Source organism: Tenacibaculum sp. 1B UA (assembly GCF_033978845.1).
Classification (GTDB): domain Bacteria; phylum Bacteroidota; class Bacteroidia; order Flavobacteriales; family Flavobacteriaceae; genus Polaribacter.
Window position 1 is genome coordinate 1 of sequence record NZ_JAKVUA010000024.1, and the last position, 43,435, is coordinate 43,435.

The 43,435-nt window shown below is 32.0% G+C and carries 43 protein-coding genes and 1 tRNA gene; 26 read left to right on the forward strand and 18 right to left on the reverse strand.

Annotation, left to right across the window (positions count from 1 at the left end; genetic code table 11):
* Position 1 precedes the first annotated feature (1 nt).
* A tRNA-Asn gene (locus MK851_RS14260) sits at positions 2-75 on the reverse strand.
* A 271-nt stretch (positions 76-346) separates the two neighbouring features.
* Between MK851_RS14260 and MK851_RS14265 the strand changes: the two genes are divergently transcribed.
* The 4 genes from MK851_RS14265 to MK851_RS14280 all read left to right on the forward strand — a co-directional run bounded on the left by MK851_RS14265 (position 347) and on the right by MK851_RS14280 (position 5,331).
* Positions 347-3,073 (forward strand): 2-oxoglutarate dehydrogenase E1 component, encoded by a 2,727-nt coding sequence (locus MK851_RS14265; RefSeq protein ID WP_303510344.1) that lies wholly within the window; start codon positions 347-349, stop codon positions 3,071-3,073.
* A gap of 119 nt (positions 3,074-3,192) precedes the next feature.
* Positions 3,193-4,401 (forward strand): 2-oxoglutarate dehydrogenase complex dihydrolipoyllysine-residue succinyltransferase, encoded by a 1,209-nt coding sequence (gene odhB, locus MK851_RS14270; RefSeq protein ID WP_303510347.1) that lies wholly within the window; start codon positions 3,193-3,195, stop codon positions 4,399-4,401.
* 99 nt (positions 4,402-4,500) lie between these two features.
* Positions 4,501-4,947, forward strand: a complete 447-nt coding sequence (locus MK851_RS14275) for an SRPBCC family protein (RefSeq protein ID WP_303510350.1) — start codon at positions 4,501-4,503, stop codon at positions 4,945-4,947.
* A gap of 12 nt (positions 4,948-4,959) precedes the next feature.
* A complete protein-coding gene (locus MK851_RS14280; protein ID WP_303510352.1) occupies positions 4,960-5,331 on the forward strand; it encodes a VOC family protein in 372 nt (123 codons plus the stop codon).
* Between the two features lie 43 nt (positions 5,332-5,374).
* Here the strand turns inward: MK851_RS14280 and MK851_RS14285 are convergent, their stop codons facing one another.
* Entirely contained in the window at positions 5,375-6,094 is a 720-nt protein-coding gene (locus MK851_RS14285; protein WP_303510354.1) for a DUF547 domain-containing protein, read from the reverse strand.
* Positions 6,095-6,599: 505 nt separating this feature from the next.
* On the opposite strand from MK851_RS14285, the gene MK851_RS14290 reads away from it, so the two are divergent.
* Genes MK851_RS14290 through MK851_RS14300 form a run of 3 tightly spaced genes read left to right on the forward strand, consistent with a single transcriptional unit; the run spans position 6,600 to position 8,018 of the window.
* The gene (locus MK851_RS14290) at positions 6,600-7,409 is read left to right on the forward strand and encodes an alpha/beta hydrolase (protein ID WP_303510356.1); all 810 of its coding nucleotides are present in this window, start codon (positions 6,600-6,602) and stop codon (positions 7,407-7,409) included.
* Positions 7,410-7,416: 7 nt separating this feature from the next.
* Positions 7,417-7,785: a hypothetical protein gene (locus MK851_RS14295; RefSeq protein ID WP_320244520.1), complete on the forward strand. Its 369-nt coding sequence runs from the start codon at positions 7,417-7,419 to the stop codon at positions 7,783-7,785.
* A 14-nt stretch (positions 7,786-7,799) separates the two neighbouring features.
* Entirely contained in the window at positions 7,800-8,018 is a 219-nt protein-coding gene (locus MK851_RS14300; protein ID WP_320244522.1) for a hypothetical protein, read from the forward strand.
* 3 nt (positions 8,019-8,021) lie between these two features.
* Here MK851_RS14300 and MK851_RS14305 read toward each other — a convergent pair whose 3' ends face one another.
* The 9 genes from MK851_RS14305 to MK851_RS14345 all read right to left on the reverse strand — a co-directional run bounded on the left by MK851_RS14305 (position 8,022) and on the right by MK851_RS14345 (position 17,503).
* Entirely contained in the window at positions 8,022-8,894 is an 873-nt protein-coding gene (locus tag MK851_RS14305) for a LytTR family DNA-binding domain-containing protein (RefSeq protein WP_320244524.1), read from the reverse strand.
* Between the two features lie 52 nt (positions 8,895-8,946).
* Positions 8,947-10,260: a Fe-S cluster assembly protein SufD gene (gene sufD / locus MK851_RS14310; RefSeq protein WP_303510361.1), complete on the reverse strand. Its 1,314-nt coding sequence runs from the start codon at positions 10,258-10,260 to the stop codon at positions 8,947-8,949.
* 103 nt (positions 10,261-10,363) lie between these two features.
* Entirely contained in the window at positions 10,364-11,113 is a 750-nt protein-coding gene (gene sufC / locus MK851_RS14315) for a Fe-S cluster assembly ATPase SufC (protein ID WP_303510363.1), read from the reverse strand.
* A gap of 77 nt (positions 11,114-11,190) precedes the next feature.
* On the reverse strand, positions 11,191-12,639 hold the full coding sequence (gene sufB, locus MK851_RS14320; RefSeq protein ID WP_303510365.1) for a Fe-S cluster assembly protein SufB: 1,449 nt from the start codon (positions 12,637-12,639) through the stop codon (positions 11,191-11,193).
* Between the two features lie 32 nt (positions 12,640-12,671).
* The gene (locus MK851_RS14325; RefSeq protein ID WP_115899898.1) at positions 12,672-13,001 is read right to left on the reverse strand and encodes a HesB/IscA family protein; all 330 of its coding nucleotides are present in this window, start codon (positions 12,999-13,001) and stop codon (positions 12,672-12,674) included.
* Between the two features lie 136 nt (positions 13,002-13,137).
* Positions 13,138-14,205, reverse strand: coding sequence for a cytochrome-c peroxidase (locus MK851_RS14330; RefSeq protein ID WP_320244528.1), 1,068 nt, complete (start codon positions 14,203-14,205; stop codon positions 13,138-13,140).
* Position 14,206: 1 nt separating this feature from the next.
* Positions 14,207-14,965, reverse strand: a complete 759-nt coding sequence (locus MK851_RS14335) for an MbnP family protein (protein WP_320244530.1) — start codon at positions 14,963-14,965, stop codon at positions 14,207-14,209.
* A gap of 3 nt (positions 14,966-14,968) precedes the next feature.
* Positions 14,969-16,294, reverse strand: coding sequence for a hypothetical protein (locus tag MK851_RS14340; RefSeq protein WP_320244531.1), 1,326 nt, complete (start codon positions 16,292-16,294; stop codon positions 14,969-14,971).
* Positions 16,295-17,503, reverse strand: coding sequence for a choice-of-anchor B family protein (locus MK851_RS14345; protein WP_320244532.1), 1,209 nt, complete (start codon positions 17,501-17,503; stop codon positions 16,295-16,297).
* A gap of 127 nt (positions 17,504-17,630) precedes the next feature.
* Between MK851_RS14345 and thiL the strand changes: the two genes are divergently transcribed.
* The 9 genes from thiL to MK851_RS14390 all read left to right on the forward strand — a co-directional run bounded on the left by thiL (position 17,631) and on the right by MK851_RS14390 (position 25,513).
* The gene (thiL, locus tag MK851_RS14350; protein ID WP_303510377.1) at positions 17,631-18,680 is read left to right on the forward strand and encodes a thiamine-phosphate kinase; all 1,050 of its coding nucleotides are present in this window, start codon (positions 17,631-17,633) and stop codon (positions 18,678-18,680) included.
* A gap of 159 nt (positions 18,681-18,839) precedes the next feature.
* Positions 18,840-19,310 (forward strand): peptidoglycan-binding protein LysM, encoded by a 471-nt coding sequence (gene lysM, locus MK851_RS14355; protein ID WP_320244533.1) that lies wholly within the window; start codon positions 18,840-18,842, stop codon positions 19,308-19,310.
* A gap of 152 nt (positions 19,311-19,462) precedes the next feature.
* Complete coding sequence (locus MK851_RS14360; RefSeq protein WP_320244535.1) at positions 19,463-20,362, forward strand: DMT family transporter; 900 nt, start codon at positions 19,463-19,465, stop codon at positions 20,360-20,362.
* Between the two features lie 31 nt (positions 20,363-20,393).
* Positions 20,394-21,260 (forward strand): YicC/YloC family endoribonuclease, encoded by an 867-nt coding sequence (locus MK851_RS14365; RefSeq protein ID WP_303510382.1) that lies wholly within the window; start codon positions 20,394-20,396, stop codon positions 21,258-21,260.
* A 3-nt stretch (positions 21,261-21,263) separates the two neighbouring features.
* Entirely contained in the window at positions 21,264-21,863 is a 600-nt protein-coding gene (gmk, locus tag MK851_RS14370) for a guanylate kinase (protein WP_320244538.1), read from the forward strand.
* 17 nt (positions 21,864-21,880) lie between these two features.
* The gene (gene nadD / locus MK851_RS14375) at positions 21,881-22,465 is read left to right on the forward strand and encodes a nicotinate (nicotinamide) nucleotide adenylyltransferase (RefSeq protein WP_320244540.1); all 585 of its coding nucleotides are present in this window, start codon (positions 21,881-21,883) and stop codon (positions 22,463-22,465) included.
* A 48-nt stretch (positions 22,466-22,513) separates the two neighbouring features.
* Positions 22,514-23,377, forward strand: coding sequence for a M23 family metallopeptidase (locus MK851_RS14380; protein WP_320244542.1), 864 nt, complete (start codon positions 22,514-22,516; stop codon positions 23,375-23,377).
* Positions 23,378-23,440: 63 nt separating this feature from the next.
* Positions 23,441-24,937: a GH3 auxin-responsive promoter family protein gene (locus tag MK851_RS14385; protein ID WP_320244543.1), complete on the forward strand. Its 1,497-nt coding sequence runs from the start codon at positions 23,441-23,443 to the stop codon at positions 24,935-24,937.
* A gap of 9 nt (positions 24,938-24,946) precedes the next feature.
* The gene (locus MK851_RS14390; RefSeq protein ID WP_320244544.1) at positions 24,947-25,513 is read left to right on the forward strand and encodes an MOSC domain-containing protein; all 567 of its coding nucleotides are present in this window, start codon (positions 24,947-24,949) and stop codon (positions 25,511-25,513) included.
* Here the strand turns inward: MK851_RS14390 and MK851_RS14395 are convergent.
* The 6 genes from MK851_RS14395 to MK851_RS14420 form a co-directional block, all read right to left on the reverse strand.
* Entirely contained in the window at positions 25,503-26,258 is a 756-nt protein-coding gene (locus MK851_RS14395; RefSeq protein WP_320244547.1) for a nitrile hydratase, read from the reverse strand. The genes MK851_RS14390 and MK851_RS14395 overlap by 11 nt on opposite strands.
* Before the next feature lie 63 nt (positions 26,259-26,321).
* Complete coding sequence (locus MK851_RS14400) at positions 26,322-26,918, reverse strand: TetR/AcrR family transcriptional regulator (protein WP_320244551.1); 597 nt, start codon at positions 26,916-26,918, stop codon at positions 26,322-26,324.
* A 210-nt stretch (positions 26,919-27,128) separates the two neighbouring features.
* Positions 27,129-28,700, reverse strand: coding sequence for a S41 family peptidase (locus MK851_RS14405; protein WP_303510400.1), 1,572 nt, complete (start codon positions 28,698-28,700; stop codon positions 27,129-27,131).
* A complete protein-coding gene (locus tag MK851_RS14410; protein WP_320244570.1) occupies positions 28,687-29,118 on the reverse strand; it encodes a dCMP deaminase family protein in 432 nt (143 codons plus the stop codon). Before MK851_RS14410 ends, MK851_RS14405 begins: the two co-directional genes overlap by 14 nt.
* Positions 29,119-29,181: 63 nt before the next feature.
* Complete coding sequence (locus tag MK851_RS14415) at positions 29,182-29,763, reverse strand: HupE/UreJ family protein (RefSeq protein ID WP_047789926.1); 582 nt, start codon at positions 29,761-29,763, stop codon at positions 29,182-29,184.
* 9 nt (positions 29,764-29,772) lie between these two features.
* On the reverse strand, positions 29,773-30,234 hold the full coding sequence (locus MK851_RS14420; RefSeq protein ID WP_303510406.1) for an Lrp/AsnC ligand binding domain-containing protein: 462 nt from the start codon (positions 30,232-30,234) through the stop codon (positions 29,773-29,775).
* A gap of 62 nt (positions 30,235-30,296) precedes the next feature.
* On the opposite strand from MK851_RS14420, the gene MK851_RS14425 reads away from it, so the two are divergent.
* The gene (locus MK851_RS14425) at positions 30,297-31,553 is read left to right on the forward strand and encodes a Y-family DNA polymerase (protein ID WP_320244556.1); all 1,257 of its coding nucleotides are present in this window, start codon (positions 30,297-30,299) and stop codon (positions 31,551-31,553) included.
* A gap of 25 nt (positions 31,554-31,578) precedes the next feature.
* Positions 31,579-32,037 (forward strand): LexA family protein, encoded by a 459-nt coding sequence (locus MK851_RS14430; protein ID WP_303510411.1) that lies wholly within the window; start codon positions 31,579-31,581, stop codon positions 32,035-32,037.
* A gap of 57 nt (positions 32,038-32,094) precedes the next feature.
* Here MK851_RS14430 and MK851_RS14435 read toward each other — a convergent pair whose 3' ends face one another.
* Complete coding sequence (locus MK851_RS14435) at positions 32,095-32,505, reverse strand: BrxA/BrxB family bacilliredoxin (protein ID WP_073182156.1); 411 nt, start codon at positions 32,503-32,505, stop codon at positions 32,095-32,097.
* A gap of 116 nt (positions 32,506-32,621) precedes the next feature.
* Between MK851_RS14435 and MK851_RS14440 the strand changes: the two genes are divergently transcribed.
* The 8 genes from MK851_RS14440 to MK851_RS14475 all read left to right on the forward strand — a co-directional run bounded on the left by MK851_RS14440 (position 32,622) and on the right by MK851_RS14475 (position 43,287).
* On the forward strand, positions 32,622-33,383 hold the full coding sequence (locus tag MK851_RS14440) for a TerB family tellurite resistance protein (RefSeq protein ID WP_320244558.1): 762 nt from the start codon (positions 32,622-32,624) through the stop codon (positions 33,381-33,383).
* Positions 33,384-33,437: 54 nt separating this feature from the next.
* A complete protein-coding gene (locus MK851_RS14445; RefSeq protein WP_320244560.1) occupies positions 33,438-35,351 on the forward strand; it encodes an OmpA family protein in 1,914 nt (637 codons plus the stop codon).
* A gap of 118 nt (positions 35,352-35,469) precedes the next feature.
* Entirely contained in the window at positions 35,470-38,877 is a 3,408-nt protein-coding gene (ileS, locus tag MK851_RS14450) for an isoleucine--tRNA ligase (RefSeq protein ID WP_320244561.1), read from the forward strand.
* 4 nt (positions 38,878-38,881) lie between these two features.
* Positions 38,882-39,259 carry a TraR/DksA family transcriptional regulator gene (locus tag MK851_RS14455; RefSeq protein WP_115900129.1) on the forward strand — a complete coding sequence of 126 codons (378 nt, stop codon included), beginning with the start codon at positions 38,882-38,884 and terminating at the stop codon, positions 39,257-39,259.
* 130 nt (positions 39,260-39,389) lie between these two features.
* On the forward strand, positions 39,390-39,956 hold the full coding sequence (locus MK851_RS14460) for a DUF4097 family beta strand repeat-containing protein (RefSeq protein ID WP_320244563.1): 567 nt from the start codon (positions 39,390-39,392) through the stop codon (positions 39,954-39,956).
* 75 nt (positions 39,957-40,031) lie between these two features.
* Positions 40,032-41,924, forward strand: a complete 1,893-nt coding sequence (locus MK851_RS14465) for a peptidase M61 (RefSeq protein WP_320244565.1) — start codon at positions 40,032-40,034, stop codon at positions 41,922-41,924.
* Positions 41,925-42,049: 125 nt separating this feature from the next.
* Positions 42,050-42,640, forward strand: a complete 591-nt coding sequence (locus MK851_RS14470; RefSeq protein WP_320244566.1) for a lipoprotein signal peptidase — start codon at positions 42,050-42,052, stop codon at positions 42,638-42,640.
* Between the two features lie 44 nt (positions 42,641-42,684).
* The gene (locus tag MK851_RS14475) at positions 42,685-43,287 is read left to right on the forward strand and encodes a DUF4230 domain-containing protein (RefSeq protein WP_320244568.1); all 603 of its coding nucleotides are present in this window, start codon (positions 42,685-42,687) and stop codon (positions 43,285-43,287) included.
* The last annotated feature ends 148 nt before the right edge of the window (positions 43,288-43,435 follow it).

Consider the following 43,435-nt stretch of genomic DNA (forward strand, 5'->3'; position numbering starts at 1 on the left):
GCTCCCCCTCTTGGACTCGAACCAAGGACCCTCTGATTAACAGTCAGATGCTCTAACCAACTGAGCTAAGGAGGAATTTAAAACACATGTGTCTTAAAATGCGAGTGCAAATTTAAGGAGTTTTTTTATATCTGCAAATTATTTTTAATAAAAAACGCATGTGATTTTTATTATTTCTGAATTTCAGGGATTTATTTTTTAAAAAAAGATGCTTTTAACTGAAATTTAACAAAAAGACAGTACTCGTTAAAGAGTTTAAAATTAGACTAAAAAGGAATGGTTTTTTTCGTAAAAGTTGTACTTTTGTCACCATTATTCTTATAGATAGAAAAGTATAACAAAATATATGGACAAGTTTTCGTTCTTAAACGCAACACATGCAGGTTTTATAGGTGATTTGTATGAACAATATCAAAAAAATCCTGATGCGGTAGAACCAAGTTGGAGAAGTTTCTTTCAAGGATATGATTTGGCTAACGAGAATTACTCATTAACAGATGAAGAAGTTTCGGTAGAAGTCCCTGAAGAAGTACGTAAAGAGTTTTTAGTAATCGATTTAATCAACGGTTACCGTACCCGTGGTCATTTGTTTACCAAAACAAACCCAGTACGAAACAGAAGAACCTACACCCCAACATTAGATGTTGAGAATTTTGGGTTAAATCAATCAGATTTATCTAAGGTTTTCAGTGCAGGAGAAATTTTAGGTATAGGGGCTAAAAGTCTAGCTGAAATCATAAACTACTTAAAGTCTGTTTTCTGCGAAAGTATAGGAGTTGAGTATATGTATGTACGAAACCCTGAAGAGTTAAAATGGTGGAACGATCGTTTGAATAAAAACGCAAACCATCCTAGTTACGATGTAGAATCTAAAAAGTATATTCTTACAAAGCTAAATCAAGCTTCAACTTTTGAAAGCTTTTTACAAACGAAGTATGTAGGTCAAAAAAGATTCTCTGTTGAAGGAGGAGAAACATTGATCCCTGGAGTTAGTGTGGCGTTACGAGATGCAGCTGAAGAATATGGAGTAGAAGAGTGTGTGTTAGGAATGGCACACCGTGGACGTTTAAATACTTTAGTAAATATTTTCAAAAAACCAATTCGCGATTTATTTAGCGAATTTGAAGGAAAAGATTTCGAAGATCAAGACATAGATGGAGATGTTAAGTACCATTTAGGTTTAACCTTAAGTAAAGCGTATCAAGGTGGACAAAAGATGAAGATGAACTTAGTGCCAAATCCATCTCACTTAGAAACAGTTGATGCAGTAGCGGAAGGAATTGTTAGAGCTAAGATAGAGAAAGACTATGAAGGAAACGAAAATAAAATACTTCCAATTTTAGTACATGGTGATGCAGCTGTAGCAGCCCAAGGAATTGTGTACGAAGTTGTGCAAATGGCACAATTAAACGGATACAAAACAGGAGGTACTATCCACATTGTAGTAAATAATCAAGTAGGTTTTACAACCAATTATTTAGATGCTCGTTCAAGTACGTATTGTACTGATGTAGCTAAGGTAACCTTGTCTCCAGTACTACATGTAAATGCGGATGATGCAGAAGCTGTATGTCATGCAATGGAAATGGCAGTTGAATATCGTATGAAATTCAACAAAGATATTTTTATTGATTTGTTAGGATACCGTAAGTACGGGCATAATGAAGGAGACGAGCCACGATTTACACAACCAAAATTATACAAAGCAATTTCTAAGCATAAAAATGCAAGAGAAATTTATGCAAATAAATTAATTGAAGAGGGAAGCATAACAGCGGACTACTTACAGAAAATTACAGATGAATTTAAGACACATTTAGAAGCTGAGTTCACAGAGTCTAAAAAGAAAGAAACGTCTAAAATTCAGGAGTTCATGCCAGATGTATGGGATGGGTTTGTACGAAAGCAATTACAAGAAATGTTACAGCCTGTTGATACAACTTATTCCATAGAAGATTTAAAAGGTATTGCAAGGGTAATTTCAAAAACGCCAGAAGGACACAAATTTGTACGTAAAGCTGAACGTATCTTAAAAGGTCGTGAAAAAATGGTGTTTGAAGATAATTTGCTAGATTGGGGTACTGCTGAGAACCTAGCGTATGGTACTTTATTAGAAGAAGGTTATGATGTACGTATTTCTGGAGAAGATGTAGAAAGAGGAACATTCTCTCACCGTCATGCAATTATGCGTGATGAAGAAACTTTAGAACGTGTAAACTTACTAAACACAAACCCTAAGAGTAAAGGAGAGATGACAATTTACAACTCTCACTTATCAGAATATGGGGTGTTAGGGTTTGATTACGGGTATGCAATGGCAGCACCAAATACATTAACAATTTGGGAAGCTCAGTTTGGTGATTTTGCCAACGGAGCACAAATTATGTTCGATCAGTATATTTCTTCGGCAGAAGATAAATGGAAGTTACAAAACGGATTGGTAATGTTACTACCTCACGGGTATGAAGGTCAAGGGCCAGAACACTCATCAGGAAGAATAGAACGTTTCTTACAATCATCATCAACTGATAACTGGACAATAGCAAACTGTTCTACACCAGCAAACATGTATCACATTTTGCGCCGTCAGATGAAGCGTGATTTTAGAAAACCATTAATTGTTTTCACACCAAAAAGTTTATTACGTTTACCAAAAGCAGTAAACCCTATTGAAGATTTAGCAAACGGAACTTTCCAAGAGGTAATTGATGACACTATTGATACTTCAAAAGCTAAGAAAATAGTGTTCTGTACAGGTAAATTCTATTACGACTTATTAGCTGAACGCGAAAAGTTAGGAAGAGAAGACGTTGCTTTAGTTCGTATAGAGCAATTGTTCCCATTACACAATGATAAAATTAAAGAAGTAATGGATAAGTACCTAAATGTAGAGCGTTATGTTTGGGCTCAAGAAGAACCTAAAAATATGGGAGCTTGGAGTTATATGTTAGAACGTTTTGAATTAGCTAGGTTAGAATGTGCTTCAGAAGAATACCGTTCGGCACCAGCAGCAGGTTCAAGTGCACGTTTTAAAAGACGTCACCAGGCTATTATAGATAAGGTTTTTGATTAAAAAACAAATAATGCGTTAGGGATTGTAGTAAGCTACCATGTAGCTCGAAAAGCCCGACCCGATAGGGAACGTCCAAATAAAAGAAATAAAATAATTCAGATATATAAAATTTAGAACTGATGGTTTTAGAAATGAAAGTTCCTTCTCCGGGGGAATCAATTACAGAAGTAGAAATTGCAACTTGGTTAGTTGAAGATGGTGATTACGTTGAGAAAGATCAACCAATTGCCGAAGTAGATTCTGACAAAGCAACGTTAGAATTGCCTGCGGAAGAAAGCGGAATAATCACTTTAAAAGCTGAAGAGGGTGATGCAGTAGCAGTAGGTGCAGTAGTTTGTCATATTGATATGGATGCCGCAAAACCAGAAGGAGCTGGAGCACCTAAAGAAGCAGCACCAAAAACTGAAGAGAAAAAAGAAGCACCTAAAGCTGAACCCGCTAAAGAAACATACGCTACAGGCACAGCATCTCCAGCAGCTAAAAAAGTATTAGCTGAAAAAGGAATAAGTGCATCTGATGTTAAAGGAACTGGTAAAGACGGTCGTGTAACTAAAGAAGATGCTGTAAAGGCAGTGCCTTCAATGGGAACTCCAGGAATGGGATCTCGTGGTACAGAGCGTAAAAAATTATCAATGTTACGTCGTAAGGTTGCTGAGCGTTTAGTTTCGGTAAAGAATGAAACAGCTATGTTAACTACGTTTAACGAGGTGAATATGCAACCAATTTTCGATTTACGTAACGAGTATAAAGAAGAATTTAAAGCAAAACACGGAATAGGTTTAGGTTTTATGTCTTTCTTTACAAAGGCAGTAGTACGTGCATTACAAATGTATCCAGCTGTGAACTCAATGATTGATGGTAAAGAAATGGTGTCATTCGATTTTCAAGATATTTCAATTGCAGTATCAGGGCCAAAAGGATTAATGGTTCCAGTAATTAGAAATGCTGAAAACTTAACGTTTAGAGGTGTTGAAAGCGAAGTAAAGCGTTTAGCAATTCGTGCTCGTGATGGACAGATTACTGTTGATGAAATGACAGGAGGTACGTTTACAATTACAAATGGTGGTGTATTTGGTTCTATGTTGTCTACACCAATTATAAACCCTCCACAAAGTGCAATTTTAGGAATGCACAACATTGTAAATCGTCCAATGGCGGTGAATGGAGAAGTGGTGATTCAACCAATTATGTATGTAGCGTTATCGTACGATCATAGAATTATTGATGGTAAAGAATCTGTTGGTTTCTTAGTAGCTGTAAAAGAAGCGTTAGAAAACCCAGTAGAAATCTTAATGGATAACAACCCTACCAAAGCTTTAGAAATGTAAACCAAAATTTGGTTTTATAGATATGAAATCCTGTACGAAAGTGCAGGATTTTTTTGTTTAAATTTTTAGTAACTTTAATAACTATAAAATCAACTGATTATGAAAGTTACTGAGGAAGGATTTACCGTTTACCATAACTTTCCTATAAAAGAGTTATCTAATAAAGTTTTTAAAGTCATTACAAATCCAGACGATTTGATACATTGGTGGCCACTTAAATGCACAGGAACTCCTAAAGTAGGCGCAGAATACAATCTTTTTTTTGGTGGAGCTTATGATTGGTATGGTGAAGTAGTTCAATGTAAAGAGAATACTTCTTTTTACATAAAAATGAGTAAATCAGATGATGATTGGAATCCAACAACTTTCGGTTTTGACTTGTTCGAAAAAGATGAAGGAGTAACTTGGGTGCATTTTTTTCATAAAGGATGGGTTGAGCAAAACGATCACTTTAAACATTCTTCCTATTGTTGGGCATTGTTGTTAAATGGACTAAAAAATTATGTAGAAAAAGGGATTGTTATCCCTTTTGAGGAAAGAAATTAAAACTATAAGATTATGAAACTAGGGGTTTTTTCAATTAGTTTATCAGTGAAAGATATTGATAAATCAAAAGATTTTTATGAAATGTTAGGGTTTACTGTTTTTGCAGGCCAAATAGAAAAGAATTATTTGATTATGAAAAATGGAAACTCATTAATTGGATTATTTCAGGGTATGTTTGAAAATAATATCCTTACTTTTAATCCAGGTTGGGATGAAAGCGCCAATGTGTTAGACGATTTTGACGATGTAAGAACCATTCAACAACATTTAAAAGAAAACCACATCAAATTGAAAAGAGAGGTAGACAAAGATACTTCAGGACCTGCGAGTATTGTTTTCTTCGATCCTGATGGAAACACCATTTTAATAGATCAGCATGTATAAAAAGATGAAAAACACTTGCTGTTTTTCATCTTTTAAGCATAACCTATTTATTGTTTAAACTCCAATCATAATCTAGGTATACGACTTCGGCATTGTCGTTAGCTTTAATGTCAGAATACTTATTTATATAGTCTACCAAGGTATTACGAGAAGTAAAGTCTTCTTGGTACCATTGAAATATTTTCGAAACTTCAACTTTAGTTAATGTAATCTTATTTTTTGTGGAGTCGTTTATAAAAGCTTTCATTAAGTTTTCTAATTTTTCTTCTATATTATCTTTAGTAAAAGCAAAATTTACAAATCGAGGTCCAGATTTAGATGCTGCATTTAAGGCAACATGAATTCTTGGATCATCATGCCATCTACGGAGTATTTTATGTTCAATATAATCTAGCGAGTATAGTTTTTTACCAACAGCAGCAAAAGGAATTTTCCAAGCATTTCTTCCTTTACGTTTAATATCGGTAATTTTTTTTAAAGGATAACTATCTAAAATTAGCTTAATAGTATAAGCATTGTATGCGTTAATCCAAAAAGCCTTAGCTTGATTTTGTGACCATTTATTACTAGGTATAGTGTTATCTAAATGCTTTATATAAATATCTAAAACCGCACGATTCTTTCTTAGTCCTTTATAATCCACATTACCTTGAGAATCCACATAGGTTTTTAATAAAGCATCATATACATCAGTTTGTGCTTGTGTTTGAATACTCACAAAAATTAGCAAATAGGTAAAAGATAGAGTAATTGTTTTTCGCATTTTTTAAATTTTAAGTAAATAAATTAGTTCACGATACTTTTGACGTGGATAAGTTTAATTCATTACATAAAATTTTATAGAAGTAAAAAACCACTCATAAAAAATGGTTTTCAAATTGTGAAAGAGTGATTGTAATTTTTTACCAGTAAATGAGCTTATAGCAATAGCAACAATACCAATAGTAATGGTAATGTAAGAATTAGTGTTGTTTTGTGCTTTGACCAAGTCAACATCGCCAATAGAATTTTATGTTTCTGGTTGAATAAGTGTATAAATTCCATACACAAGAATTACAATGCAGCGATTAGTAATATCGATTTAATGGGTTTCTTCATAATAAATAAAGGTCTTTCATCAGGTTTAAAAGAAAAATCACTATATAAATTATACTACAAAGAGTCCATTTGTCACAAATAAAGAACATTTCATACCATATATCTTTTTACAATATTTAAAGGCAGGGGAGAGAGATATTTTTGATGCGGATTAATAAAAACATAAAAAAATGATTACGCATTCTTACACAAAAAGCCCTTTTGTATTTTTAAGTTTTATACTCTTTTTCTTTATGAGTTGTACTGAAGAAGATTTACCTTCTAATATTAAACAGCAAAAATTTACTCTAAAATCTAACTCAACAAACTTTAAGTATACTGTTAAAATAGGAAGCATTGAAGAAGCTGATGTAACTAAAGATTATCACGTGGTTTATTTACTTGATGGTGACGATTATTACAATGAATGTATGCAAATGTTAAGCTTAGAAAAAAAAGAAAATACCATTATAGTGAGCATAGGTTATGCGGGCGATAATGAAAGAGGTACAGATTATTCTTACCCGTATGACAGAGATTTTGATGGAGACTCAGGAGGAGCAAAGAAGTTTATTAGCTTTTTAAACTCTGAGTTAATCCCTGTGATTGAAGAAGATTATCAAATAAAGAGTTTAACAAAAACAATTTATGGACATTCACTTGGAGGTTATTTTGCTTTATATGTTATGCTGCAAGAAGAACAAGAAAACCCTTTTGATAATGCAATTGTGGTAAGCCCTAATTTAATGTGGTATAACTCATTTATTTTCGATTTAGAGGAAAAAGCTAAGGAATTTAGTTTGTTAGAGGGCAAATCTTTTTACATGGCTATGGGAGACTTAGAGGGAGTAGGTATGAACGCATCATTTGATGCAATGGTCAAGCGACTAAAACTGAGTAACTATAATGATTTTAATTTTAGTTACGAAAGATTAGAAAATACTTCTCATAGAAATAGCCCAATAAAAGGGTTTGAAAAAGGATTACAAATTATTGAATAAGAAAAAAATGAAGAAAATTTTATACATAGTATTGTTAAGTAGTTTTTTTATGAATGCTCAAGAACACGATACTACAAGAAAGTGGAAATTAGAATTGGGGTATACGACTGATATAATTAATGCAAGTTTCGGAAAACATTATGGTTTTGTTTTTAAAGCGAAAAGAAAATTGTTAGAAAGTAAGAAGATTACCTTAATGGCAGGAGCAGCTTATCAAAACAGTTTTATTAATGAAGACGAAAATATGTTTACAGGTTTTGTTGATGGTTATACCAGAGACTTATCTGTTGTTGGTTTGGTAGATTTTAGTTTTTATCCTTTTAATAAAAGGAGGTTTTATATGTCAATTCAACCCTTTTTGGCTATACTAACTTAAAGTCTAAAGGAAGTTTGTATATAGATCATTTAGAGATATATGAAAAGTATAAAAACTCATATTCTTACTTTAATTACGGAATGATAAATTCTCTAGGTTATACTTTTAATAGAATAACTATAACCTTCGATGTTTGGAGTTCGCTAAAAGGAGTTGCTGATAGCGGAAGGTTTAGACCAGGAGGTTTTGATTCAAGGTTGTTTTTTGGAATGGGAGTAGGTTACACGTTGTAAACTCTATTTATAAAACTTGTCAAACTTCTCTTTAAATAATTTAAATTTATTTCTAGATACAGGAACCTCATGGGAAACATTGGGAAATGAAATTTTATAATTTCTTGCGTTTCCAGAGGTTCTTCTAATATTTTTAATATTAATTATGTAAGAACGATGTGTACTTAAAATAAAGGGGTAGTTAGATAAATTATTAAGTAGTTTTTGAATAGATATTCTGTATGGTTTTATGTCTACAGAGTTAAGAGTTTGAGTGTACACATCTACATAATTTCCTTCAGATTTAGCGAATAAAAAAGTAGCTAAATCAAGAATTAATGTCTCATTTACATTATTCGTTTTTATAGATAAAACAATTTCTTTATCCTTTTGTTTTAATTCCTTTTCTAGCTCTTTATTGTATGCTTTGACGCTTCTTAAATTTTCTTTTAAAATGACGACATAGTTTATCCAAATAATAATCAGTATAGGTATGGTACCAATTAGAATAACATAAGAGAAAGTATTGATAAGACTCAAAAAAAAGTTGTTATCAATACTGTTTTTAAAAGGATATAGAAAACTATTTTGAAAAAGAGCTATTGAAATAAGAATACCAAGAGTAAAGAAAAATTCTCTTAAAATATTCCAACTTTCTTTAATTTCAGAAGTAAAAAAAACGTTGGGCACCAATTCAGTAAAAAATAAGATGCTCAAAAAAGTAACTATGCTAGCCGTTAAACATGGATAAAAATTGTTTGTAACAGTATTTTGAGAAAAGTAATAGTTAATTAGGAATATTACTATACTTAGTATAGAAGCAATGATAAGATTTCTTTTGGTATGAAATAAATATGGATAAGGAGTTGATAAGTTTTTTAAAAACTTATATTTCATAACATTTAAAGAATTAAAAAGGCATTATATTTAATAATGCCTTTTGTTTGTTTTATAGTTCAAAACCAATGTTAACGCCTAATTTGTTGGCAATTAATTTGGTAATTCTTTTTTTAACTTCTGGTATTTTAACACTTTCTAAAACAGTATTTGCAAAGGCATACATAAGTAAAGCTTTTGCTTCTTTCTTTGGAATACCTCTTTGCTGCATATAAAATAATGCTTGGTCGTCTAATTGACCGATAGTACAACCATGAGAGCATTTTACATCATCAGCAAAAATTTCTAATTGAGGTTTAGCGTTTATAGTTGCTTTATCACTTATTAAAACATTGTTGTTTTGTTGATAAGCATTTGTTTTTTGTGCTTCTTTTTCAACAATAACTTTACCATTAAACACACCAGTAGAACGATCAGTATAAATACCTTTGTAATCTTGGTGACTTTCACAGTTTGGCTCTATATGGTTTACTAGTGTATGATGGTCAACATGCTGCTTTCCTTCAATAATAGTAATTCCTTTTAAAATAGAATTAATATGTTCTCCTTTTTGATAGAAGTTTAAGTTGTTTCTAGTAATATTACCACCAAAAGAAAAAGTATGTACAGAACAAGTGCTTTCTTTCTGTTGCTCAATATATGTATTGTCAACTAAAGAAGCATCATTATTGTCATTTTGAATCTTATAATAATCTACTGTAGCATGTGTGTCTGTATAAATTTCAGTTACGGCATTTGTTAATACAGCATTATTGTTAAGGTTTTGATGACGTTCTATAATTTGAACATGTGCATTTTGCTCTACAATAATTAAATTACGAGGTTGTAACATAGTTGCATGTTCTTTACCTGTAGTAAAATTAATTATTTGAATAGGTTTTTCAACTTCAACATTCTTAGGAATGTGAATAAACGCACCTTCGGTTGCAAAAGCAGTATTTAAAGAAGTTAAATTATCTTGCTTTGCTATTTTGTTAAAATATTTTTCAACAATAGGTTTGTATTTTTCTTTTGAAAAAGCGGCAGATAATAAACAAATATCTTTTCCATCATGAGTAGTAGTTGATAAAAAAGAGCTGTATTTTCCATCTACAAAAACTATTTTATAGCTATCTATTTCATGGATGAAATATTTTTTTACATCAGCAAACTCTATAGAAGCATCTCTATCAGGAAATATACTATAGTCTTCTTTTAAAACTGAATTTAAAGAAGTGTATTTCCAAGCTTCTAATTTTTTAGTAGGAAAGCCTAGTTTTTCAAAATTTTGTAGTGCTTTTGTTCTTATTTCATGTAAATCTGAATTGATGTTTACACTGTCTTCAAAAGCTACGTATGATGATAATATTTTTTCTCTCAACTCCATTGTTTTTAGTTGTAAAGTTTATAAAGTATAAAAGTTTGTAAAACTGAAAAGAAGCTTATTATTACAGGGCTACTTTTCACTTTTTACTTTTCAACTTTTCTAACTATTTTAACTCTGCTTTAATCCAATCGTATCCTTTTTCTTCAAGCTCTAAAGCAAGGGAAGCGTCTCCTGTTTTAACGATTTTTCCATTGTGTAAAACATGTACATAATCAGGAACGATATATTCTAATAAACGTTGATAGTGAGTAATAACTACTACAGCGTTATCTTTAGACTTTAATTTATTAACTCCATTAGCAACAATACGTAAAGCATCAATATCTAAACCAGAATCAGTTTCATCTAAAATAGCTAATTTAGGTTCTAACATGGCCATTTGAAAAATCTCATTACGTTTTTTCTCACCTCCTGAAAATCCCTCGTTCAAAGAACGAGATAAGAATTTACGATCGATTTCTAATAATTCTGATTTCTCACGAATCTTTTTAAGCATATCTTTAGCAGGCATTTCTTCTAACCCTTGAGCTTTGCGAGATTCGTTAATTGCTGTTTTAATAAAGTTAGTAACAGTAACACCAGGAATTTCTACTGGATATTGAAATGATAAGAATACACCAGCATGAGCTCTTTCTTCAGGAGCTAATTCACTAATATCTTCACCTTCTAACTCGATAGAACCAGAAGTTACGTCGTAAGTTTCGTTACCAGCAATTATAGATGATAAGGTACTTTTACCTGCACCGTTTGGTCCCATAATCGCATGAACCTCTCCTGCTTTTACTTCTAAGTTAATTCCTTTAAGAATATCTTTGTCTTCTACCTGTGCGTGTAAGTTTTCTATTTTTAACATTGTTCTTATACTATTGGCTTTAAGCGTACGTTTAATTTTTAATAATTGTTGTGTTTATAATTAACACATTAGGTTAATTATCCTACAGAACCTTCTAACGAAATTTCTAATAATTTTTGAGCTTCTACAGCAAATTCCATTGGAAGCTTATTTAATACTTCTTTACTAAACCCATTAACAATTAATGCAATAGCTTTTTCAGTATCAATACCACGTTGGTTACAGTAAAATAATTGATCTTCACCAATTTTACTAGTCGTAGCTTCGTGTTCTATTTGAGCTGATTTATTTTTTGCTTCGATATAAGGAAAAGTATGAGCACCACACTCATTACCCATTAATAAAGAATCACATTGTGAGAAGTTACGTGCATTTTCTGCTCTAGAATTTACCTGAACTAAACCACGGTAACTGTTTTGTGATTTTCCAGCTGAAATTCCTTTAGATATAATAGTTGATTTGGTGTTTTTTCCTAAGTGAATCATCTTAGTACCCGTATCAGCTTGTTGATGATTGTTGGTTACAGCGATTGAATAAAATTCACCTACAGAATTATTTCCTTTAAGGATACAACTTGGATATTTCCATGTAATTGCTGATCCTGTTTCAACTTGCGTCCAAGAAATTTTAGCATTGGTTTCGCACAAACCTCTTTTGGTAACAAAGTTATATACTCCTCCTTTACCTTCTGAGTCTCCAGGAAACCAATTTTGAACTGTTGAATATTTTATTTCAGCGTCGTCTAAAGCAATAAGCTCAACAACTGCTGCGTGTAATTGGTTTTCATCACGTTGTGGAGCAGTACATCCTTCTAGATAAGAAACATAACTACTTTCATCTGCAACAACTAAGGTACGTTCGAATTGACCAGTTCCTCCTTCGTTAATACGGAAGTAGGTAGATAACTCCATTGGGCAACGAACTCCTTTAGGGATATAACAGAAAGACCCATCAGAAAATACAGCCGAGTTTAACGCAGCGTAAAAGTTGTCAGTTGGAGGTACTACCGAACCAATGTATTTTCTTACTAATTCTGGATGCTCTTGAATAGCTTCAGAAATTGGCATAAAAATTATCCCTTTTTCAGCTAAGGTTTCTTTAAAAGTAGTAGCTACTGAAACAGAATCCATTACAATATCAACTGCTACATTCGCTAATTTTTTTTGCTCATCTAAAGAAATTCCAAGTTTTTCAAACGTAGCTAGTAAATCAGGATCAACCTCATCCAAGCTGTTTAATTTGGGTTTTTGTTTAGGTGCTGAGTAGTAAGAAATATCTTGAAAACTCGGTTTTTTATAGGTAACATTTGCCCACTCTGGCTCTTCCATTTGTTTCCAAATTCTAAAAGCTTCTAAACGCCATTCAGTCATCCATTCTGGCTCGTTTTTCTTTTTAGAAATGGCACGAACAATATCTTCGTTTATCCCATTAGGAAACTTATCACTTTCAATATCAGTATAAAAACCATATTCGTACTCTTTGGTTTTTAATTCTTCTCTTAAATCGTCCTCGGTGTATTTACTCATCAGTTTTTTGTATTCTTTTTGTGATGTAAGGCTTATAGAGAGAAACTCTCTCCACAACCACAAGTTCTGTTAGCGTTAGGATTGTTAAATACGAATCCTTTACCGTTTAAACCTCCAGAATATTCTAAAGTTGTTCCAACTAAGTATAAAAAACTCTTTTTGTCAACAACAATTTTTACGTTGTTGTCTTCAAAAACTTTATCGTTTTCTTGTTGGGTTTTGTCAAAAGTTAAGTCGTATGATAATCCTGAACAACCGCCACTTTTCACTCCAACACGAACAAAGTCGGTTGTGGTATCAAATCCGTCATCAGTCATTAGTTCAATGACTTTCTTTTTTGCTGTGTCTGAAACTTTTATCATCGTTTTAAATAGATTAAATCTAAGTGACTGCAAAGATAATGACAAAATATGATTTATATCATTTTTTGAAATGAATATAGTTATTAAGCGATAAAAATTGTTTATACTTTAAATCTACTAATTGATTGTTAGAAGATTATTGTTGGAAATTAGGATTGTTTACAAAATCATCATCTGAAAGACTCAAAAGAAAAGCTTTTAAGTCGGCTTTATCTTTATCTGAGAGTTGTACACCTCCTTGGTTTACTTTTTTCATTAAAGGATCAATTGTAGAAGATTGTTTTAATCCTTCAGAGTAATGGTTAATAACTTCCTCTAAAGTGACAAATCGTCCATCGTGCATGTATGGGGCAGTGAATTTTAAGTTTCGTAAGGATGGGCTTTTAAATTTCCCGTTGTCATTAGGGTCACCAGTAACAGCACCTAATCCTAAATCAGTAAAAGTTTCATCTAAACCGTTGTTATGGAATTTATTGTCTGTCCATAAAGGGTTGTTGTCGCTTCCATGACAATGAAAACAATCGCCACGAGTTTCCTCCATAAAAACATTGAATCCGTTTTGTTCTTCAGGAGTCAATTCAATGTTACCCAAAAGATATTGATCAAATTTTGAGTTCCCTGAAATTAAGGTTCTTTCAAATTGAGCGATTGCTTTGGTAACTAAGGTTGAGTCTATTTTAGAAGCTCCAAAAGCTTGTTGAAAAAGCGTTGGGTATTCAGTATGTTCTTGTAGTTTTTTAGCTATATTTTTCCAATCACTATGCATTTCAATTGGGTTACGAACAGGTGAGAATGCTTGACGCTCTATACTGAGTTCTTTTCCATCCCACATAAAACGTTCATCGAAGTTCCAAGCTAAATTAAATAGCGGCATTGAGTTTCGTGTTCCAAATTTACCGTCAATCCCTTCACTAAAACGAGTGTCGTCTGTAAAAGCATTTTTTGGATCGTGACAACTAGCGCAAGATTGTGTGTTATCTTTTGATAAAATGGGATCAAAGAATAATTTTTTGCCCAAGGCTATGCCTTCTTTGGTTAAAGGATTGTTGGTTGGAGTAACAGGAGCAATTAATTTTTGTTGAAATAACTCCGGGATTTTTAAACTAGTTTGAACAGGTGTGTATACACTCTCTTCTTCTCCTTTTGAAGAACAATTGAGTAAAAGAAGTAGTAGTAAAGTAAGATGTATACTTTTTTTTATCATTTTATTGAGAAATATTTCCTAAGCTAAATACACCACTTTTCCCATTTTCAGAAATTTCTTTCTGAGCTTCAAAATCCATCATCAAATCAACACTTTTTTCGTTTAAATCCCAATCATTAGGACTTTTAAACCACCCAGCTACATTCATTTTTATTTCTATAGTAGCATTGTTTTTTAATAGGATAGAACCAGTTTCAATTCCAAAAGAAGTGTCTAAAACAGAGTCTTTTTCTTTATCGTAAGCTCTTACAGCATGAAAATTATATGGATTTTCTACTCCTAAAGTGTCTTTGTATTTACCGTCTAGTTGCATGTAGTGATACCCTCCCCCCATCATATCGGGTACATTCCAATCAGCAGAGTTTAGGTCTGGATATACTCCGCTTTTATTGTCATTATGGTTAAAACCAAAAGTAAAAAGTAGCTTATAGCTTCCTTCTGATACTTTTTCAGAAAGAGCGTAGGTTAAACTATCTGGTTTACTTGAGTCTATTAGTTTGTAACTATCAAATTTGGTTGTGTCTCCCGCGCCATTAACAAGGCTAATACGTGAGATTAAATAGCGTAACCTACTTATAGAAAGTTTGCTTCCTGTTTTGTTGGTGAATTCGGTGTTTTCTAAGTCAGATTTTTCAATTAAAGTACCATCCCAATTTTGACTGAATTTTAGTTTTACTGAAACTTCTTTGATAGACTCATCATTGTCTGAGCTACAAGAAAATAGTAATGCACTAAGGAAGAGAGTTAAAAAATATTTCATTTATTATTTTAGTTTGATAATTAGTAGGTCTGAAAACCCCTTATTTGTTATTATATCTTGATTATTACTGCTGCTTTCGCCAACAGCAATAATGTTTCCGTTTGTTAATTCAACAGCATCGTAGCAAAAATCTATTTCTGTTCCTCCAATGGTTTTTTGCCACAGGAGGTTTCCATCTGTATCAATTTTCATAATTAACGCGTCATTTTGACCTTTATTGGTAAAATTGTTGTTAGCACTTCTTGAACTTCCAGATATTAAAAAGTTTCCGTTTGAAGTCTTTTTAATCGACCGACCAACATCAAAACTTGAACCACCATAGTTCTTTTGCCAAAGTAACTCACCTTGACTAGTTATTTTTATCGCCCATAAATCGGCTCCTCCATTGTTTTGTGAAATATTTTTATCAGAACTGCGTGTATCTCCTACAATAATAAAATTCCCATCATTGGTTTTTGTTATTGCTCTAGCTTCATCAATTTCTGTACCACCAAAAGATTTTTCCCAAAGTAAATTTCCGTTTTTGTCAGTTTTAACAACCCAAAAATCATAAGAACCTTTGTTGTTTTTTATATCTACATCATTGCTGTCAGAAGAACCAATTAATAAATAACCATCAGTAGCTTCTGCTATGTCGTAGCAAGTATCAGTATTTGTTCCTCCAAAGTATTTTCTCCATTCAATACCTCCGTTAGTATTGAGTTTAATACCCCAGTAGTCTCCACCAGCATGTTTTGCCGCTTGTTTTGAATTACCTAAACCTCCAGATGCTGTAACGTCTAGAATGCTGCCAACAAAATAACCCCCATCAGAAGTTTGAATGATTGAAAAACCTTGATCCGCTCCAGAGAAACCAGTGTTTTTTTTCCAGACTACTATACCGTTACTGTCTAGTTTTAATATCCAAACATCATCAAAGCCCTGATTGATCTCTACATCTCCATCATCACTTTTTCCGTAACCTACAATAGCAAAACCATTGTCATTTGTTTGAATAATTTTAAACGCTTTGTCGTCTTTTGAACCCCCATAGGTCTTTTGCCATTGAAGATTATCGTTTGTGTCAAATTTTAAAACCCAAAAATCATATTGAATTGTGTTTTTGGTGGTTTCTATATCTCCATCAATACTTTGAGTAAAACCAGCTACAATATATCCTCCATCAATAGTATTAATTACACTTCTACCACTTTCATTTACTGAGCCCCCGAGAGTTTTGACTAAACTAACTTCAGGAGTTGTTAAAGTAGGGTTAAGCTGTATGCCATCATCTTTATTACAGCTGTAAATGATTAATACGAAAAGTAATAATGAGAGTTCTTTGAGCATTTATTGTTTTTTAAGGATAAATAAACCTCTATTGATATCGCTTACCACAATTTTTCCACTTTTAAAGTAAGGGTACACACTCCAGACTCCATTGAAGTTAGCGTTGTCATTTTCAGGATAAGTGTCGAAATATCCTGTTTCAGAAATATTTTTACTTTCAATGTTTGAAATATTGATAAAACGAACACCAGCGGTATAGTTGGCTAAATAGAAAGTATTTCCTTTAATATATCCATTATGATCAATTGCTGAAGTAGGTCCTGTATATATAAAGTGTTCCTTTGGGTTATCTAAATCAGAAAAATCAAAAACAATAGTCCTTGTATCATGACCAAAATTTTGTTCATCTAACTCATCTCCTAAAATAAAATATTTTTGATCTTCAGTAAACCAACCTTGATGTGTATAGCCAACGTTTGTATATGAAATTTTAGAAATGTTTATAGGGTTGGCTTTATCGGTAATATCAACAATTACAACTTCATTTTCGTTACTTCCTATTAATATTTCTTTACCTGTGTGGTCTGTATCTGGTCCATTATAGGTTACTACTTGTGCATCATGACTATAGTTATCCATTCCCCATCCACCTTCACTTATTGGGTTTATAGGGTTTTGTATGTTGATAAATAAAGGGCCTCCTTTATATGTTCCAGATCTATTTGTGCCAACAGGGTATGCATAACCAGAGTCTTCATTAATAACTATATTGTGAGCACTACCAAAATCAGTAAAGTGCTTGTCAGCTGTTAATGTAATAGGTGGATTAGTTATGTCTCTTAGTTTGGTTAAATCAAATACTTGCATGCCGTGGTTTGTTGCTTCGCTAACAATAAAAGCATAATTGTTATAAACTTTTACATCCCACCAATCTTCACTTATAGTCGCAGTAGGAAGTTTGCCTAAATAAACAGGGTTTTCTGTGTCAGTAATGTCTACAAAAATAGTTCCGTTATCTACACACATAATAGCGTATTCCTTGTTGGTGGTTTCGTCTGTCCACCCCCAACAATCACTTCCGCTAATTGCATTAAATGTACTTAAAGGAATGTTTAATAATAAATCATAGTTATCACATGAGTAAATTCCAGCTTTACCATTAGAACATGTAGATTTATTGGTTTCTACTGGAGCTTCGCTTGAAGAGGACGAGCAAGAAATTAAAAATAATAGCCCAACTAAAACAGATAGAAATTTAAGGTTTTTCATAAATGGGGGTTTTAAAGCACTAAATTAAGTAATTAACTACTCATATAACATACAAAAACTTTTTATTTTGTGGAGATTACACTAAGTAAAATAGGTGTGTTTGTTTGCTAGTCATTATCTTTGCAGCATGTTAGAAGATAAAAACCAAGAAAGAACTTCGTTAGCTGAGCTTGGAGAGTTTGGATTAATAAACCATTTGACAAAGCACTTTAAAATGTATCATTCGTCAACAGTGAAAGGAGTTGGAGATGATGGAGCTGTAATTAATGCATCAGATAAAGAAACTGTAATTACTACCGATTTATTGGTAGAAGGTGTGCATTTCGATTTGAGTTATATGCCTTTAAAACATTTAGGGTATAAATCGGTAATGGTTAACTTATCAGATGTGTATGCTATGAATGCGAATGCGGAACAGATTACAGTGTCAATTGCTGTGTCTAACCGTTTTCCATTAGAAGCTATTGAGGAATTATATGCAGGAATACAATTAGCATGTGATACGTATCAAGTAGATTTAATTGGAGGAGATACAACATCTTCAACGAAAGGAATATTAATTTCTATCACAGCTATTGGTAAAGCTAAAAAAGAAGATATTGTATATAGAAGTGGAGCTAAACCTACCGATTTAATTGTTGTTTCTGGTGATTTAGGTGGAGCCTATTTAGGTTTACAGGTGTTAGAGCGTGAAAAACAAGTGTTTCAGGTAAACCCTCAAAGTCAACCAGACTTAAGTAAATATACTTACATAATTGAACGTCAATTAAAACCAGAAGCACGTAAAGATGTTCCTAAGTTATTAGAAGAATTAGAGGTGAAACCTACTTCTATGATTGATATTTCTGATGGATTATCATCTGAAATTATGCATATCTGTACGCAAAGTAAAACAGGGTGTAAAATTTATGAAGATAAATTACCTTTAGATCCTCAAGTAATTTCTACTTCTGAAGAGTTTAACATGGATAGTACGATGATAGCTTTAAGCGGAGGAGAGGATTATGAGTTATTGTTTACAGCTTCTATAGATGATTATGACAAAATAAAAGGAAACCCTAATTTTACGGTTATTGGTCATATTACCGAAAAAAACGAAGGAATGAATTTAATAACTCGTGCTAGTCAAGAAATAGAACTAAAAGCGCAAGGTTGGAACTCTTTTAATAAAGAGTAAAAAGAGCAGTAAAATAAATAGATTAAGCATCCTATTACTGGGATGCTTTTTTTGTTAAAGAGAATTCTTTTAAACTATTTAAGGAGTAGAGTTTTTGGTATAAAAATTGTATCTTAGTCAGACAGTAAAAAGAATATTAACAAAAAATCAAAAAAGAGAATGGGAATTTTTTCATTTATTAAAAATGCCGGAGCAAAAGTTTTCGGTATCGGAAAAACAACTGAAGAAGAAGCTACAGAAAAAGCTGCAAAATTAGTAGATGCAGTAAAAAAACTAGAGCTTTCTGTTGAAAACTTAGCTATTAATGTAGATGAAGATAAAGCTACAGTAGTAGGTGAAGCTTCGGATTTAGCTACTAAAGAAAAAGTAGTTTTAGTAGTAGGTAACACAGAGGGTATTGCTTCTGTAGAAGATAACATGACGGTTGCGGAAGTTGAAGTAATCGAAGAAGCTGCTATGGCTCAGTTCCATACAGTAGTCAGTGGCGATTCATTAAGTAAAATTGCGAAAGAATTTTATGATGACGCAATGAAGTATCCAGTAATTTTCGAAGCTAATAAGCCAATGTTAACACATCCTGATAAAATTTATCCAGGACAAGTATTAAGAATACCACCTTTAGTGGACTAATCAAAAGTTAATCAGCCAAAGGGAAAAGCACTGCATTTGCAGTGCTTTTTTAGTTTTAAAAATAGGGTATTTAAAGAACGGTATAGGATAAAAAAGTAGTAGAAAAGAATAAAATTATCATCATCTTTGCATTTGTTTTTAAAACCATAAAAATGAACCAAAGAGCGTTAGCACTTACAGCAGCATCTATCGCGACACTTATTTACGGAATTACTTTTACTGTTGCTAAGGAAGTGATGGAAGGGTATGTTCAGCCTTTTGGGTTTATATTAATTCGTGTTGGAGGAGCTACTGTAGTTTTTTGGTTGTTAGGGCTTTTTGTAAAAGCGCCGTCTATTGAAAAAGCAGATTACAAACGAGTAGCAATGGCAGCCTTTTTTGGAATTGCCTTTAACATGCTTACTTTTTTTAAAGGATTGAGTTATACAACACCTATCAATGCATCAGTAATGATGGTAACCACACCTATTTTAGTGTTGATTTTTGCGAGTATTCTTTTAAAAGAAAAGCTAATTTTAAGAAAAATTGCAGGAGTTATTGTTGGTATGGTGGGAGCCATAGTTTTAATAGCTTACGGGAATCCGCTTAAAGGAGATGCAACCAACATGGTGTTAGGGAATTTCTTAGTATTCATTAATGCAGCATCGTATGGTATGTATTTGGTTGTTGTTAAAAAACTGATAACAAAATACAATCCTATTGTTTTTGTAAAGTGGTTATATCTTTTTGGGTTGATACTTGTGCTTCCCTTCGGTTTTTCTGAATTGTTAGAAGTACAATGGCAAATGATGCCAACATCTATCTATTTGAAAGTAGGTTTTGTAGTATTGTTTACTACCTGTATTACTTATTTGTTTAACCTATTCGCTTTATCAAAGTTAAAACCAACTACAGTAAGTGTTTTTATGTACTTACAACCAGTGGTGGCAGCTATTTATGCTTTGATTGTAGGTAGTGACCATTTAGATTTGATTAAAATAGGAGCAGCATTATTAATCTTTTTAGGAGTGTTTTTAGTAACCAAGCGCTCAACAGAAACTCCCAATAAATAAACGTATCTTTGCGGATTATTAAACCGAAGTTATGATACAGTCTATGACGGGTTACGGTAAATCCGTACTACATTTACCCTCAAAAAAAGTAACAATCGAAGTTAAATCTTTAAACAGTAAAAATTTAGATTTAAACACAAGAATTCCTTCATATTATAGAGAAAAGGAACTAAATGTTCGAAAAAAACTAGCTAGTAGTTTAGTAAGAGGTAAAGTAGATTTTTCTATTTATGTAGAAATGACTGCCGATGAGACTTCAACGACAGTGAATACAGGTGTGGTAAAAGAGTACATGCAACAATTAAGAAATGTAACTCAAGTAGGAACTTCTAATGATGTTGAGTTAATGAAAATGGCTGTTAGAATGCCAGACGCATTAAAAACTGAACGAGAAGAGCTAGATGAAGAAGAATGGAAACAGATAGATGCACACATCGATGTAGCATTAAAAGAAATCATTCAGTATAGAATTGACGAAGCTAAATCGTTAGAAGAAGACTTTAAAACTAGAATACTAAATATTCAATTTGCTTTAGAAGAGGTTAAAAAATTAGACGGTGATAGAATTGAACATGTTAAAGAGCGCTTACAAAAAGCATTAACTGATTTAAAAGTTGAGGTTGACGAGAACCGTTTTGAACAAGAGTTAATTTATTATTTAGAAAAGTTAGATATTAACGAAGAGAAAGTACGTTTAGCCAACCACCTTGAATATTTTTTACAGCAATTAGCAACAGAAGATTCAAATGGAAAAAAGTTAGGATTTATCGTTCAGGAAATTGGAAGAGAAATCAATACAACAGGATCAAAAGCTAATTTTGCGCCAATGCAAAAGCTAGTAATCCAAATGAAAGACGAGTTAGAAAAAATAAAAGAGCAAATTTTAAACGTTTTATAAAAAATGGCGAAAGAGTTTAAAGGGAAGTTATTTGTGTTTTCAGCACCATCAGGTTCAGGTAAAACTACTATTGTGCGTCATTTGTTAGCACAAGAACGGTTTAATTTGGAGTTTTCTATCTCTGCTACATCTAGAGCACCAAGAGGAGAAGAGGTTGATGGGAAAGATTATTATTTTATTTCAGCAAAAGAATTCAAGCAAAAAATAAAAAACGATGAATTTTTAGAGTGGGAAGAAGTATATAGAGATAATTTTTACGGTACTTTAAAGACCGAAGTTGAACGTATTTGGGCGAAAGGAAAACATGTGATTTTTGATATTGATGTAGTTGGAGGCCTACGTATAAAAAAGAAATTCCCAGCAGAAACCTTAGCTGTGTTTGTTAAACCACCAAGTGTTGATGAATTGAAGATTCGTTTAAAGAAAAGAAGTACCGAAAGCGAAGATAAAATTAACATGCGCATCGCGAAAGCCTCAGTAGAATTAGCTACAGCACCACAGTTTGATAAAATCATCAAAAACTACGATTTACCAGTAGCTTTACAAGAAGCGGAAGAGTTAGTAGATGATTTTTTAGAAATAGAAAAAGAAGTTAAAGAATAAGTCTAGTATCTATAAATATGAAAAACATAGGATTATACTTCGGGACTTTTAATCCAATTCATATTGGGCATTTAATTATAGCCAATCATCTAGTTGAAAACTCAGATTTAGATGAAATCTGGATGATGGTAACACCTCACAACCCTTTTAAAAAGAAAAGCTCGTTATTAGATAATCATCATCGTTTAGAAATGGTGTATTTAGCAACTGAAGGATATGAGAAAATTCAGCCTTCAGATATCGAGTTCAAACTGCCACAACCAAATTACACCATAAATACGTTAGCACATATTTCAGAAAAGCACCCTAATTATAAGTTTAGCCTAATTATGGGGGAAGACAACCTGAAAAGTTTGCATAAATGGAAAAACTATGAGTTTATTTTAGAGGATTATAATATTTATGTTTACCCCAGAATATCAAACGGTGTTGTAGAAAATCAATTTAAAGAACACGAGAAAATTCATAGAGTTGAAGCACCTATTGTACAAATATCTTCAACCATGATTCGGAATGCAATAAATGAAGAAAAAAACTGTAAACCTTTGTTGTCTGATAAAGTGTGGAAGTATATAGATGAGATGAATTTTTATAAAAAATAGTTTCGCCGTTTTTTCGTTGTATATTTGAAATCCAAACAAGTATAAAACGTGGCAAAAGATAAAAAAAAGCGAAAGCTAAAACAAAAACTTACCGATAAATATCGCTTAGTAATTATAAACGAAGATACCTTTCAAGAACGATTTTCTCTAAAGTTATCACGATTAAATGTTTTTGTATTTGGAGGGGTGTTTTCTATACTTCTCATTGTACTTACTACTTTGTTAATAGCATTCACAGGCATACGAGAATACATACCAGGATATTCTTCAACAGCTTTAAAAAGGAAAGCTACCAGATTAACGTATGAAGCAGATTCTTTAAAAACCAGATTATCGGTTATTGAAAGTTACACAAAAGCCTTAAAACCTGTTTTAACAGGGCAAATTGAGCCAGAAAAGATAGACTCCATAACAAATGAAATGAAAACCATTGCTTTTGATGAAAGCAAACTGCAAGCATCAAAAGAAGATTCATTGTTTAGAGAGAAAATTGAAGGAAAAGATTTATTTCCTTTATATAATGCAGGGGAAAATAGAGTTAAAAATGTATTCTTTTCACCTTTAACAGGAAGCATATCACAACCATTTGATGTTAATGACAAACATTATGCGATTGATATAGTAGCAAAAACAGGTACACCTGTAAAAGCAGTAGCAGACGGAACAGTTATTTTAGCAGAATGGACAGCAGAAACTGGATATGTAATGACTATACAGCATTCTAACGAATTTATATCAGTATATAAACATAACGGAACTTTGTTAAAGCAACAAGGTGATGTCGTAAAGTCTGGAGAAGCAATAGCAAGTGTAGGTTCTACAGGAGAATTAACTACAGGGCCTCATTTACACTTTGAATTGTGGAATAATGGATTTCCAGTTAACCCAACAAATTATATAGATTTTCAGTAAGTAAGAGTAAAGATAATATAGCTAAAAACAGCGTTGAATCATATTTAAAATAGTAAAGATATAATGAGTATAAAATCAGCATTAGCAATTCCATTTGCGAAAATTGTTCGTAAGCAAGTATATAAATGGGCAAATAACCCACACAAAACTCAAGAAAAAGTTTTTGAATATTTGGTTACTGAAGGATGTAAAACAGCGTTTGGAAAAGATCATGATTTTATATCAATCAATAATTACGAAGATTTTAAAAAAAGAGTTCCAATTAACGATTATGAAGGTTTACGTCATTATGTAGATAGAGTTGTAGCTGGAGAAGAGAATGTTTTGTGGAAAGGAAAGCCTTTGTATTTTGCTAAAACTTCAGGAACAACCTCAGGAGCAAAATATATTCCTATTAGTAAAGAATCCATGCCCACACATATCAAAGCAGCTAGAAATGCTTTGTTGTTTTATATTACAGAAACAAACGATGCTAGCTTTGTTGATGGGAAGATGATTTTTTTACAGGGAAGTCCAGTTTTAGAAGATAAAAACGGCGTGAAATTAGGACGGTTAAGTGGAATAGCAGCGCATTATGTCCCAAATTACCTCTTAAAAAACCGTTTACCGAGTTGGGAAACCAACTGTATTGAAGATTGGGATACCAAAGTAGATAAAGTAGTTGAAGAAACTTTGCCAGAAAACATGACGGTAATTAGCGGAATTCCATCATGGGTACAAATGTATTTTGAACGACTGATTGAGAAAACTGGAAATACAGTTTCTGAAATTTTTCCAAACTTCAATTTCTTTGTATATGGAGGTGTAAATTTTGAGCCATACAAGAACAAGTTTGAAGCGTTAATTGGAAAAAAAATAGACTATGTAGAATTGTATCCAGCATCTGAAGGATTTATTGCATATCAAGATTCGCAAACCGAAAAAGGAATGTTGTTGCAATTAAACTCCGGAATGTTTTATGAGTTTATTCCCGCTAATGAGTTTTTTGATGATAATCCAACAAGAATTTCATTAAAAGATGTTCAGTTAGGTATTAATTATGTTATTATCCTTAACACTTCCGCTGGATTATGGGGATATAATATTGGTGATACTGTAGAATTTACTTCTTTAAAACCCTACAGAATAAAAGTAACAGGACGTATAAAACACTTTATTTCTGCTTTTGGAGAGCATGTAATAGGGAAAGAGGTAGAAAAAGCGTTGAATGATGCTATAAAAGGAACTGATGTGAACATAAGTGAGTTTACAGTAGCTCCGCAAGTAAATCCTGAAAGTGGATTACCATATCACGAGTGGTTTATAGAGTTTGAAAACGAACCTGAAAACTTAGATGAACTAGCATCTAAAATAGATACATCGATGCAAGAGCAGAATGTATATTATTTCGATTTAATTGAAGGTAAAATTTTACGTCCTCTTATCATAAGAAAAGTGAAAAAAGGAGGTTTCCATGAATATATGAAATCCATAGGAAAGTTTGGAGGTCAGAATAAGATTCCACAATTATCAGACAACCGAAAAATTGCGGATGTATTGCAGAATTTTTTAATTGAATAAAAAAATAAAATGAAAATTGTAGCCACAAACATAGGAGAAAGAAAAGAAATCGATTGGAAAGGAAAAACTGTTACCACAGGTATTTTTAAGTTTCCTGTTGAGAAACCTATCTTTTTAGATGTTGAAAAAGTAAAAGATGATGTTATTTGTAATAGAGAACATCATGGAGGAATAGATCAAGCGGTATATGCCTATTCAGAGAAGCATTATGCATATTGGAAAGAGTTACATCCTAATTTGGATTGGATGTATGGAATGTTTGGTGAAAATCTGACTGTTTCGGATTTAGAGGAAAGTCAATTGCACGTGGGAGATACTTTTAAAGTAGGAGAGGTTATTATTGAAGTAACTAAACCACGTCAACCATGCATGAAGCTAGGAGTGCGTTTTAATGATATGAAAATTGTAAAACAGTTTTGGCAACAAAACATACCAGGAGTTTACTTTAAAATATTGCAAACAGGTTATGTAAAATCAGGTGATAAGTTTGAGCAAATAAAAAGCTGCCCTCAAAATCCAACCATCGAAGAAGTATATAAGACTAAGAGGGAAGCTAAGTTTATCTCTAAAAAGTAAATTTTTTAGAACCTAAAATATTTTTTGAAGCCATTGAGGCAAATCCCATTTTGTATAGAATATCAGCTCTGGTATTTTCTTTATGGTTTAATGTTTCCATAGTTTCAATAATATCTTCCTTAAAACCATTTCTATGATACGTTTTATGAACTTCTTTAATAAAAGAAGTTGGAACTTGAAAATAGTGTGAACCAATTACATCCATAGCTGCACCTCTTGAAAGTAGGTAAGCTTCGTTACCAAATTTCTTTTTATCTACACTAGGGTATAAGTGCATATCAATAGCAATTTTAATAGCGGAAGCTTTATCTTCACCATCATTTTTCTTTACAAATTCATTTGCGAAAGAGCCTCCGTAATTGGCAAAACATTGTTTACTGCACACATGGTTGTGAGTATCTGTTAAACCAATATCATGTAACATAGAGGAAACAAATAGTAACTCTTCATCATAATGTAGCTTTTCTGAAAGAGCAATTCCAGCAGACCAAAAAAAGGTTCTATAAGAATGATATAAAAGTATTGGGTTACATAACTCATTTGCCTCTTCTAAAGCAAGTTTAGATAGTTTAGAGTCTGGAATTCCAATAGTGTTAATATCAAAATCTAGTTTAGACTTAATGCCAGTTTTATATAAAAACTTAGTGTAAGTTTCTTTTAATTTAGAAGCAATTAAGAGTTTTTTAAACTGCTGGATTTCTTTTCTGTTGAGTACAGATGGACTATAATTATTATGTATTTGCATTGCTTGTTTTTTAGAACAAAGCAAAGATAAAATAAAAACATACTAATCGGTATGTTTTTAGGGTTAAGACTGTTTTAAACTAGTTAAGTAAAGTTTTAATTGATTTAAATGATGGGTATAAGTATCTATCTTGTTGCTTAATTTTCCTAAAGCTCTAGTTCCCCAATAGCTAGCTATAATAAAATTAGCAACTTCTTCAGCATTAATATTTGAGTTAAAAGTATTATTTTGTTGTTCTTTGGTAATAGAAGTAGCAATAGCATTTGTCCATAATGACTTTGCTTCATCAAGAGCTTCTTTAAAATCATTGTCTAAAGGAGACATTTCTTGAATTAAGTTAGCTAGAGGACAACCATATTCTATGGTTAAAAAAGAGTTGTGAAAAAGCAATTCTTCAATCATCTTATATAAAGAATGATGTAAACTGGTAGAAGAAGAAAGAAAACTTACAGAAAAATAAATGGTTTTGGATTGTATTACCTCTTTAATAACAGCAATTCCCATTTGCTTTTTATTTTTAAAATGATAATAAAAAGCACCTTTTGTTACTTTAGTAGTCGCTATAATTTCATCAATACTAGTAGATTGATACCCTTTCTTATAAATAAGCTCAAAAGCTTGTTGTAAAATAGTTGCTCTTGTGTTCGCAGATTTCTTCATTTGTAGTAGCTTACTTTTTATTGATTTATGCGTAGCACAAATTTACTATTATACGTAACAAAAAAGTAAGATAAAAAAACTATAATTTAAGCTAAAAGAATTGACTACAAAGGGTTATTCCACCCATGTATAAAGTTTTCAACAATAAAACCAAAGAATTTAAAAGTTATAATTACAGACGCAATTGTTCCAATTATTTTTAACGTCTTCTTATTCATTTTGCTTTTGTTCTAACTCAAACACTTTTTGAAGCATTTTATCATCTTTTTGGTCTACTTTATACAAACCTTCATCGCTAAAAAGCTCACGAGCAATTAATACTCTTAAGTTACTACGAAGTTGATTTTTTGTTCTTTCCGAAAGTCTAAAATCTTTTAGTTTTGTTAAGAATTTATCTGAAACCTCTTTGTTTTTATCAAAATTGCTAATAAAATCTTCAACTGTTAATGAAGCGAGTTTTTTACGGTTATCATCTACATACGAAAAAGCGAAGTCATTTAAAGGGCGGAAGAAAATTGTAGGAACATAAGCTGAGGTATCTACAGCTACAAAATGATCAGGAATAATTCCACCACCACCGTATACAACTTTTCCTTTTGGTGTTGTAAACTTTAAACTATCAATAGTTTTAATACTGTCTTTAGTGAATAATTCACCATTTTCTAATCGAAGTTCAAAATCGTGACTGTATTCTTCGGCATCAGCTTCTTTTTTGTAAGGTTTTTGAATAGAACGTCCTGTTGGAGTATAATACCTAGCAGTAGTTAATCGTACAGCAGAACCATCTCCTAAGTCCATTTCTTGCTGTACCAATCCTTTTCCAAAAGAGCGACGTCCAATAATAATACCTTTGTCATTATCTTGCAAGGCCCCAGCTACAATTTCAGAAGCAGAGGCGGAGTTTTCATCAATTAGTACATATAACCCACCGTGCTCAAAATCACCTTTATCAGTAGCGAAAGACTCTACAATATCTCCTTTGTTATTTTTAGTAAATACAATCAGTTTTTCATCTTCCAAAAACTCGTCAACAATATCATTAGCAATATCAATAAAACCACCACCATTTCCACGAAGATCTAAAACCAAATCAGTCATTCCTTTGGTGAGTAATTTATTTAAAGAAGATTTAAACTCAATATAGGTGTTACGAGCAAAACGATCTAATTTTATATAACCAACACTATCGTTTAGCATATAAGCAATATCAACACTTTTAATATTTACTTTACCACGATTAATAGTGACGTTAAAAACGCTATCATTGGTTTTTCTATAAATTTGCAAATCAACTTTAGTGTTTGGCTTTCCTTTTAAAGCTTTCATTATTTGGGAAGTTTGCAGTTTTTTCCCATAGAGTGTATCCTTGTCTGCAAGTAAAATTCTATCACCTGCTTTAATGCCTGCTTCAATACTTGGTCCACCTTTAATAGGTTCTATAACGGTAATAGTATCACCAATCATACGAAATTGAACACCTATTCCAACAAAATTACCTTGCATGTTTTCGGTAACTAATTGTAAGTTTTCTTTAGGAATGTATACTGAATGAGGGTCTAATTTACCTAGCATTTCGGCAATGGCTCCATCTAATAAATCATCTGTGTTAACAGCATCAACATAATCACTTTGAATGTAGTCAATTAAGCGTTTTATTTTTCGTTCGCTTGACGAGCTTTTTCCAATAAGACTGCTTGAATTTCCGTTGCTAAAAAAAGTTCCGATAAGAATTCCAAAAACTACAGCAATAGATAAATATATAGGTAAATTATTCTTGTTCATAAGGTAAATAAGTCAGTTCGACACCAGCTTTCTCTAAAAATTCTAATCCTGACCGGTCTTTGTATGCTTGTGCATATACTACACGTTTTATTCCTGCTTGATGTATTAATTTACTGCATTGTTGGCAAGGAGAAAGTGTAATATATAAAGTAGCACCTTTACATGATTGTGTAGAAGAAGCTACTTTTAAAATAGCATTGGCTTCGGCATGCAACACATACCATTTGGTGTATCCTTCTTCGTCTTCACAATAATTTTCAAAACCAGAAGGAGTACCATTATAACCATCAGAAATAATCATTCGATCTTTAACAATTAAGGCGCCTACTTTTTTACGAATACAGTGTGAAAGTTGCCCCCATTCATTTGCCATTTTTAAATAGGCAATGTCGTATTTTAATTGTTTTTTTTTCAAAATTTTCAGTGTGATTTTTTAGATAAGCTAAGGTAGTTAGATTTGTGTTAGTTAGGCGTTAATTTTTTACCAAAAAACACGGTCAAACATCATTTGTAAAGCGAACCCGATTACGATTGATGACATGATTAAAATCCAATCACGACGATTTACACTAAAGATTGATTGCACTAAAGCTCCAATTAATAAAATACCCAATACAATAATAATTTGTGCTACTTCTACACCTAAGGCAAATTCTAATAAAGGTAAGAATTTATCAGAAGTTTTTCCAATCATAATTTTAAAATAGTTAGAAAAACCAAGCCCGTGAATTAGCCCAAAAAATAAAGCAAAAAATAAATTCTGGTTTTCTTTTCCTACTGATGCTTTTTTTGCGGTTAATACATTCATTAATCCCGTGATGAATATCGTTAACGGAATTAAAAATTCAATTAAATCTGCTCGTACATTTAAAATTCCGTATGCCGAAAGTGCTAAAGTTATTGAGTGACCAATAGTGAATAAGGTAATTAACCATAAAACTTTTGTCCACTGTTTAAATTGATATACAACAGCTAATACAATTAAGAATAAAATGTGGTCATAGGCTTTAAAATCTAGTACGTGAAACAAGCCCATTTTAAAGTAGAAGATAAAATCGTTCATTAGGGATTTTTAAATTTTTATTTGTCGATCTATTTGTTGGTCTAAAGATATAAAAGTTTCGGTTCTTGAAACTCCTTTTATGGTTTGAATATCCTTATTTAACAAATGCATTAAGTCCTCGTTGTTTTTACACAGTATTTTAATGAAAATAGCATAGTTACCAGTAGTATAGTGACTTTCTACAATCTCAGGAATTTCTTTTAAGCGTTTAATTGCCGAAGAATATAAGCTAGAAGAATCTAAAAATACACCAACAAAAGCGGTAGTAGTATATCCTAATGCTTTTGGGTTTAATACCATTTTGTAACCATCAATTAAATCCGATTCGTCTAACTTTCGTAATCGTTGATGAATGGCAGCACCAGATATCCCCACTTCTCGAGCAATACTTAAAATAGGTGTACGTGCATCTTTAACAAGGCGTTTGATAATGATTTTATCAATTCCGTCAATTTTTAATTTTCTAACCATGAAACAAAAATAAGGAAAGTTAGTTAGAGTTCATTTTTTCAATATTCTGTACCTTTACAACTATGTATGCGTTGGTAGATTGTAATAACTTTTATGCTTCTTGCGAGCGGGTTTTTAATCCGAATTTGCAAGGGAAACCTATGGCTATTTTAAGTAATAACGATGGTTGCGTTATTTCAATGAGTGATGAAGCTAAAGACTTGCAACTTCCATTTGGAGCTCCAATCTTTAAGTGGAATCAGTTCTGTAAAAATAATAATATCTCAGTGCTGTCGTCAAATTATCCGTTGTATGGAGATATGAGTGCTAGAGTGATGAAAATTTTAGAACAATTTTCTCCAGATGTGGAAGTATACTCTATTGATGAAGCTTTTTTACAATTCAAAGGTTTTGATGAATATGATTTTAATTCTTATGGAATTGAAATCAGAAGTAGAATTTTACAATGGACGGGTATTCCAACTTGTGTAGGAATTGCACCAACAAAAGCGTTGAGTAAAGTTGCTAATAAAATTGCACGAAAATTTTTGAAAGAAACAGGTGGAGTGTGTGTGATTGATTCCGAAGAAAAAAGAATAAAAGCATTAAAATGGACTTCTATAGAAAGTGTTTGGGGAATTGGAAGAGGTATACAAAAAAGACTACAAGCTAAAGGATGTATAAAAGCGTACGATTTTACACAGTTAAATGATGATTGGGTGTTGAAAAACCTTTCAATAACAGGTTGGAAGTTAAAAAAAGATTTAGAAGGAGAGCCTAAAATACAATTAGATGAACCTACTAATAAAAAAGCAATAGCAACAACCCGAAGTTTTGAATATACATTTTCGGACTTAGATAATATTAAAGAAAGAATCTCAACGTTTGCTGTAAGTTGTGCAGAAAAATTACGAAAGCAAAACTCAAGTTGTCATATGATAATAGTGTTATTGCGTAGTGATTATCATAAAAAAGAAACTGAACAACATCGAGCAAGTAAAACAGTTGTACTTCCATACCCGACAAACTCCACATTAACAATAAGTAAAAGTGCAGTACAAGCGGTAGCAGCTATTTTTAAAGCCGGGATAAAGTATAAAAGAGCAGGAGTAATTGTAACAGGGTTGGTACCTTCAGACAATTATCAGATAGATATGTTTGCAAGTGAAAATCCGAAGCACGCCTCTTTAATGAGTGCGATTGATAAAATTAATCAGACTTATAAAGCAGATAAGATTAAATTAGCAAACCAAGATTTACAACGTACTTGGAAGATGCGTCAAGAACGATTATCACCAAAATATACTACAAATATTAACGATATTATTAAAGTAAAATAAGTTTAGTTAAACAACAAATAATAAGATGTTACGAAAATTAAAACCAGTAAAAGCATCAGAGGCATTGACTTTTTTCTTACCAAAAGAGTTAAATGAAAGTGAAGGAGCTATTTTAATGGATACAGGTATTTCTGCGGGCTTTCCTTCTCCTGCTGATGATTTCAGGGAAACGCGTATTTCTTTAGATGAAGAACTTATTAGAAATAAAGAAGCTACCTTTTTTGCAAGAGTAAGTGGTCAGTCGATGATTGGTGCAGGTTTAGATGATAATGATTTACTGGTAATCGATAGAAGTATTCCGCCAACCAATAATAAAATAGCAGTGTGTTTTTTAGATGGAGAGTTTACCGTAAAACGATTAAGAGTTGAAGATAGTGAAGTTTGGTTGCAGCCTGAAAATCCAAATTACCCAATCATAAAAATTACAGAAGAAAATAATTTTATCATTTGGGGAGTTGTAACCAATGTAATTAAGAAAGTATAAAAAAATCCAGCAAACTGCTGGATTTTTTATTTTAATAGGTTTTGTTCTAAATAAAAATTAACAAAACTCGTCGTAAGCAGCGGCTAGATTTTGCGCAATAGCTTGTGCAGAACGACCTTCAATATGATGACGCTCTAACATGTGTACTAAATTACCATCTTTAAATAAAGCAATTGCAGGAGATGATGGAGGGAAAGGAATCATATATTCTCTTGCCTTCGCTGTAGATTCTTTTTCTACACCTGCAAAAACTGTAGTTAAGTTTGTTGGAGTTTTATCTGCTCCTAAAGAAGCAATAGCACCAGGTCTTGCAGTACCTGCAGCACACCCACAAACAGAGTTTACCATTACTAACGTAGTTCCTTCTTTGGCTAAAGCATTGTCAACATCTTCAGCAGTATATAAAGCTTCAAAACCAGCGTCAATTAATTGATCACGCATTGGTTTTACTAATTCTTCTGGATACATATTTTTGAATTAAAATTTAAGGCAAAGATACTTCTTTTCGTGGCAACAATCAACTTGAAATATGTATGGAGATAGATTGGTAATGTTTTATCTTTGTGGCCTCTAAAAAACAAACAATGGGAAAATTTGCAAAATGGCTTGGAGCAGGAGCTGGCTTTACATTAGGAGGTCCAATAGGAGCTGTTATAGGGTTTGCTGTAGGAAGTTTTATTGATGGAATTTCTGTAGAAGATTTCGTACAAGAACAGCAAGAATATCAAAAAAAGACAGGAGGTCAACCAAGAAGAGGAAGAGCCACGTCAGGAGATTTTGAAATAAGCCTGCTAATATTAGCTTCGGTAGTTATTAAATCTGACGGAAAAATAGATAGGCGTGAACTGGACTATGTTCGTATGTATTTTGTAAAAATGTATGGTAAAGAACGAGCAAATCATGCATTTAAATTATTCAATGGCATTATTAAGAAACAAGTATCTACACGACAAGTTTGTTTACAAATACGTCAGTATATGTCACATGCTACACGATTACAATTATTACATTTTTTGTTTGGAATAGCAAAAGCAGATGGGCAAGTAACTAGTGTAGAGGAAGAAGAAATTAGAAAAATAGCAAGCTATTTATATATCAACGAATATGATTACTCATCAATAAAAGCAATGTTTTATGATGAGTCTGATGGAGCTTATAAAATACTTGAAATAACAAAAGAATCTACTAACGATGAGGTAAAGAAAGCTTATCGTAGAATGGCAAAAAAATACCATCCAGATAAGCTTCAAAATTTAGGAGAGGAGCATAGAAAAGGAGCCAAAGAAAAATTTCAAAAAATACAAGCAGCTTATGAACAAATTAAAAAAGAACGAGGAATAAGCTAAAATTTCAAAAAAATGAATGTTTTTAGTGTTGTTTAACTACAAAAGATAGAAGATATGGGAAAACAGTTAGTAGTATTGTTTATTTTTTTTAGTGGTATTTGTTTAGGGCAAAGAAAGTATACGGCTGACAAATATTTTGAAGAGTTTGCTTATAAGAAAGCGGCAGAATTATACGAGAAAATTTATGATAAAGGAAATGAATCATACGAAGTTATTAGTCGTTTAGGAGATTCTCATTATTATAATTCAGAGTTTTTGGAGGCCGAAAAATGGTATAAACTTTTAATGGATAACTATGAAAGTATGACTTCGCCAGAATATTTTTTTAGATATGCACAATCTTTAAAAAGTAATGGTAAAATTAAAGAGTCTGATAAATGGCTTTTAAAGTTTAGTGAAATTAAAGAGAATGATTCAAGAGGGCAAGCTTTAGAGAAAAATGAAGGTTATTTTAACAAATATAGTAATGGAAAAAAGAAAACATTTGTAAATATAACCAATCTCTCAGTCAATACTCAGTATTCTGACTTTGGTGGGTTTACCTATGGTAATGAGCTTTATTTTGCTTCTACAAAACCTGTTGGAGAAAATGACAAACTATATAAATGGAACAACCAACCGCATTTAAACATCTACAAAGCAAATGAAGTTTATAATGAAGAAAAACAAATAATAGATTTAGAAAAAGAAGAAATAATTTCATCATTAAGTTCACAATATCACGAATCTAATGCTGAAATTACTTCAGATGGTAAAACAATGTACTTTACCAGAACAAATTTTAATGGGAAGAAATTAGAAGGAGGAGATAATCAAATAGCATATCTTAAAATATATAAAGCAGAGTTTGAAAACGGAGAGTGGGGAAACATAAAGGAACTTCCATTTAATAATGATAATTATTCTGTAGGGCACCCAACTTTAAGTCCAGATGAGAAAACATTGTATTTTATTTCAGATAAGCCAAATGGTTTTGGAAAAACAGACATATACAAAGTAGCACTTTTAGAAAATAACATTTACGGAGAACCAGTAAATTTAGGAAAAGAAATAAATACTGAAGGAAGAGAAATGTTTCCTTTCATAGCTAAAAACAATACCTTGTATTTCGCTTCAGACGGACATTTAGGTTTAGGAGCCCTTGATATTTTTGAATCAAAAAATAATTCAGGTACTTATCAAAAACCAAATAATTTAGGTGCTCCAATAAATGGATCGTATGACGATTTTGCTTTTGTGGTAGACGATGAAAGAAATAAAGGTTTCTTCTCTTCTAATAGAAAAGAAGGAAAAGGAGATGATGACATCTATAGCTTTATTTTATATAATTGTAAAGAAGATATAACAGGTGTAGTATCAGAAGAAAATAGTGACAAGCCAATATCAGGAGTAACAGTCAAATTAATTAATGCTGAAGGTAAGGTTTTAGCGCAAAAAATAACAGGAAGAAATGGAGCGTATACTTTTGTTGAGGTTGATTGTGAGAAAGACTATATTGTTGTTGCAGAAAAAGAAGATTATAAAGCAGACACAAAACAATTACAAACCCTTGATGTAAATAAACAGCTTGTTACTACAAACTTATCATTAAAACCATTGATTATAGAAGATCAAATTGTGATTAACCCTATTTATTTTGATTTTGATGAGTATGCAATAAGAAAAGATGCAGAATATGAGTTAGAACATATTGTTTCGGTAATGAAAAATCACCCAGAAATGATAATTAGAATAGAATCACACACAGATAGTAGAGGATCGAAAGAATACAATAAAAAGCTATCTGATAAAAGAGCAAAATCAACAAAAGCTTACATTGTTTCTAGAGGGATATCTTCAGAAAGAATAGAAAAAGCACTAGGTTATGGTGAAGAAAAACTATTAAACGATTGTGATGAAACAACAAAATGCTCTACAAAAGAGCATCAAAAAAATAGAAGATCTTATTTTTATATAGTTAAAAAATAACAATTATAACTTATAAAGTATCAAAAACACCTCAATTTTGAGGTGTTTTTTTATATCTCAAATTCAACAATTACAAGAAAATACGTAATTTCGCACATTCAATTAATAAACCGACAAAATGAGTAAGAAGTTTACTGAATACAAAGGATTGGATTTACCAAAAGTAGCAGAAGAAATATTAAACTATTGGGAAGAAAACAACATCTTTGAAAAAAGTATTACTACACGTGAAGGAAACGAACCATTTGTGTTTTTTGAAGGACCACCTTCAGCAAACGGTTTACCAGGAATTCACCACGTAATGGCACGTGCCATTAAAGATATTTTTTGTCGTTATAAAACCCAAAAAGGATACCAAGTTAAGCGTAAAGCAGGTTGGGATACACACGGTTTACCTGTAGAATTAGGGGTTGAAAAAGAATTAGGAATCACCAAAGAAGATATTGGAACCAAAATTACGGTTGAAGAGTACAATGAAGCTTGTAAAAAAGCGGTAATGCGTTACACTGATATTTGGAATGACCTAACTCAAAAAATGGGATATTGGGTAGATATGGAAGATCCATATATTACTTATAAACCAAAATATATGGAATCGGTTTGGTGGTTGTTAAAGCAAATTTATGATAAAGATTTACTGTATAAAGGATATACGATTCAACCGTATTCCCCAAAAGCAGGAACAGGATTAAGCTCGCATGAGTTAAATCAACCAGGAACGTATCAAGATGTTACAGATACTACAGTAGTAGCTCAGTTTAAAACAATCAAAGAAACCTTACCAGAATTTTTACAAGTCGAAGGAGATATACATTTTTTAGCTTGGACAACAACTCCGTGGACACTTCCTTCAAACACAGCATTAACTGTTGGTCCAAAGATTGAGTATGTTTTAGTAAAAACATTTAACCAATACACCTTTGAGCCAATTCAAGTTGTGTTGGCTAAAAACTTAGTGTCAAAACAATTTGCAGGGAAGAAGTTTAATCAAGTAGAAGATGTAGCTGAATTAGCAAATTATACTGAAGGAGATAAGCAAATTCCTTATGCAATTGTAAAAGAATTTATCGGAAAAGATTTAGTAGGTATTAAATATGAACAATTATTACCATTTGCTTTACCATATCAAAATCCAGAAAATGCGTTTAGACTAATTACCGGTGATTTTGTTACAACAGAAGATGGTACAGGTATTGTACATACTGCACCTACGTTTGGAGCTGATGATGCGTTAGTTGCCAAACAAGCAATTCCGGAAATACCACCAATGTTAGTATTAGATGAAAATGAGAACCCAGTTCCTTTAGTAGATTTACAAGGGAAATTTCGACCAGAAATGGGAGCGTTTGCAGGGAAGTATGTGAAAAACGAATACTATGCCGACGGAGAAGCACCAGAGAAATCGATAGATGTAGAGCTAGCGATTCAACTAAAAACAGAAAACAAAGCCTTTAAGGTTGAAAAATATGTGCACAGTTATCCGAACTGTTGGCGTACCGATAAACCAATTTTATACTATCCATTAGATTCTTGGTTTATCAAAGTAACCGATGTAAAGGATACAATGTTCGATTTAAATGAAACTATTAATTGGAAACCAAAATCAACAGGAGAAGGACGTTTTGGTAACTGGTTAAAAAATGCGAATGATTGGAACTTGTCACGATCTCGTTTTTGGGGAATTCCATTACCAATTTGGCGTACTGAAGATGGAACAGAGCAAGTTTGTATCGGTTCTGTAGCTGAATTAAAAGAAGAGATTCAAAAGTCAGTTGATGCAGGTATAATGTCTGAAGATATTTTTGCTGATTTTGAAGTAGGAAATATGTCTGAAGATAACTATGATAAAATCGACTTACATAAAAATGTAGTTGATAAAATTATCTTAGTTTCGGCATCAGGAAAACCAATGAAGCGCGAAAGCGATTTAATTGATGTATGGTTCGATTCTGGTTCTATGCCGTATGCACAGTGGCATTATCCGTTTGAAAATAAAGAACTCATCGATAATAAAGAAAGCTATCCAGCGAACTTTATTGCTGAAGGAGTAGATCAAACTCGTGGATGGTTCTATACCTTACACGCAATTGGAACGATGGTATTCGATTCAGTAGCATATAAAAATGTAGTGTCTAACGGATTGGTGTTAGATAAGAACGGGCAAAAAATGTCGAAGCGTTTAGGAAATGCAGTAGATCCGTTTACTACATTGTCAGAATATGGTCCAGATGCAACGCGTTGGTACATGATTTCAAATGCAAATCCATGGGATAACTTAAAATTTGACTTAGCAGGAATAGAAGAGGTGAAACGTAAGTTCTTCGGAACTTTATATAACACCTATTCATTCTTCTCTCTATATGCAAATATTGACAACTTTACGTATAGCGAAGCTGAAATAGCTATTAATGAACGACCAGAGATTGATCGTTGGATTTTATCTGAATTAAATACCTTAGTTCAAAAAGTAGATAAATTTTATGCTGAATATGAGCCTACTAAGGCAACCAGAGCTATTTCTGATTTTGTACAAGATCACTTAAGTAACTGGTATGTACGTTTATGTAGAAGACGTTTCTGGAAAGGAGAGTATGCACAAGATAAAATCTCTGCATACCAAACGTTATACACCTGTATGTTAACGGTAGCTAAATTAGGGTCTCCAGTAGCTCCTTTCTTTATGGATCGTTTATATAAAGATTTAGTGAATGCTACAGGAAAAGAAAGTTTTGAAAGTGTACATATAGCAGAGTTTCCAAAATACAATGCTGATTTAGTAGATAAGTCATTAGAGCGTAAAATGGAAAACGCACAAACCATTTCTTCGTTAGTTCTATCTCTAAGAGCTAAAGAGAAAATTAAAGTACGTCAACCGCTACAAAAAATAATGATTCCTGTACTGGATGCAACGCAGAAGGAAGAAATTTTAGCAGTAGCTGACTTAATAAAATCAGAAGTTAACGTTAAGGAGATAGAATTATTAGACGATGCTTCAGGAATTTTGGTAAAACAAATCAAACCAAATTTTAAGGCTTTAGGACCTAAATTTGGGAAAGAAATGAAGCTGATAGCAAATCAAATTCAAAACTTTACACAAGAAGATATCGTTAAAATTGAAAAAGATGGTGAAATTTCTGTAAAAGTTAATGATAAAATGATTACTTTAGGAACCGCAGATGTGGAGATTTCATCAAAAGATATCGAAGGCTGGTTGGTAGCAAATGCAGAAGGGTTAACAGTAGCTTTAGATGTTACGATAAACGATAATTTAAGAAAAGAAGGTGTGGCAAGAGAATTAATTAATAGAATTCAAAACGCACGAAAAGACACAGGTTTAGAAGTAACCGATAAAATAAAATTAACCATTTTACAAGCGAACGATTTAGAAGAATCGGTATTAGCAAATGAAAACTACATTAAGACAGAAACATTAACAAACGAATTAGTTTTTGTTGATGATTTAAAGAATGGTACAGAAATTGAGTTTGATACCATTAAAAGTAGAATGTTAATTGAAAAAATATAGCATTATGGATGATGTTAAAATAAGATATTCAGATAGTGATTTACTAGAGTTTAAGGAAATCATTCAAAAGAAAATTGAAAAAGCTGAAGAAGACTTAAAATTGTTACAAGCATCGTATAAAAACGGTTCAGATAATGGAACTGATGATACGTCGCCAACATTTAAGTCTTTTGAAGAAGGGTCAGATACGATGGCTAAAGAAGCAAATATGCAGTTAGCCATACGTCAGGAAAAATTTATTCGTGACTTAAAAAATGCCTTAGTTCGTATTGAAAATAAAACCTATGGTATTTGCAGAGTTACAGGTAAGCTAATTCAAAAAGAACGCTTAAAGTTAGTACCACATGCTACTTTAAGTATTGAAGCAAAACGCAAACAATAACGTATTAAAGTTAAAAATAAACAGAGCCTCTTTTAGAGGCTTTTTTTGTATGAAAAAATATCTATTGTTTTTACTTATGCTAAGTGTTCATTTTCTTTACTGTCAAGAAAAAATAATACAGAAAAGAAAAATGTTAGCAAACGAACTCGAAGTCGTTACTTACGGTTTGGACGATATTGTAATTGAAAATTCAAAAGATGAACAACTCGAAGTAGTTTTATTAGATGAAAACCCACATACACATAATATATTATTTAAAAAAGAAGGAAAAGTTTTTACAATAACATTTGAGTTAAATATTCCAGCATTAAAAAATGAAGTCTTTCGAAAATATATAACGAGGAGACTAGAAAGAGCAAGAGCAGTTATAAAAGTTCCCAAAAATAAACATATAAGCATTCATGGAAGAACGATTGGAGTAACTTCAAAAAGTTATAAAGGAGATGTAAATATCTATATAGAAAGAGGAAATATAAAGTTAAACACAATTAAAGGAAACTCAAGTATAGATCTTTTCCAAGGCAATGTTTTTGCTAATATTGATAAACAAACAAGTTTGGGGTTAAAAACTAACAACGGAACAATCCTTATAAATGGAGAAAGAAAAATATCTCCATTTTCTAAAGAAATAACATTTACTTCTAAAATACTTACTATAAGCTCTATTCATGCTAACATAAACGTAGAATTAGAGTAATTAACAAAATTTTATAATAGCTACACGTAACAAAATATAAGTTACTTTGTCTAATGGTTAATTAAAAACTAAGAAATGAACAAAAGTATACTAACCGCAGCCATTGCAGTATTGTTATTAATAAGCTGTAATTCCACAAAAAAAACAACAAACGATTTAGCTGTTCAAACCCCAATAGCAGCAACCTTAGATTTAACAAAAGTTGACAATGATAAAGTACCAGTAACTGTTAACCCAGGTAGGTTTACAATTGAAAAGGTAACATATCGACTACCAAGAGTTGTACAAGGAACATACTCTGTGAGTGATTTTGGTAAATATGTAGACAGCTTTAAGGCTTTAGATTATGAAGGAAATGAATTAGAAGCTACAAAAGTTGATACCAATACTTGGGAAATTACCAATGCTGAAAAATTAGATAAAGTAACGTATTTAGTAAATGATACTTTTGATATGGAAGTCTCAGGAGGAATTGGAGGAGAGACCCCATTTTCACCAGCAGGAACCAATATAGAGCCTACCAATTATGTATTAAACCTTCACGGATTTGTAGGATACTTTGATTCTTTAAAAAACAGTCAATATAAGTTAGATGTTGTTTCGCCTACTAAATTTAAAAGAACTTCCGCTTTACAAGAAGTAGGAACAAAAACAAGTGAAGACGGTTCAACCTTAACTTCAAGTTATTTTGCACCACGTTATTTTGATATTACTGACAATCCTATGTTTTATGGAAACCTAGATGTTGAAGAATTTAAAGTAGGAGATATTAAAATTGTGTTAAGTGTATATTCTCCAAACAAAAAACACTCAGCTGAAAAAATTAAAGCTGTGATGGAAAAAATGATGCAAGCGCAAAAAGCATATTTAGGAAGCATCAACAGTACGGCACGTTACGATATTTACTTATACCTATCTGACGGAACAGAAAAAGCACCTAAAGGATTTGGGGCCTTAGAACACCATACATCAACCGTAGTAGTGTTACCAGAAGCAATACCAGATGAAGCGTTGGCAAAAAGTATGATAGATGTAGTTTCTCATGAGTTTTTTCATATTGTAACTCCGTTAAGTGTACATTCAGAAGACGTACATTACTTCGATTACAACCAGCCAACATTCTCTAAGCATTTATGGATGTATGAAGGAATTACAGAATACTTTGCTACATTATTTCAAGTAAATCAAGGTTTGGTAACAGAAGATGAATTTTACAGTAAAATTATGGGTAAAATTAAAACTGCATCTTCTATGAATGACGCTATGAGTTTTACTAAAATGAGTGAAAATGTATTAGACGAGCCTTATGCTTCTCAGTATTACAATGTGTATCAAAAAGGAGCTTTAATAGGGATGTGTATTGATATTTTAATGCGTGAAGAAAGTAATGGAAATAGAGGTGTGTTATCATTAATGAAAGAGTTGTCATTAAAATATGGGAAAAACAAACCATTTGAAGATGATAAGTTAATTGAAGAAATTACTGAAATGACATATCCATCAATAGGAACTTTTTTAAACACACATGTAGTAGGAGGTACACCAATTAATTATAATGAGTTTTTTGCTAAAGCAGGATTAGTATTAGATGAATCAAAAGTGAAAACAAATTATATCCAAAATAATGGAGCTATGATTGTGAGAGCAGATAAAGCAACAAAAACTATCCGATTTACAGAAGCTGTAAAAGACAACAGCTTTTGGGCTGAAAATGGAGCACAATCTAATGATGCAATCAAAGAAGTAGATGGAGCAGCTATAACAAAGGAAAACGCAAACCAAATTTTTACTAAAATGTTTATGTGGCAACCAGGAAACAAAGTTGAAGTAAAATTAGAAAGAGATGGTAAAGAGGTGGTTATTAAAACAACCTTAACGCAGTCGTATACAAAAGGAACTAGCTTAAAAGAAAACCCAAAAGCAACACAAGAACAAAGAGAACTAAGAAAAGTTTGGTTAAAAGGATAATATCTTTTATCTAACCATATATTAAAGACCAATATGTCTAAAGGACTATTGGTCTTTTCTTTCTAAAAATCAGAAGAAAAACATAAAAATAGTTTTCTTATTTTTGTTTCCATTAAATAGAAAAAATGTCTAAAAAACACATCGCAATACTTACTGTAATTCTGGCAATTTTGATTGATCAAATTAGTAAAATTTACATTAAAACACATTTTCAATTAGGTGAAGAAGTTGTTGTCTTCAATGATTGGTTTAGAATCCATTTTACGGAGAACAATGGAATGGCATGGGGCTTTGAATTTGGGGGTAAAGCAGGAAAACTGTTTTTAACCTTATTTAGAGTTATTGCGGTTACAGGTATTGTGTATTGGTTGTGGCAATCTATCAAGAAAAAAGCGCATACAGCTGTTATCATTGCGATAGCGCTAATTTTAGCAGGAGCAGTAGGTAATATTATCGATTCTGTTTTTTATGGAATTATTTTTGATTCTTCATACCACAACGTGGCAACACTTTTTTCAGATAATCCTTACGGAGAACTATTTCACGGAAAAGTAGTAGATATGTTATACTTTCCTATTTACGAAGGGGAAAGTTTTACCTTTTTTAATGCTATTTTTAATGGTGCAGATTCTTGGATAACGATAGGAGTAGCTTTACTATTTTTATTTAATAAGCAAGCATTTCCTAAAGAAGAAGAAACAAAACAAGCTTCATAAAAGTACTTTAGATACTTTTCCTATATTTATAGAAAAAGAAAACGATGCGTTTATTAAAATATCTTGCTGTCTTTGTATTAGGATTTTTAATTGCAAAATTATGGTATGAAAAGAAGGAAGAAAAGTACGAGCAAGAAGAAATTCAAGTAGTATTAAACGGAATTCAAAACCTAAGTAAGTTAGTGGTTTCAGAAGGAAATTTCTCTGAATTGTACAGCTTTACGGATGCAAGAAAATATTTTTATGGATACCTTACATTTGAAAAGAAAGCAATGCTTTCTGTAAATGCTAAAGTTGAGGTAGGTTATGATTTATCAGAATTAGAAATCCAGATAGACAGTATTGGTAAACAAATCATCATTAATAAAATTCCTGAAGAAGAACTCGTTATATCTCCTGATATTAAGTATTTTGATTTACAGCAGAGTCAGTTTAATACCTTTTCTAAACAAGAACTGAATAAGTTGAATGCTAAAGCGATTGAAAAGATTAAATCGACAATAACTGTATCTCAACTACAAGAAGATGCTAAAACTCGTTTGTTTGAAGAATTATCGAAGATTTACCAACTCTCTAAAATTTATAATTGGAAAGTGGTGGATAATACGAATTCTGGTGTTTTTGAAAGGCTGTTACTAAAAGATTAAATCTAATAACCCGTTGTGCATTATGATTTAAAATAAAAAAATTGTTCATCTTACTGATAATCAGTAAATTGTTTTAACTACAAAACATTAACAATGAACAACTTAAATGCAAATTACGAAAGAATATTGAAAGTGTTACAAAAAATAT

Excerpts from the sequence above, each read along its gene's own strand:
- thiL (WP_303510377.1), top strand. The coding sequence starts at position 17,631 with ATGTTAGAAGATAAAAACCAAGAAAGAACTTCGTTAGCTGAGCTTGGA.
- MK851_RS14325 (WP_115899898.1), bottom strand. The coding sequence starts at position 13,001 with ATGATAAAAGTTTCAGACACAGCAAAAAAGAAAGTCATTGAACTAATG.
- MK851_RS14345 (WP_320244532.1), bottom strand. The coding sequence starts at position 17,503 with ATGAAAAACCTTAAATTTCTATCTGTTTTAGTTGGGCTATTATTTTTA.
- sufC (WP_303510363.1), bottom strand. The coding sequence starts at position 11,113 with ATGTTAAAAATAGAAAACTTACACGCACAGGTAGAAGACAAAGATATT.
- MK851_RS14475 (WP_320244568.1), top strand. The coding sequence starts at position 42,685 with ATGCGTTTATTAAAATATCTTGCTGTCTTTGTATTAGGATTTTTAATT.
- sufB (WP_303510365.1), bottom strand. The coding sequence starts at position 12,639 with ATGAGTAAATACACCGAGGACGATTTAAGAGAAGAATTAAAAACCAAA.
- MK851_RS14430 (WP_303510411.1), top strand. The coding sequence starts at position 31,579 with ATGTTACGAAAATTAAAACCAGTAAAAGCATCAGAGGCATTGACTTTT.
- MK851_RS14340 (WP_320244531.1), bottom strand. The coding sequence starts at position 16,294 with ATGCTCAAAGAACTCTCATTATTACTTTTCGTATTAATCATTTACAGC.
- MK851_RS14265 (WP_303510344.1), top strand. The coding sequence starts at position 347 with ATGGACAAGTTTTCGTTCTTAAACGCAACACATGCAGGTTTTATAGGT.
- MK851_RS14435 (WP_073182156.1), bottom strand. The coding sequence starts at position 32,505 with ATGTATCCAGAAGAATTAGTAAAACCAATGCGTGATCAATTAATTGAC.
- MK851_RS14285 (WP_303510354.1), bottom strand. The coding sequence starts at position 6,094 with ATGCGAAAAACAATTACTCTATCTTTTACCTATTTGCTAATTTTTGTG.
- MK851_RS14395 (WP_320244547.1), bottom strand. The coding sequence starts at position 26,258 with ATGCAAATACATAATAATTATAGTCCATCTGTACTCAACAGAAAAGAA.
- nadD (WP_320244540.1), top strand. The coding sequence starts at position 21,881 with ATGAAAAACATAGGATTATACTTCGGGACTTTTAATCCAATTCATATT.
- MK851_RS14390 (WP_320244544.1), top strand. The coding sequence starts at position 24,947 with ATGAAAATTGTAGCCACAAACATAGGAGAAAGAAAAGAAATCGATTGG.
- MK851_RS14440 (WP_320244558.1), top strand. The coding sequence starts at position 32,622 with ATGGGAAAATTTGCAAAATGGCTTGGAGCAGGAGCTGGCTTTACATTA.
- odhB (WP_303510347.1), top strand. The coding sequence starts at position 3,193 with ATGGTTTTAGAAATGAAAGTTCCTTCTCCGGGGGAATCAATTACAGAA.
- MK851_RS14425 (WP_320244556.1), top strand. The coding sequence starts at position 30,297 with ATGTATGCGTTGGTAGATTGTAATAACTTTTATGCTTCTTGCGAGCGG.
- MK851_RS14275 (WP_303510350.1), top strand. The coding sequence starts at position 4,501 with ATGAAAGTTACTGAGGAAGGATTTACCGTTTACCATAACTTTCCTATA.
- ileS (WP_320244561.1), top strand. The coding sequence starts at position 35,470 with ATGAGTAAGAAGTTTACTGAATACAAAGGATTGGATTTACCAAAAGTA.
- lysM (WP_320244533.1), top strand. The coding sequence starts at position 18,840 with ATGGGAATTTTTTCATTTATTAAAAATGCCGGAGCAAAAGTTTTCGGT.
- MK851_RS14460 (WP_320244563.1), top strand. The coding sequence starts at position 39,390 with ATGTTAGCAAACGAACTCGAAGTCGTTACTTACGGTTTGGACGATATT.
- sufD (WP_303510361.1), bottom strand. The coding sequence starts at position 10,260 with ATGGAGTTGAGAGAAAAAATATTATCATCATACGTAGCTTTTGAAGAC.
- MK851_RS14470 (WP_320244566.1), top strand. The coding sequence starts at position 42,050 with ATGTCTAAAAAACACATCGCAATACTTACTGTAATTCTGGCAATTTTG.
- MK851_RS14405 (WP_303510400.1), bottom strand. The coding sequence starts at position 28,700 with ATGAACAAGAATAATTTACCTATATATTTATCTATTGCTGTAGTTTTT.
- MK851_RS14400 (WP_320244551.1), bottom strand. The coding sequence starts at position 26,918 with ATGAAGAAATCTGCGAACACAAGAGCAACTATTTTACAACAAGCTTTT.
- gmk (WP_320244538.1), top strand. The coding sequence starts at position 21,264 with ATGGCGAAAGAGTTTAAAGGGAAGTTATTTGTGTTTTCAGCACCATCA.
- MK851_RS14360 (WP_320244535.1), top strand. The coding sequence starts at position 19,463 with ATGAACCAAAGAGCGTTAGCACTTACAGCAGCATCTATCGCGACACTT.
- MK851_RS14420 (WP_303510406.1), bottom strand. The coding sequence starts at position 30,234 with ATGGTTAGAAAATTAAAAATTGACGGAATTGATAAAATCATTATCAAA.
- MK851_RS14335 (WP_320244530.1), bottom strand. The coding sequence starts at position 14,965 with ATGAAATATTTTTTAACTCTCTTCCTTAGTGCATTACTATTTTCTTGT.
- MK851_RS14305 (WP_320244524.1), bottom strand. The coding sequence starts at position 8,894 with ATGAAATATAAGTTTTTAAAAAACTTATCAACTCCTTATCCATATTTA.
- MK851_RS14415 (WP_047789926.1), bottom strand. The coding sequence starts at position 29,763 with ATGAACGATTTTATCTTCTACTTTAAAATGGGCTTGTTTCACGTACTA.
- MK851_RS14385 (WP_320244543.1), top strand. The coding sequence starts at position 23,441 with ATGAGTATAAAATCAGCATTAGCAATTCCATTTGCGAAAATTGTTCGT.
- MK851_RS14465 (WP_320244565.1), top strand. The coding sequence starts at position 40,032 with ATGAACAAAAGTATACTAACCGCAGCCATTGCAGTATTGTTATTAATA.
- MK851_RS14445 (WP_320244560.1), top strand. The coding sequence starts at position 33,438 with ATGGGAAAACAGTTAGTAGTATTGTTTATTTTTTTTAGTGGTATTTGT.
- MK851_RS14290 (WP_303510356.1), top strand. The coding sequence starts at position 6,600 with ATGATTACGCATTCTTACACAAAAAGCCCTTTTGTATTTTTAAGTTTT.
- MK851_RS14295 (WP_320244520.1), top strand. The coding sequence starts at position 7,417 with ATGAAGAAAATTTTATACATAGTATTGTTAAGTAGTTTTTTTATGAAT.
- MK851_RS14365 (WP_303510382.1), top strand. The coding sequence starts at position 20,394 with ATGATACAGTCTATGACGGGTTACGGTAAATCCGTACTACATTTACCC.
- MK851_RS14280 (WP_303510352.1), top strand. The coding sequence starts at position 4,960 with ATGAAACTAGGGGTTTTTTCAATTAGTTTATCAGTGAAAGATATTGAT.
- MK851_RS14330 (WP_320244528.1), bottom strand. The coding sequence starts at position 14,205 with ATGATAAAAAAAAGTATACATCTTACTTTACTACTACTTCTTTTACTC.
- MK851_RS14455 (WP_115900129.1), top strand. The coding sequence starts at position 38,882 with ATGGATGATGTTAAAATAAGATATTCAGATAGTGATTTACTAGAGTTT.